This is a genomic window from Rhodoferax sp., assembly GCF_037143375.1.
Lineage (GTDB): Bacteria > Pseudomonadota > Gammaproteobacteria > Burkholderiales > Burkholderiaceae_C > Rhodoferax.
Genome location: NZ_JBAWYV010000002.1, coordinates 1 through 57,671 on the forward strand (window position 1 = coordinate 1; position 57,671 = coordinate 57,671).

General features: G+C 56.0%; 55 protein-coding genes (1 of these 55 running past the window's edge). 19 read left to right on the top strand and 36 right to left on the bottom strand.

Going from position 1 to position 57,671, the window contains the following annotated elements; all coding sequences use genetic code 11:
* Together WCG50_RS00385 and WCG50_RS00390 are read right to left on the bottom strand one after the other, a co-directional pair.
* A partial coding sequence (locus WCG50_RS00385; RefSeq protein ID WP_336897573.1) for an MnmC family methyltransferase occupies positions 1–670 on the bottom strand: 670 nt, incomplete at its 3' end.
* Between the two features lie 11 nt (positions 671–681).
* Positions 682–954 (bottom strand): oxidative damage protection protein, encoded by a 273-nt coding sequence (locus WCG50_RS00390; RefSeq protein WP_087493783.1) that lies wholly within the window; start codon positions 952–954, stop codon positions 682–684.
* Between the two features lie 123 nt (positions 955–1,077).
* Between WCG50_RS00390 and WCG50_RS00395 the strand changes: the two genes are divergently transcribed.
* Positions 1,078–1,308 carry a hypothetical protein gene (locus tag WCG50_RS00395; protein ID WP_336897574.1) on the top strand — a complete coding sequence of 77 codons (231 nt, stop codon included), beginning with the start codon at positions 1,078–1,080 and terminating at the stop codon, positions 1,306–1,308.
* Between the two features lie 4 nt (positions 1,309–1,312).
* Entirely contained in the window at positions 1,313–1,834 is a 522-nt protein-coding gene (locus WCG50_RS00400; protein ID WP_336897575.1) for a disulfide bond formation protein B, read from the top strand.
* An 8-nt stretch (positions 1,835–1,842) separates the two neighbouring features.
* Here WCG50_RS00400 and WCG50_RS00405 read toward each other — a convergent pair whose 3' ends face one another.
* From WCG50_RS00405 to WCG50_RS00415, 3 genes are all read right to left on the bottom strand, one after another.
* Entirely contained in the window at positions 1,843–2,547 is a 705-nt protein-coding gene (locus WCG50_RS00405; RefSeq protein ID WP_336897576.1) for a mobilization protein, read from the bottom strand.
* Positions 2,548–2,619: 72 nt separating this feature from the next.
* On the bottom strand, positions 2,620–3,969 hold the full coding sequence (argA, locus tag WCG50_RS00410; protein WP_336897577.1) for an amino-acid N-acetyltransferase: 1,350 nt from the start codon (positions 3,967–3,969) through the stop codon (positions 2,620–2,622).
* A gap of 49 nt (positions 3,970–4,018) precedes the next feature.
* Entirely contained in the window at positions 4,019–4,690 is a 672-nt protein-coding gene (locus WCG50_RS00415) for a hypothetical protein (RefSeq protein WP_336897578.1), read from the bottom strand.
* Between the two features lie 130 nt (positions 4,691–4,820).
* Between WCG50_RS00415 and WCG50_RS00420 the strand changes: the two genes are divergently transcribed.
* The gene (locus WCG50_RS00420) at positions 4,821–5,366 is read left to right on the top strand and encodes a hypothetical protein (RefSeq protein ID WP_336897579.1); all 546 of its coding nucleotides are present in this window, start codon (positions 4,821–4,823) and stop codon (positions 5,364–5,366) included.
* A gap of 7 nt (positions 5,367–5,373) precedes the next feature.
* Here WCG50_RS00420 and WCG50_RS00425 read toward each other — a convergent pair whose 3' ends face one another.
* Complete coding sequence (locus tag WCG50_RS00425; RefSeq protein ID WP_336897580.1) at positions 5,374–5,706, bottom strand: hypothetical protein; 333 nt, start codon at positions 5,704–5,706, stop codon at positions 5,374–5,376.
* 187 nt (positions 5,707–5,893) lie between these two features.
* Between WCG50_RS00425 and WCG50_RS00430 the strand changes: the two genes are divergently transcribed.
* Positions 5,894–6,403 (top strand): arsenate reductase ArsC, encoded by a 510-nt coding sequence (locus WCG50_RS00430; protein ID WP_336897581.1) that lies wholly within the window; start codon positions 5,894–5,896, stop codon positions 6,401–6,403.
* 265 nt (positions 6,404–6,668) lie between these two features.
* On the opposite strand, the gene WCG50_RS00435 is transcribed toward WCG50_RS00430, so the two are convergent.
* A complete protein-coding gene (locus WCG50_RS00435) occupies positions 6,669–6,881 on the bottom strand; it encodes a hypothetical protein (RefSeq protein ID WP_336897582.1) in 213 nt (70 codons plus the stop codon).
* A gap of 301 nt (positions 6,882–7,182) precedes the next feature.
* Between WCG50_RS00435 and WCG50_RS00440 the strand changes: the two genes are divergently transcribed.
* The 6 genes from WCG50_RS00440 (at position 7,183) to WCG50_RS00465 (ending at position 13,854) form a co-directional block, all read left to right on the top strand.
* Positions 7,183–8,277 (top strand): WecB/TagA/CpsF family glycosyltransferase, encoded by a 1,095-nt coding sequence (locus tag WCG50_RS00440; RefSeq protein WP_336897583.1) that lies wholly within the window; start codon positions 7,183–7,185, stop codon positions 8,275–8,277.
* On the top strand, positions 8,274–9,248 hold the full coding sequence (locus WCG50_RS00445) for an acyltransferase (RefSeq protein ID WP_336897584.1): 975 nt from the start codon (positions 8,274–8,276) through the stop codon (positions 9,246–9,248). The genes WCG50_RS00440 and WCG50_RS00445 overlap by 4 nt, the downstream gene beginning before the upstream one ends.
* On the top strand, positions 9,245–9,829 hold the full coding sequence (locus tag WCG50_RS00450; protein ID WP_336897585.1) for a hypothetical protein: 585 nt from the start codon (positions 9,245–9,247) through the stop codon (positions 9,827–9,829). The genes WCG50_RS00445 and WCG50_RS00450 overlap by 4 nt, the downstream gene beginning before the upstream one ends.
* Positions 9,822–10,331, top strand: coding sequence for a serine acetyltransferase (locus tag WCG50_RS00455; protein ID WP_336897586.1), 510 nt, complete (start codon positions 9,822–9,824; stop codon positions 10,329–10,331). Before WCG50_RS00450 ends, WCG50_RS00455 begins: the two co-directional genes overlap by 8 nt.
* Positions 10,332–10,462: 131 nt before the next feature.
* Positions 10,463–11,677, top strand: a complete 1,215-nt coding sequence (locus tag WCG50_RS00460; RefSeq protein WP_336897587.1) for a glycosyltransferase family 2 protein — start codon at positions 10,463–10,465, stop codon at positions 11,675–11,677.
* Positions 11,678–11,685: 8 nt separating this feature from the next.
* Entirely contained in the window at positions 11,686–13,854 is a 2,169-nt protein-coding gene (locus WCG50_RS00465) for an AAA family ATPase (protein WP_336897588.1), read from the top strand.
* Here the strand turns inward: WCG50_RS00465 and WCG50_RS00470 are convergent.
* The 5 genes from WCG50_RS00470 to WCG50_RS00490 all read right to left on the bottom strand — a co-directional run bounded on the left by WCG50_RS00470 (position 13,851) and on the right by WCG50_RS00490 (position 23,336).
* Positions 13,851–15,236: an O-antigen ligase family protein gene (locus WCG50_RS00470; RefSeq protein WP_336897589.1), complete on the bottom strand. Its 1,386-nt coding sequence runs from the start codon at positions 15,234–15,236 to the stop codon at positions 13,851–13,853. The two genes, WCG50_RS00465 and WCG50_RS00470, sit on opposite strands and share 4 nt — an antisense overlap.
* The gene (locus WCG50_RS00475; protein WP_336897590.1) at positions 15,233–16,882 is read right to left on the bottom strand and encodes a SpoIIE family protein phosphatase; all 1,650 of its coding nucleotides are present in this window, start codon (positions 16,880–16,882) and stop codon (positions 15,233–15,235) included. The genes WCG50_RS00470 and WCG50_RS00475 overlap by 4 nt, the downstream gene beginning before the upstream one ends.
* A complete protein-coding gene (locus tag WCG50_RS00480) occupies positions 16,879–21,057 on the bottom strand; it encodes a PAS domain S-box protein (protein ID WP_336897591.1) in 4,179 nt (1,392 codons plus the stop codon). Before WCG50_RS00480 ends, WCG50_RS00475 begins: the two co-directional genes overlap by 4 nt.
* Before the next feature lie 77 nt (positions 21,058–21,134).
* Positions 21,135–22,601: a hypothetical protein gene (locus tag WCG50_RS00485; RefSeq protein ID WP_336897592.1), complete on the bottom strand. Its 1,467-nt coding sequence runs from the start codon at positions 22,599–22,601 to the stop codon at positions 21,135–21,137.
* Positions 22,602–22,637: 36 nt separating this feature from the next.
* A complete protein-coding gene (locus WCG50_RS00490; protein WP_336897593.1) occupies positions 22,638–23,336 on the bottom strand; it encodes a sugar transferase in 699 nt (232 codons plus the stop codon).
* A gap of 89 nt (positions 23,337–23,425) precedes the next feature.
* Here WCG50_RS00490 and WCG50_RS00495 point away from each other — a divergent pair, with 89 nt between their 5' ends.
* The 3 genes from WCG50_RS00495 to WCG50_RS00505 are packed head-to-tail and all read left to right on the top strand — an operon-like array spanning position 23,426 to position 25,926.
* Positions 23,426–25,261 (top strand): ATP-binding protein, encoded by a 1,836-nt coding sequence (locus tag WCG50_RS00495; protein ID WP_336897594.1) that lies wholly within the window; start codon positions 23,426–23,428, stop codon positions 25,259–25,261.
* Entirely contained in the window at positions 25,248–25,643 is a 396-nt protein-coding gene (locus WCG50_RS00500) for a response regulator (RefSeq protein ID WP_336897595.1), read from the top strand. The genes WCG50_RS00495 and WCG50_RS00500 overlap by 14 nt, the downstream gene beginning before the upstream one ends.
* Positions 25,627–25,926 carry an Hpt domain-containing protein gene (locus WCG50_RS00505; RefSeq protein WP_336897596.1) on the top strand — a complete coding sequence of 100 codons (300 nt, stop codon included), beginning with the start codon at positions 25,627–25,629 and terminating at the stop codon, positions 25,924–25,926. The genes WCG50_RS00500 and WCG50_RS00505 overlap by 17 nt, the downstream gene beginning before the upstream one ends.
* A gap of 70 nt (positions 25,927–25,996) precedes the next feature.
* Here WCG50_RS00505 and WCG50_RS00510 read toward each other — a convergent pair whose 3' ends face one another.
* The 11 genes from WCG50_RS00510 to WCG50_RS00560 all read right to left on the bottom strand — a co-directional run bounded on the left by WCG50_RS00510 (position 25,997) and on the right by WCG50_RS00560 (position 37,714).
* A complete protein-coding gene (locus WCG50_RS00510) occupies positions 25,997–27,082 on the bottom strand; it encodes a glycosyltransferase family 4 protein (protein ID WP_336897597.1) in 1,086 nt (361 codons plus the stop codon).
* A gap of 20 nt (positions 27,083–27,102) precedes the next feature.
* A complete protein-coding gene (locus tag WCG50_RS00515) occupies positions 27,103–28,485 on the bottom strand; it encodes an oligosaccharide flippase family protein (RefSeq protein WP_336897598.1) in 1,383 nt (460 codons plus the stop codon).
* Positions 28,479–29,459 carry a glycosyltransferase family 2 protein gene (locus WCG50_RS00520; protein WP_336897599.1) on the bottom strand — a complete coding sequence of 327 codons (981 nt, stop codon included), beginning with the start codon at positions 29,457–29,459 and terminating at the stop codon, positions 28,479–28,481. Before WCG50_RS00520 ends, WCG50_RS00515 begins: the two co-directional genes overlap by 7 nt.
* Before the next feature lie 2 nt (positions 29,460–29,461).
* Entirely contained in the window at positions 29,462–30,673 is a 1,212-nt protein-coding gene (locus WCG50_RS00525; protein WP_336897600.1) for a glycosyltransferase family 4 protein, read from the bottom strand.
* 12 nt (positions 30,674–30,685) lie between these two features.
* Positions 30,686–31,267, bottom strand: a complete 582-nt coding sequence (locus WCG50_RS00530; RefSeq protein WP_336897601.1) for a hypothetical protein — start codon at positions 31,265–31,267, stop codon at positions 30,686–30,688.
* Between the two features lie 4 nt (positions 31,268–31,271).
* A complete protein-coding gene (locus WCG50_RS00535) occupies positions 31,272–32,273 on the bottom strand; it encodes a glycosyltransferase family 2 protein (protein ID WP_336897602.1) in 1,002 nt (333 codons plus the stop codon).
* Positions 32,274–32,277: 4 nt separating this feature from the next.
* Positions 32,278–33,303, bottom strand: a complete 1,026-nt coding sequence (locus tag WCG50_RS00540) for a polysaccharide biosynthesis/export family protein (protein WP_336897603.1) — start codon at positions 33,301–33,303, stop codon at positions 32,278–32,280.
* A gap of 61 nt (positions 33,304–33,364) precedes the next feature.
* Entirely contained in the window at positions 33,365–34,405 is a 1,041-nt protein-coding gene (locus WCG50_RS00545; RefSeq protein ID WP_336897604.1) for a glycosyltransferase, read from the bottom strand.
* A gap of 90 nt (positions 34,406–34,495) precedes the next feature.
* A complete protein-coding gene (locus WCG50_RS00550; RefSeq protein WP_336897605.1) occupies positions 34,496–36,439 on the bottom strand; it encodes a hypothetical protein in 1,944 nt (647 codons plus the stop codon).
* Positions 36,440–36,447: 8 nt separating this feature from the next.
* Positions 36,448–36,870, bottom strand: coding sequence for a VOC family protein (locus tag WCG50_RS00555; protein WP_336897606.1), 423 nt, complete (start codon positions 36,868–36,870; stop codon positions 36,448–36,450).
* 157 nt (positions 36,871–37,027) lie between these two features.
* Positions 37,028–37,714 (bottom strand): PilZ domain-containing protein, encoded by a 687-nt coding sequence (locus WCG50_RS00560; protein ID WP_336897607.1) that lies wholly within the window; start codon positions 37,712–37,714, stop codon positions 37,028–37,030.
* A gap of 127 nt (positions 37,715–37,841) precedes the next feature.
* Between WCG50_RS00560 and WCG50_RS00565 the strand changes: the two genes are divergently transcribed.
* Positions 37,842–38,525, top strand: a complete 684-nt coding sequence (locus WCG50_RS00565) for a response regulator transcription factor (RefSeq protein ID WP_336897608.1) — start codon at positions 37,842–37,844, stop codon at positions 38,523–38,525.
* Here the strand turns inward: WCG50_RS00565 and WCG50_RS00570 are convergent.
* From WCG50_RS00570 to guaB, 9 genes are all read right to left on the bottom strand, one after another.
* Positions 38,522–38,860, bottom strand: coding sequence for an STAS domain-containing protein (locus WCG50_RS00570; protein ID WP_336897609.1), 339 nt, complete (start codon positions 38,858–38,860; stop codon positions 38,522–38,524). The two genes, WCG50_RS00565 and WCG50_RS00570, sit on opposite strands and share 4 nt — an antisense overlap.
* Positions 38,861–38,970: 110 nt before the next feature.
* Positions 38,971–41,016 carry a SpoIIE family protein phosphatase gene (locus tag WCG50_RS00575; RefSeq protein ID WP_336897610.1) on the bottom strand — a complete coding sequence of 682 codons (2,046 nt, stop codon included), beginning with the start codon at positions 41,014–41,016 and terminating at the stop codon, positions 38,971–38,973.
* Complete coding sequence (locus tag WCG50_RS00580; protein WP_336897611.1) at positions 41,013–44,435, bottom strand: ATP-binding protein; 3,423 nt, start codon at positions 44,433–44,435, stop codon at positions 41,013–41,015. Before WCG50_RS00580 ends, WCG50_RS00575 begins: the two co-directional genes overlap by 4 nt.
* 692 nt (positions 44,436–45,127) lie before the next feature.
* The gene (locus WCG50_RS00585; RefSeq protein ID WP_336897642.1) at positions 45,128–46,042 is read right to left on the bottom strand and encodes an adenylate/guanylate cyclase domain-containing protein; all 915 of its coding nucleotides are present in this window, start codon (positions 46,040–46,042) and stop codon (positions 45,128–45,130) included.
* Positions 46,043–46,099: 57 nt separating this feature from the next.
* Positions 46,100–47,059, bottom strand: a complete 960-nt coding sequence (locus WCG50_RS00590; protein ID WP_336897612.1) for an LD-carboxypeptidase — start codon at positions 47,057–47,059, stop codon at positions 46,100–46,102.
* Positions 47,059–48,282 carry a tRNA adenosine(34) deaminase TadA gene (gene tadA, locus WCG50_RS00595; protein ID WP_336897613.1) on the bottom strand — a complete coding sequence of 408 codons (1,224 nt, stop codon included), beginning with the start codon at positions 48,280–48,282 and terminating at the stop codon, positions 47,059–47,061. Before tadA ends, WCG50_RS00590 begins: the two co-directional genes overlap by 1 nt.
* A 47-nt stretch (positions 48,283–48,329) precedes the next feature.
* The gene (locus WCG50_RS00600; protein WP_336897614.1) at positions 48,330–48,959 is read right to left on the bottom strand and encodes an FMN-binding negative transcriptional regulator; all 630 of its coding nucleotides are present in this window, start codon (positions 48,957–48,959) and stop codon (positions 48,330–48,332) included.
* A gap of 27 nt (positions 48,960–48,986) precedes the next feature.
* Positions 48,987–50,597: a glutamine-hydrolyzing GMP synthase gene (gene guaA, locus WCG50_RS00605; RefSeq protein WP_336897615.1), complete on the bottom strand. Its 1,611-nt coding sequence runs from the start codon at positions 50,595–50,597 to the stop codon at positions 48,987–48,989.
* A 5-nt stretch (positions 50,598–50,602) separates the two neighbouring features.
* Positions 50,603–52,072: an IMP dehydrogenase gene (gene guaB / locus WCG50_RS00610; RefSeq protein WP_336897616.1), complete on the bottom strand. Its 1,470-nt coding sequence runs from the start codon at positions 52,070–52,072 to the stop codon at positions 50,603–50,605.
* A 137-nt stretch (positions 52,073–52,209) separates the two neighbouring features.
* On the opposite strand from guaB, the gene WCG50_RS00615 reads away from it, so the two are divergent.
* Complete coding sequence (locus WCG50_RS00615) at positions 52,210–52,731, top strand: DUF4124 domain-containing protein (RefSeq protein ID WP_336897617.1); 522 nt, start codon at positions 52,210–52,212, stop codon at positions 52,729–52,731.
* 33 nt (positions 52,732–52,764) lie between these two features.
* On the opposite strand, the gene WCG50_RS00620 is transcribed toward WCG50_RS00615, so the two are convergent.
* Positions 52,765–53,097 carry an RnfH family protein gene (locus WCG50_RS00620; RefSeq protein WP_336897618.1) on the bottom strand — a complete coding sequence of 111 codons (333 nt, stop codon included), beginning with the start codon at positions 53,095–53,097 and terminating at the stop codon, positions 52,765–52,767.
* A gap of 4 nt (positions 53,098–53,101) precedes the next feature.
* Entirely contained in the window at positions 53,102–53,545 is a 444-nt protein-coding gene (locus WCG50_RS00625; protein ID WP_336897619.1) for a type II toxin-antitoxin system RatA family toxin, read from the bottom strand.
* Between the two features lie 68 nt (positions 53,546–53,613).
* Between WCG50_RS00625 and smpB the strand changes: the two genes are divergently transcribed.
* The 4 genes from smpB to WCG50_RS00645 all read left to right on the top strand — a co-directional run bounded on the left by smpB (position 53,614) and on the right by WCG50_RS00645 (position 56,002).
* Positions 53,614–54,087, top strand: coding sequence for an SsrA-binding protein SmpB (gene smpB / locus WCG50_RS00630; protein ID WP_336897620.1), 474 nt, complete (start codon positions 53,614–53,616; stop codon positions 54,085–54,087).
* Positions 54,088–54,178: 91 nt separating this feature from the next.
* Positions 54,179–54,583, top strand: coding sequence for a hypothetical protein (locus WCG50_RS00635; protein ID WP_336897621.1), 405 nt, complete (start codon positions 54,179–54,181; stop codon positions 54,581–54,583).
* Between the two features lie 16 nt (positions 54,584–54,599).
* Positions 54,600–55,160: an RNA polymerase sigma factor gene (locus WCG50_RS00640; RefSeq protein ID WP_336897622.1), complete on the top strand. Its 561-nt coding sequence runs from the start codon at positions 54,600–54,602 to the stop codon at positions 55,158–55,160.
* Positions 55,161–55,177: 17 nt separating this feature from the next.
* Positions 55,178–56,002 (top strand): anti-sigma factor, encoded by an 825-nt coding sequence (locus tag WCG50_RS00645; protein WP_336897623.1) that lies wholly within the window; start codon positions 55,178–55,180, stop codon positions 56,000–56,002.
* Here WCG50_RS00645 and WCG50_RS00650 read toward each other — a convergent pair.
* The gene (locus tag WCG50_RS00650) at positions 55,999–57,162 is read right to left on the bottom strand and encodes an enoyl-CoA hydratase/isomerase family protein (protein WP_336897624.1); all 1,164 of its coding nucleotides are present in this window, start codon (positions 57,160–57,162) and stop codon (positions 55,999–56,001) included. The genes WCG50_RS00645 and WCG50_RS00650 overlap by 4 nt on opposite strands.
* Positions 57,159–57,671: the 3' portion of a DMT family transporter gene (locus tag WCG50_RS00655; RefSeq protein ID WP_336897625.1), read on the bottom strand. It continues 369 nt past the right edge of the window; 513 of the gene's 882 nt are visible here — the last part of the coding sequence; the start codon falls outside the window, past its right edge; it ends in the stop codon at positions 57,159–57,161. The genes WCG50_RS00650 and WCG50_RS00655 overlap by 4 nt, the downstream gene beginning before the upstream one ends.

The following is a 57,671-nucleotide window of genomic DNA, read 5'->3' on the forward strand; positions in this document are numbered from 1 at the left end:
CGCACGTTCCAACTGCCTGCGCTTGTCGGGTTGACGCCTCGCGGGTGTTTTTCAGGGTCCAGCGGGGGTTGAACTGCCCGCTAAGTGTGTTGATGTCGGATTCGTTGGCGTTATTGATGAATTCGAAGCCGCATTGCTTTAAATCAGCGGTGTGCGCCAGCGCTGCCGGGCTGGCGGCAAAAGTGGTTCCACGTTGACAGCAGCGCGCCAGTGCCTTGGTGAGCCAGATCGTCCATGGGGGACATTGAGGGTCGAAAGTCGGTGCAATATCCAGATAGACCGAATCGGCGACAAACAACTGATCGCGCAACATCGCGGTCAAGTCCCCGACGCACAAGGTCAATAAAACATCACCCCCAGCGAGCGTGAGGCGATGAAAACCGGGCAAAAGGCCAAACCAATGCGTTGCCAATTCGTGGGCGAGTGCCAGCAACTCAGGAAAAGGAGCCGCGTTTGCCAACAACTCATGCAAAGAGAGGGGTGCAGGGGTCAGCGCCACATAGTGAAGTAGACGCGGACGAAGTGGGTCTGAGTTCCAGCTATGCCAGGTGCTTAGAAAATTCAGACCCGATCCAAAACGCGTATCCAAAATACGCCAGGCCGTGGTGTCAGCCCACGCCTGTGGCAGGCCACAACCTTGAATCAAGGCAGAGGCTGCTGGGTCAGTCATTGGCAGGTGATTCAGGCGCTGGGCGGTACGTACCCTTGGGCAGCATCGGCACCATCACCAAAAAAGTGATTTTCCATCTGGCGAGCAAGATATTGGCGAGCCCGTGCATCTGCCAGATTCAGTCGGTTTTCATTGACCAGCATGGTCTGGTGCTTAAGCCATGCCGCCCAAGCTTCCTTGCTGACGCTTTCCCAAATACGCTTGCCAAGTTCGCCAGGGTAGGGCGCGAAATCCAGTCCTTCAGCTTCTTTGCCGAGCTTGATGCAGTTAACAGTGCGTGCCATGTGAAGCCTTTTTCAAAAATCTTATAAAGGCTGCCACTTTAGCAAGCTTTGTGATGCCCCCACATCAGCATATGAAACCAATGAACTATCGCAATATATTCTCACTGAAGTAAAATACAGACTATGGCAAAAGCAGACACAAAAACCAAAATGTTGGCCGACGGCCTTCGTTACAAATCCAAAGTTTCGGGTTCGCCCTTTACTGCGGCCACCTCCTTCGGCGCCGCGACCATGTCGTGCTTCCTGTGCGGTAAGCACCGCGCTCGTTCGCAAATGGTCACGCGCAAAATTCTTGGTAAATCTCAGGCTGTTTGTTCACCCTCTTGCAAAGAGGCTGACGCGGCCGCTAGCTAATGTCATGACTTTTCGGGTTTTGACAGGCTTGATTGACAAGCAACCCCGCCTCGTATTCCTGCTCATCAGTGCAAGCTGTGTTGCGCTGCTTGCTTTCGGCATTTACCTGCAACAAGTGGTCGGCTTGGTTCCGTGTCCCATGTGCATCGTACAGCGTTATGCTCTTGTATTGGTAGCACTTATCGCAGGACTGACGGGGGCTGGAAGCAGAAAAGGCTTGCATCTTGGCGGCTCAGTCTTGTTGCTGATCACGGCTGGTTTTGGTGGCTTTGTGGCAGCCCGACAAAGCTGGTTGCAGTGGTATCCGCCGGAAGTTGCCAGTTGCGGTCGTGACTTCTACGGAATGATCGAGACTTTCCCCTTGCAGCGCGCCTTACCCATGATTTTCAAGGGTGGTGGCGACTGCATCAAGGTCGATTGGACCTTTCTCGGCGGCTCCATTGCCAATTGGTCATTTGTCTGCTTCAGTGGCATAACTATTCTGGCTTGCTTGCTGATCTGGCGGATCAGTCAAGCCAGAAGCTAAATAAAACGTTACAGCGGCAGCGTATCCAGCATGTCGTAGGTTCTGCGTAACCATAGTTTGACACGTTGACGCTCCAGCAACCCCAGTGCTTCCGGACCTGTGCGGTCGTTGAAGGCGGCCCAAAAACTGGCATTCTGGCGGTCAATCTTGCGCATGCTTGCTTCATGCAACTGCCCCAGCGTCACCACTTTAGCGCCCAGCGAGACCGCTTTCTCCAAGGCTGGCGAATCGTCTAGTTGTGAAAAATCCGCCCCACGGCCTTGATTTTTAACCACAAAGTAGTTGGGTCCTTCTTCAAACGTGTTGACCAAGCGACCTAGCAAGTCCACTGAATCTTTGCCCGCATCAGCGACGTGCCAAAAATTCACGGCAATGCCCATTTCTTTCATGACGGCAAATAAATCTGAATCCTTGATCCAGCGTGTCAAGGGTGCAGCCGTCTGCGCCGCCAAATCTACAATGACGCTTTTTTGCTCGCTGCCCACGGATTGGTCTTCAAATGCCTCAACCAAACGGTCCAGGCCTTCGTAGCTGTCCACAACGACCGGAGAAGCGTAGTCGGCATAAAAACGCGTAAATGAGGTGTGTGAACGGTCGGTGTCAAAGCCGGTGAACGGGCGACCGTTGTCAATGAAATACTGGGCCAGAACCCGTGAAACCACGGATTTACCAACGCCGCCTTTTTCGCCGCCGATGAAATTGAGTGAATGCATGTCTTTTTCTAAGAGTTGATATTGATGAACAAGGCCCGATGCCTTGCTGTGTAAACACAGCAAGAACCGTGCTCAGGGGAGTTTTTTGACCAGCACCTGGCTCTTGCGATCCCAGTTGTATTTGCGTTTTCGCGCTTCTGGTAACCAATCAGGGTCGACCAGCACAAAGCCGCGTTTGAGAAACCAATGGGTGGTACGGGTTGTGAGTACAAAAATGCAGTCAAGCCCGGCGGCCTTGGCCCGTTGCTCTACGCGTTTCAAAACCCGTTCGCCGTCGCCTTGGCCTTGCACTTGCGGCGACACCGTGAGCGCAGCCATCTCAGCTGTGCGCGCTTCCGGGTAGGCGTAGAGTGCGGCACAGGCAAAAATAACGCCATCATGCTCAATCACGGTGTAGAGCCCGACGTCACGCTCTATTTCGGTGCGACTGCGTTTGACCAAAGTGCCATCTTGTTCAAACGGCTCAATCAATTGCAAGATGCCACCGACATCGTCCACGGTAGCCTCGCGCAGACTCTCCAGCTTTTCATCCACCACCATGGTGCCAATGCCGTCGTGCACATAGACCTCCAGCAAGATGGAGCCATCTACCGCAAACGGAATAATGTGACTGCGCTCAACGCCATGTTTGCAGGCCTTCACGCAGTGCTGAAGGTAAAAAGCGGTGTCGCTGGGTTGGTTCGCTGCCGGCAATTCGGCCAACAGTTTTTCAGCTGCTGCCAACGGCAGTTCGGTGTCAATCGGGTTGTCGTCGCTTTCGGGCTGACCCGGTTGAATCCGGATACCCGGTATTTCGGTCACAAAAATCAGTTTATCGGCTTGCAGGGCCACGGCGACTGAAGTGGCAACCTCTTCCATCGTGAGGTTAAAAGCTTCACCGGTGGGTGAAAACCCAAATGGTGACAGCAGCACCATGGCACCAAAATCTAGCGTGCGCATAATGCCCGCCGTGTCTACCTTGCGCACCAGTCCCGAGGACTGAAAATCTACGCCATCAACTATGCCGACCGGGCGTGCGGTTAAAAAATTACCCGAGATCACCCTTACCGTCGAACCGGCCATGGGGGTATTGGGCAAGCCCTGACTGAAGGCGGCCTCAATTTCATAACGAAGTTGCCCGGCGGCTTCCTGCGCACAGTCCAGCGCTACTTCGTCTGTGATGCGCATGCCATGTGAGTAGCGCGGCGTATGACCCTTGGCCTTGAGCTGTTCATTCACCTGCGGTCTAAAGCCATGCACCAGCACCACCTTGACACCCATACTTTGAATCATGGCCAGGTCTTGCGCCAGATGCGCCAACTTGCCAGCCGCAATAGCTTCACCCGCAATGCCCACGACAAATGTCTGGTTGCGAAACTTATGAATATAAGGCGCCACCGAACGAAACCAGGGCACAAAAGTGAAGTTAAAAACTGAGGACATACGGAAAATTGGGGCTTGGATTCAGGTGGAATGGATGCGAATGGGTCAATTATCTGTAGACAACAGAAATACCAGGAACTTGCAATACGCCAGGTTGCCCGGTTAAAAAACTGCTTAAAAGCTCAATCAGCTTTTTATCACAAAGCGCTCGAATTGCAGGCTCTGAAGCCATGGCTAAGCCGTGTTGACTCGCCATGGTGGGAAGCTTGTCTTGAATTTCTTTTAAAACAGTCACTTCGTCGGAAAGTGACCCTCCGCTAGAAATCTCATGCGAATGTGTTCGTATAAAAGGCGAACTGACGACTGAAGGTCTACCCACCTTAATTTCAATACCGGAAGTGGTGCTGATGATGTCGAAACTATCAGTCTTGAGATCAAAACCAATTGAGTATTCGACCAAGTATTTGAAAATCACAGTGGTGTCAGGCTTGGGCCTTCCAGGATCTGACTTTAGGTTTTCAACGTGGACCTGCTCTCTCACCATTTTGATCACTAATGACTTTGCTTTTTCCAACACAGCTTGCTTTGCGGGTGCAAGATAATCCATGTATTTTGTATAACCAAGCAGTGTTTTCTTGATCTTCAAGACCTCGGCCTTCACACTCAACACGTTGTCCAAAGCATCCTGACGTTCACCATGCCGACGGTAATCCTGCACGACATACACCACAGCCGCGCTAAAAAGGCACCCGGCTATGGCAAAAATAATGACCGTATCCATTAATCTGATTTACCTTTCAAGTCGTTGTATCCAGCAGTAAAAGAATCAACTGGTTAAATCAAGTAATCGATTTGAGCATAATTTTATTTCTGCTTTCACTGGTTACAGTTAAGGCACGTTCAGAATCGACTTGGCTTTTGACCTCCAGTTTTATAACCCCAACTTTCACTACATCAAGGCTCCCATGGTTACCTCTTACAAACCACAAATAACCACGATCTCGTACGACGGTATCGATAGCAACACACCTTCAGGCGCACTTCCAGAGCTTCTGGACCGTCTCGAATCAAGGGGAGGGTACGACCCCAGAACCGGTAAATTATTGCCATTCAAGAACATGAGTGACGATCTTGACGAGAGTCTGATCAATGAGATGCTCGACAGCATGACCGCTGCGGTTGAAGCCGGATTTGGGACACCAGCCACTTTCTTAACGGACTTTTTTGCAACAGACAACGATGTTCAAAATTTTGCAGATGCACTTGATGATTACGCTGCTGAACAAACTTTTTGGGTCAATGACCGTCACTTCAATGCCTTCATCAATGCGGCTGATGCAGAAGAAGAAAATGCGGTGACCTACGCCGCTATGGCAGAACGGATTCGTGATCTTTATGAAATAAAGCGTGATCAGGCTCAAAAAGCGGCAAAGTCAGCCGCCAAGAAACCCAATTAACTGGGTGTCAACCGATTGCAGCCATAACGCTAACAAACACCAGTTTGGTAGTCAACCACGTTGCAATCACGATTGACCATGATTTCCACTTGATACGCGCAACATTCAATTTATTTTCAGCCAACGTAAAAACCACCGCGCAAACCGCTCCAAAAAATAGACCAAAAAGTCCTTGGTACAGTTTTTGTAGCCAATAGTTTTCCAGGTCCTGGTCAACGGGTTGAAACATTCCTACTACGCCAGCAAAAATCAACCAGCGCACCATGTAACCACGCCAACGGTACCAATGGCTTGAGTTGATTTTTGCCCAATGGGCTTGGGTCGGGACAGTCGGCTGCATTCATTCACTCCATTGATGGAAAGTCGAAAAACAAAAAAGTTTCGGGGGAGTATGAGTTATTCACCGTGTCTCTGGTTAATGTCGATTTGGATGAGAATTCTGAGATGAGAGTATCGCCATCAAATGGAGAACAAGGTTGATAATCGTCCTTCATTTTTTCAAAAACTGACAACCCGAAAGCTAACTTATGAGTGACAAGGTCTTCAACGTACTTTTTCTGTGCACTTGCAACACTGCGCGCAGTCTTTTGGCAGAAGCGCAATTGAACGCATTAGGTAAAGGACGCTTCAGGGCTTTCTCGGCGGGCAGTTTTCCGATCGGCAAAGTGAATCCCAATGCCATTGATTTTCTTCAGCATATCGGCCTTCCCACTGATGGTTTGCGCAGTAAATCCTGGGATGAATTTGCGACGCCTGACGCACCTGTCATGGACTTTATTTTGACCATCTGTGACGATGCAGTGGAAGACCAATCGCCGATTTGGCCAGGTCATCCCATTGTTGCGCATTGGGGAGTGGCAGACCCCGGCAAAGTCAAAGGCAGTGCCGAAGAAAAACATCGCGCTTTCATGAATGCAGGGTCCAACTTGCGTAAGCGCATTGAGCTGTTTATTTCATTGCCAACAAGCTCACTGGACCGAATGAGCCTCAAGTATCACATTAACGAAATTGGAAAATCTGTTTGTGAACTCGAATGAAGTCAGAATTTCCAAGCAAGGCCGCAGGGGGGATGAAACTGATGGTACGTTTGGACTTAAGAACCTCAAGCAATTCAAGTTCTTTCGATACTTGTATGACCAAATTGTCATCGGCCCCGTACCTGGCTATCAATTTTGACTGAAACCTTTTCAGGTTGCCTAAATGTCTCGACATCGACCATCTCCTTTTTTGTAAAGCGGGATTTGGGCTTTGTGAATTTAAGGTTTGATTTTAACTCGGCAAGTGTACTTCATACGATGTATATTATGTTAAGTTAACAAGCTGAGGGTTTAATCTATTTCGCCGGATGAGCGTCATCCGGCGAAGTAAAAATGTCCCTCTTTGGGAAGTAAAAGTGACGCACTCCTCTTGAAGCAGCGCTGCATTTGAGGCGTCTATTTCTTTAAAATTGGCGGTTCGTTGTTCATCTTCTGAATGGCGCTTGATTTCATCCTCACTACGACGTTGCTCAGCCAAAAGTTTCTTTTCGTAGTCCGCGTGTTTAAGTTGAATCGCATCAAGATCGCCTTCGCGCCGTTAATGGCTATCTGCGACTGCTCTAGTCATGTGGTGTGGTCGACAATTTGGCTGCGCGTGACCTGTAACATTTCCTCCAGGGCATGTTGTCACTCTGCATTAACTTGCTCACGGTTGTCTGTGAATGGCATTAATTAAAACCAAGCAAATTCACAATCTTGCAACACAGTTTGGAACCATCTCCCGTCCAATCGCTGCATCCGACTGGGATGAGTGTCTGGCACCAAACGAGAGAATCCAAATGACCGACTTTTACAGAAATGTGCACTGCATCATGGGCTTGCCCATTGATGCCATGTCCATGGACGAGGCCGTGCGCCAGCTGCAGCAAGCCCGCATCACCCGACAGAAATGCTTTTTTTCCACGCCAAACCTCAATTTCATGATGGCCAGCCAGAAGCAGTCACATTTCAGGGAATCGGTTTGCATGAGCGACCTCAGCCTTCCAGACGGAATGCCATTGGTATGGGTCGCCAAACTGCTGAATATCCCGATACGGGAACGCGTCAGCGGCTCAGACCTGTTCGATTGTTTGCGTCAACAGACCGAGAGCTTGTGGCGGGTGTTTTTCTTTGGTGGTACCAAAGGAGTCGGACAGAGCGCTTGCCTTGCCATCGGTGATCAGTCGGCCGGCGTCCTGCCAACCGGCTACATCTACCCCGGCTTTGTCAACACCGAGGAAATGAGTCGCGATGATCTGGTGCAATGCATCAACCAAAGCGAGCCGGATCTGGTGGTGGTGTCACTCGGAGCGGCCAAAGGGCAGGACTGGATTTGTCGTAATCGTCAGCACATTACGGCACCGGTCATCGGTCACTTAGGTGCAGTTATAAATTTTGTCGCTGGCAACATCCAGCGTGCGCCACCCTGGATGCAGCGCGCAGGTTTGGAATGGCTCTGGCGTGCCAAGGAAGAACGTACCCTGATCCGGCGCTATCTGAACGATGGACTTTCTTTTTTGCGTGTGCTTGCCATACGCGTGCTACCACTGGCATTGCACCATGCCTACCAGAAGCCAAGTACAGAGGATTTGCGCAACGCAACGGCAGAATACGGGCGCCAGGAAAGCCAAGGCCTGGTCCATTTGCGTGGCGCCTGGAATGCCAGTAACCTGCGGCCAGTTCGCGACATCTTCACCCAAATTGAGCATGACAATGGCAATGTTGTGCTGAACTTGTCACAGGTAAGCAGCATTGATAGCGCCTTTGTTGGCCTGCTGCTGTTGCTCGAACAGTCTTTGGCTTCTCGCCAACTGAGCCTGTGCCTGTCCGGAACACCCCCGTCCATTCGTCGCTACTTGCAACTCTCAGGCGTGCAGCATCTGGTCATCGAATGAAGGCGTCAAAAGTACAGACACTGCGTGGCTTGGCATGCCTGCTACTGGTGGTCTACCACGTGGTCGGAGCCACAGAGAACCAGGGCCTGCGTATCCACGACGGATGGTTACGCCAACTGACTGAAGCATTGATGGCACTGCGCATGCCTGTGTTCGGCCTGCTTGCCGGTGCCATGTACGGATTTAGCAAAAAACGCGGTTGGAGCTTGGTGCGCAACAAGGCGGCGCGCCTGCTGTGGCCCATGCTAAGCGTGGGCACAGTGTTTGCTCTGGTTCAGTACGTAACGCCAGGCAGTAACTACCGCATTGACGAGCTCCAACTTATGCACATCGTGCCGGTGGCACATTTCTGGTTTCTCGAATCACTGTTTTTGATTTTCTGCATCGTGGCGCTGGCCGAATCCGTATTACCAATCACCAGCACGCACAGTTGGTGTGGCTACTTTGTTTTGAGTGTTCTGGTGTATCTGGCACACCCTGGCTTCATCTGGTTCAGCGTGCTGGGCGCCACCTATTTGTTGCCCTATTTCTTGCTAGGCCTGGGCATGACCCGGCTGCAATGGGACGCGACCCAGCAACAGCCCAAATCCGGTCTGCTGCGCATCGCGCTAGGCGCTTCAGTTGTGGCCTGGTTGATGGCGCAGGGACCTGAGTTGGAACGCTTCTCCCCCCCCATGCTGATGGCCGGTTTGCTGCTGGCCTCTGGATTTTGGTCGCTGGGCTGGCGCAACCGCCTGCTGGCACGCATCGGTCACTATTCGTTTGCCATCTTTTTGTTTCACGTCTTTTTTACCTCGGCTACACGCATGGCCCTGCATGCGATGGCACTGGACGCCCCTTTTCTGGTATTGTTTGTAAGCGTTCCAGTCGGCGTGATGGCTCCGGCCGGCCTGCAACACCTGATTGCTCGTTCGCGCACCTGCAGCACCTATCTGATGGGTAATGCGCAACCGCAACAGGCCGCCATATGAACGATGCGCTTCATGTTCTTTTAGGCACCGAAGGTTGGGGCGAGCTGAGCGATTGGGCCAGGCCCCTGGCCTATGGGCTGGCAGCGATGGTCTGCGCCTTGCTAGGCACATCCCAAAGTTTGGCCCGACACACACCTGCCCGCGTGCAACAACTATGGCTTGCACTATGTCCACTTTATTTACTGATAGCGACCAGCTGCTTGGTGAAGGGTGACGTGCTGTGGGTTCAATGGGCACGCGTCTTTGCTCGCGAGCAACATTTATACGAAGAGCGCCGCCTGTTTCAGCTAGCAGCCCTGCTGACCCTGGTCTTGTTGGCCTGGGCAACGTGGCAGCAATATCAGCGGGTGCAGCGCCACACAGCAGCCCGAACCTCAGTGTTGCGTAACATACTGCTTACAGGCGCAACCGGCACACTCGTGCTATATCTATTGCGTTATGTCTCCTTTCACTATTCCGACTTGGCTCTCAACGCCATCCTGTTCGACCACAGCGTAGCGTCTTGGGTGGAGTACACGTCACTTGGACTGGCCAGTTTGGGCACCGGCTTAGAGTTGCTGCGGAGTTACGGCCATGTTTAAAAACATCCGCTCTGATCTAACAGCTCACGGCGGTGACTGGGGTGCGCAGGGCTTCTGGGCCCTGCTGGTGTACCGCTTCGGGCGCTGGCGCTACAGTGTGCGCCCTGCCCTGTTGCGCAAGCCTCTGTCGCTGCTTTACAAGGTGCTTTACAAATTCATCCAGATCATTACCGGCATCGAACTGCCTTGCGAAGTTCCTTTGGGCCAGGGTTTTGTCATTGAGCACTCAGGCGGCATTGTGGTCAGCGGCTTTGCCAGCTTTGGTGCCAACTGCCGCATCCGCAACGGCGTCGTCATTGGTCTGTCCCGAGTCAACGAACCGTGCGCACCACAGTTTGGTGACAATGTGGACATCGGAGCAGGAGCCAAGGTACTGGGAAACATCCGTATCGGAGACAACGTACTGATTGGCGCCAATGCCGTCGTCATCACCGATGTACCAGCCAATTGCATTGCCGTGGGTGTACCAGCAGTCATCAAGCCCCGTAAAGCGTGCCACTGAACCTGCCGCGCGTACCCCAGCAACCGGTCTGAGTTCACATTTCGAACACACTTGTGGAGGGCCGTCCGCTTACCATTTTGCCTATCGAAACGCCCCATCTCGTTGGGCGCTTCCCACAAAAAGGCATGACCATGGAATTCTTAGGCACTACCGCCCTTACGCTCGCCACCGCTCTTAGCTGCGCCCTGGCCTTCGTGCTGGCCATCCCCGCCTGGAGCCTGCTGCTGCTGACACTGGCGGCTGGTAAACGTATTCTGACGTCTGCCACAGCGGATGGCGTCAAAACACCGCTGCGCGTAGCAATACTGGTGCCAGCCCATAATGAATCCGTCAACATTCTTCCCACCCTGAACTGCCTGCAGGCGCAACTTGGGCCGAACGATCGTCTGCTGGTCATTGCCGACAACTGCCAGGATGACACTGCCAGCGTGGCACGCGCCTGCGGTGCCGAGGTAGTTGAACGCCAGCACGCTAGCCTGCGGGGTAAAGGGTATGCCCTGGCTTTCGGCGTAGATGCATTGCGTGATGACGCACCGGATGTCGTGGTGGTGGTGGATGCCGACTGCCGCGTTAGCGTTGGTGGCATACAGGCCATTGCACAGCGATGTGAACAAACAAAATGCCCGGTGCAGATGTTGGACCTGATGGTGGCACCTCCCGGTGCGGGTTTGCGCACACGCATGCTGGAATTCGCTTGGCTGGTGAAGAACCAGGTGCGGCCACTGGGCAGTTTTCGACTGGGCCGAGCCTGCCACCTGATGGGTACCGGCATGGCCCTGCCTTGGGACCTGGCGTCCACAGCGAAACTTGCCACCGGCCATATTGCCGAAGACATGAAGTTAGGCGTGGACATGGCAATTGCCGGGCGGCCCACGCAGTTCCTGGCGCAAGCGCAAATTACCAGTGAATTTCCAATTGATGCGGCCATTGCACGCACCCAAAAAACACGCTGGGAACACGGCCACTTGCAGACGCTGGTACAAGAGCTGCCTCGCTTGCTAGTTGCCTTTGCGCGCCGCCCACGGGCTGCCACTCTGGTGCTGGCCATGGACCTGGTGATCCCACCCTTGGCACTTTACTTTCTGTGCGTGGCAATCAGTTTGCCGCTGTTTGCCTTGGGCTATTTCTTCAGCGCCGAGATAGGTGCCGCCGCACTGGTTTCCTTGTCCACTGCAGTCGCACTGGCACTGGCCATCACGCTGGCTTGGCTGCGCTACGCAAGGCACCTGCTGAGTCTGCGTGAGTTACTGACTGTCCCGTTGTACGCGGCCTGGAAGTTGCCGGTGTACGTGGCCTTCTTCCTGAATCGTAAATCAGGCTGGACACGGACCTCCCGCAAGGTTTGATATCCACCATGAAAAACCCCGAATTCAAAGCATCCCCTGCACGCAGTTTGCGCCCGGCCATCGCCTGGCAACGCCACCGCATGGTTGGCATCGTCATAGCCTTGGTGCTGCTGCTCATTGGCATTCCGCTTGCGCTGCTCATGGTCAAGAGCAGTTACAGCGCAGAAGCCGTTTTTCAAGTGTCTCCGTCCTACCAGAAGACCATGTCGGCTGACAAAGATCTGGAATTGCAGTCCAACTCGCAGTACCGTGAATTCGTCAACCATCTGTCTCGCTCACTTCTTCGCTATGACGTGCTGGAACGGGCATTGACCGCACTGTCCGCCAAGGGCATCAATCCAAGGCTGCCATCCGAGGACACTCGAAAGTGCATAGAGAGGCTGCAGCACACCATCTACGTCTTCGCCATTCCTGATACCTACATGGTGCGTGCCGGCATGCGTTCGGACAACAAGGAAAATCTTCACGAAATCATCAACGCGGTGCTGGATTCCTTTCTGGAAACCACGCACAACGAACAGATCTACGGTTCCGACCAGCGCGGTCATGTACTGGCCGAGAGAGCCTCTGTGGTTAGGCGAGAAATCAAAGATTTCGAATCACGTCGCGCCGATCTGGCATCTTTCCTGAGTCTGACCACCTTTGGTGAAAGCACTACCAATCCGTTTGACGTCATCTTGGCCCAGGCACGCGAAAGGCTGGCGCAAGCGGCCCTTGAGCGCAGTCGCGCGCAAGCCATCCTGGCCACGTTTGAGCGCCAAAAGGAAGTACCAGCAGCATCTGGACGTTCGGTTCTTGAAATGCGCTTACAGGACAACGGTCTACAGGCCATGCGTAATGAAGTCATCAAGCGCAACGAAGAACTGATGCGAACCGTCAGCGGTTTGCAGGATGGTCATCCGGCCAAGAAACCAGCGCTGGATGAAATGGCAGATATCAAGCGCCGCCTGCAACTCTCTGAGTCCGACTTTGATAAGTCAACCCTGGGAAATACCCGCTCACGTTTTGTCGCCACACTTGAACAAGCCCAGCAGGTCGAAAAGGAGCTGAGCGAGCGCGTAAGCCAACTCCAGGATCAAGCATCAAAATTCGCCAGTAGTTTCCGCGAAGCCATGCGCTACACCAGTGAAATCAAGCTGCGCGAACAGGAACTTGCCGACATGCGCACGCGCACCAACTATCTGGACACCGAAAGCAACGCCTTCGGTTTTACCCGCCTGATTACACCGGCGCTACCCGCCATCACACCGCAAGGCATTGGCAAGACCAAGGTCATGCTGGGACTGCTGGCCGCCAGTATGGCGTTGATGCTGCTTATCCCCATCGCCCTGGATTTCCTCGATAAGCGCGTCATCACGGTAGGCGATGCCGAGAAGGCGATGCTAATACCCTCTGCAGCCTGGTTAGTGGATCATCGCGATGCCGCCACCGGTATCCTGATAAAGGAGCAGCTACGACGCTTTGCTTCCACGCTGCGCCGCAACCAGGCACGAGGCGCGCGCAATGTCTACAGCTTCTCCTCTGTCAAGGTGGGGGGTGGCACCACCTCGACCATTTTGGAACTGGCCCGTACTCTGGTTGAACTGGGCTCGCGCACGCTGGTGATTGACGCCGACTCGCTTACCAGCGCCTCAGCGCTCGGCTCCGACGCCCGTGGACTGACCGACCTGATGATCGGGAAAATTTCGGCTCAGGCCGCCATCACGTCTCAACGACATTTCGGAATGCAACTTAATGTGGTGCCCTATGGACTTTCGACTGACAGCGGTATCAAACGCCTGGATGTATTCAAGGCTGCGCTGGAAACCTGGAGCACACAATTCGACATGGTGCTGATCGATCTGCCACCGCTACTTCCATCGGCCGATGCCGAGTTGTTGATAGACGCCATCGGCCAAGTGTTTCTGGTGGTGGAAGCCGAGGTGTTGACCAAGGCGGACGTGGTGCGGGCGCGGGTGCAGCTTGAACGCATGGACCCTGACGCGGTGGGACTGGTTGTCAACCGGGTGCCGATGGAAAGTGGCGGCGAATCCATCAAATCCCAGCTCGTGGAAACCATCACGGGCGACAAGTTCAATACGTTCATGAGCAGTTCCAGCATGAGTTTGCACTGGAGTCTGTTCTTGCTTAAATTGCAGAAAATCAGGCTTGGCAGCCATCGCAGGAAAGGCCGCTAACGCAACACACGGCGAAAGCCGTGGCCTTTTTCGAGTACCTGAGGTGCAGCATCCGGCCCCCCCGTCTCGGCCTTGCGGGATTTCATGCCCTCACCCCAGCCCAATAGCAAAAACAGCAATGGCTCGGTTTGCGCGCCCATATAAACCGAGGAAAAGGCAAAAAAGCACATCAGATAGATGCCGGAAAAGGTAAAGCCCAATGGCGCTATACCTGATGGCGATTTGAGCCCGAATTGCACCTGCGATACGATGGCGTACACAAAGATAATGACAAACAGCGCCGGTGCCAGCACCCCATGCTGCAAGGCCATCAGAAAAAAAGCGTTGTCAATAGACTCCATGCCCTTGATCGTGGGCACGGTGGTCAAGCCCCATCCGGCCCACATTTTCTCCACCAAGAACTCGGTATAGCGCTCCACCATCACCTTGCGATAGAGCATGGTTTGTGCTTCTGCCGCAATCACCTGCCCCTCGGCGGGGGTGATGTAAGCATCCAGTGCCATCTTGCCGCCAATGCCACCGATTACAAACACCAGACAGACGATCGCCAAGGCGCGCTTGCGGTTCTTCATATTGCCCGCGCCCACCAGGATGGCCGCGGCAATTCCGCCTATCCAGGGTCCGCGCGAGATGGTCATCACTGCCATGATGATCAGCGCGATAGCGATCTGCCCTTCAAACGTGAAAGGCAATGGTTTGAGCCAACCCTGTATTTTCCCCAACCAGCCCTCTTGCCTTTCTTTCCACGCACCGGTCCAGGTGAGCCAGCGATGCAGTCGGTAGACCGCAATAATCATGATGCAGGCCAGGATCGGATGCTCAAAGGTACCCGCCGTACGCGCAAGGCCGTATCGTATCGACAGTCCACTGAAGGCATCTGGAAACAGCGGCGACATGATCTTGAAGATCGGGCTGACCCAGAACTTGGCCTCGTACAGGAACAGCGGAAAAAAGATCAGAAAGATCAGCACAAACATCTTGCTGGTTTTGATGTCCATGCGCCGACTGTTAATGATGTAGTAGCCCATCAGATAGGGTCCGATCAGACAGCTCAGCATGTAAAAGGCGTAATTCTGCGCATCCTTGTACCCACGGCTGTTGAAGTCTGCGCCGACACGCAACACCACATACAGAGCCAGCAGAATCTCAAGACGACCCAACCGTATCAGGTGCCCCTTTTCTTTGAAGAGAACGTACAAAATGGGAACGACGGCGGCCTGAGAAAAGGTGCGTATCGGCACCATGGGAATGTGTGCTGTAAATGCAAAAGGAATGCACAAAAAAATAGGAATCCAGACCTTCAGGAACACCGCCTCAAGTCCATGGCGGTCAACATAGTAGGCCGCCACGAACAAGGCCAGGAAGACCACATAGGCTGTCATCTAGGCAAAGTATAAAAACCAAACCCCATACGATTAACCCCAGCCGTGTGCGAATAGTTGAAGGTGTCCGCCAGAGCATTGATGATGTGCAAGCCAAAACCGCCTTCACGGTTGAGGTCAAAAGGCTCTTCAAGCAACAGCGATTCGCGCACCGGATCAAAGTAAGGCCCCAGTGCTTCAAGCAGTACCCAGACCGTGCCATCAAGGTGACTGATCTGCACTTCAATCGACGAGTTGATGATCTCGCTGCTAGAGTGGCGAACCGTGTTCGTAAAGGCTTCAACCGTCACCAGCGTGATCTTGTCGGCGAGGTCTTCGGTCAACTTTTGCTCTCGGGCAAAGTCACCGATAAAACCACGTAACTCAGCGATGTGGCAGAGCTGGCGGGCCAAGCGCAGGCGATGCGGCAATATGCCCGCATCCGGCACCTTGGCCACCACCAATGTCAGGTCATCGGTCAGGGCTTGATCCCCGATAAACCTGAGAACCGAGGCATACACCATTTCCACCAGCGCGTTGGCACCCCATGGGGATTGGTGGTAGGGCGCCAGCTCCTGCATCAGGCGATCTTCACCATAGGCCTCACCTTGCGAGTTCTTAGCCTCGGACAGGCCATCGGAATAGCAGATCACGGCGGCACCGGCAGCAATGTCACATTGCTGTTCTATATATAACTCCTCAGCAAGTACGCCCAGAGGAAGATTGGGGGATCCGAACAAACGGGTTTGACCACCATTCAGAACGATCAAGGGCGGGTGTCCGCAACATACCACCGTGAGCGTACCTGCGGCCTTGTCCAGGCGGGCATAAAGGAATGTGACAAAACTCTCAAGCTCAATCAGCTTGGGTGTCAGCGTTCTATGGATAGCATTGACAATCTCACCCACCGAAAACCGCTCAGCGTTGTGGGTGGTCAGGCGATTGGAAATCTGTCGCTGCACCTGCAACTTGACATCAGCACCCAGAATGGCTGCCAGTGGCCCCTTACCCATGACGTCACCGATGATGATGTCCACCGAGTCCGAGTACACCGAAATGATTTCTATAAAGTCACCATTGATCCCCTGCGCCGCCTGTGCCCGCGCCGAAGTGAAGACGCCGCCAGGTGCCAACGGAATAGAGCCGAACAGCAAAGTCTTCTGAATGCGCGCGCTGTACTCAAACTCCAAGGCAATGCGTTCCTCCAGTAGCTGTTGCTTATGCAGCACGCTGTCCAGCAGTTTCAAATTCAGGTTCTGCAGCGAAATCACGCGCTGAAAATTACGAATCTTGTAGCGCAAAAATCCGATGTTAAGCGGCTTGGTCATGTAGTCGTCTGCACCCAGCTCCAACGCACGCATAATCTGCGCCTCGGATTGGTGGCCCGAGGTCACGATGACCGGCACCCAACGCACCGCCTCGCTTCGGCGAAGCGATTCCAGAACCATATACCCATCCCCGTCTTGCATGCCAATGTCCAGCAGAATCAGGTCAAAATTATTGTTTTCGAGGATTTGTAGGGCGTCATTCCCGCTCACAGCCATCGTGATGTGGTAACCCATCTCCACCAGCGGTCGGCTCAGTATCAGGCGAGCCAGGGGTTCATCATCTACCAGCAAGATGCGCAAGACGCCCTCAGACAGCGGGTCAGCCGCTAATGAGCTCATTCAGACACCTCCAATGCAGCCATATTCAATTGCAGCCAACGCAGAATCTGGAAACCTGCGGACTGTATCTCGCCTTCCAATTGTTCCAACATGGACGCGTCCAAGGCATTGGACTGTGCTGCATGAGCTTCTATTCGAACTACCACATCAACAAGTTGGTGCATTCCAAAAGTCATGGCAAGGCCCTTGAGCGCATGAATATGGTGTTTTACCTGTTGCGGATTAAGGCTCCAGTCCTCTTTTATCTGCATTTTTCGCACCGGTAGTTCGGTAAAAAAGGCCTGTAGCAAGCTACCGAAAAACTTCACGTCTGACTCCGTATCTGCCATGGCACGCTGGCTGTCAATGGCCGTAATTTCCAGTTTCTCGTCCAACGGTCGTTCACCCCGGTTATTGAGGTGCCTTTTACCAATCACGTTAAGGTAGTTCAGGGCAAACTGATTGGGGACCATATCCACCACCCCCGCGCGTAAACAGGCACGCATCTCTTCGTCGGTGGCCGCGTCAGCCAAGGCAATCATCTGCATGGCTTTCATGCTAGCACCTTTGAGGCCGCTACCCAACGCACGCATCGCCGCGCTGGTGGCAGTAGCCTGGTCCACGACAAGCAGGCCTGTCGGGGCATTGGCATCGAGCAGCAAACCCAAGTCCTCGACAGACTCGAGCACCTGCAACTGCACACCTTGTTTCAGCAAGGCATCGCAGACGGGGACGGGCTGATGCGGTGTTGCGCGAATCCAGTATGCGGACATTGAATGCGCCGCCGAGTCTGCCACGTTGACAGGCTCTTTCCTCGGTTGAGGTATGGCACGACTGCTTGGCTGCACGCCGGACTGCAGTCCGGTGACACTCCGAATCACGGCCACCAGTTCGTCCAAGTTGCAGGGCTTGGCGATGTGGTGATTCATTCCTGCTGCGAAACATTGTTCGCGATCCGACGTCTGCACATTGGCCGTCACAGCGATGATCGGAAGCTGCGCCAGTTGCGGTACGCTGCGAATCAGGCGTGTGGCTTCATAGCCGTCCATGACCGGCATCTGGATATCCATCAGCACCACATCAAAGGGCTGCTCTGCCATGGCGGCGAGCACAGCATCGACACCCAGTCTGCCATTAGAGGCCAGGGAAACCAGGGCACCCTCGACCATCAGCAACTGCTCGATCACGTTTTGATTGATCACCAAATCATCCACTGCCAGCACCCGCAAACCTTTGAGCCGCTGGGGCCGCAGGGAGTTCGATTGCTCTGCTGAGCGATAGGCGCTTCTTTCAGCCCGCGCCAGCACATCACGCAACATGCTTGAGGTAAATGGCTTGGCTAAACAGGCGTTGACCAAATCACCCATGTCCAGCATGCGCTGGTGGTACACCGGGTTGCTGTTATTGCTGAGCAGGATGATGCAGGGCTGTGATTGATGTGCATCGCGGTATAGCGTCCTGATCTGCCGCACGATTTGGGTGTTGTCCACATCGGGCAAGTTCCAGTCCAGCAAGATCAGTGTGAAGGCCGTGCCGCCCGTTGCCAGGCTGCTACGGATCATCTCCAGTGCCTGAGCCCCATCATCCGCAGCGGATGTGCGCCAGTTCAAGCCCTCGGCCATGGCGCTGATCACATCCAGGGAAATCGGGCAATCATCCACCACCAGCGTCGCCTCCGGGGCTAGTTGCGTGGGCCTGGACGGAGGCGGTGCTTCGTCGCCCTCAGGAAGCGCCAAGTCAAGCTCAAAAGAGAAGCTACTACCTATGCCCACTTCGCTTTCCACCTCAATGCTGCCACCCATCATTTCAACCAGCTGCTGACTGATGGGCAGTCCGAGGCCAATGCCGCCAAACTCGCGCGTCGTGGTTGACTGCACCTGCGTAAAGCTTTTGAAAATGCTTTCCCTGAATGTCGGCGCAATGCCTATGCCGGAATCGCGAATGCAAAAAACTACACGGCAGTTAACGCCGTCCTGCGATTGCAGATGGATGCGACAGACCACTTCGCCGGACAGGGTGAACTTGATGGCGTTACCCAGCAGATTGACAAGAATCTGCTGCAGCCGCTGACTGTCGCCAAAAAAATAGGCAGGCAGACTCGGATCCACGTCGAACAGTACGTCAATTTCCTTGCTACCCAAGTTGGCTGAAGCCATATCAGAGAGCTGCTGCAGAACCTCATCCAAACAGAATGCTTTAGGCAATAGCGTGACCATGCTGGCGTTTATCCTCGTGTGGTCCAGGATGTCGTCAATTAATTGGATCATCATGCGCGATGAACTTTCAGCCCTTTCGATATAGTTCCGCTGCAGGTCACTCAGGTCGCTACGTCCCAGGAGTGTCAGCATGCCCAGCACGGCATTCATGGGGGTTCGAATTTCATGGCTCATATTGGCCAGGAACTGGCTCTTGATGAGACTGGCTTCCTCGGCCCGGTCGCGCGCCTCCTTCATCGATTCAGCCAGCAACACGGCATCAGTGACATCCATATTGGTACCCACGACGTAGTCGACCCGACCATCGGCATCAAAGCGCGGACTCCCCAAAGCTTTGATATGGCGCACCGCGCCATCAGGCCGGATGATGCGGAACTGGTGATTAAACGGAACGCCAAGGTTAAGGGTGTTCTGAAACGCCTCGCGTGCCTGCTCAGCATCCTCGGGATGCAGATGTTGAGACCACAATTCATAAATAGAAGTGGTCTGATTGGCTTCGTATTGAATTCCGAAGAGGCTGTACTGTTGCGCGTCCCACGTTTGTTCGCCGGAGATCGGCATCACCGACCAGATACCAATGCCGGCACTTTCTGTCGCCAGTCGCACCCGCTCCTGTGCGTCGATCAAATTGAGTTGTTGATTTTTTCGCTCGGTGTTGTCACGGTAGTTCAGCACCGTCCATCCGGCAGAAATTGGGGAGACTCCCAATTCAATATGGCGACCATTGAACTGACGTCGCTCCTGAACCAAATGTGCGCGTGTCGCGATGGCCTCCTGGAACCCTGCCAGCACTGCTTCTAAGCTTTGCGTGTACCCATAGTCTCCGCGCATATACAGATACCGGATCTGGTCGGACAAATGAAAAGTCTTGAGAGCCAGCATTTCGGCTGGCAAATCCAACTTCCTGCCGAACTGATCATTGTGAAATCGCAGCACCTGCTGGTCATCGTAGACGGCCACGCCGTAGGGTGCAGCATCCACCACTTCAGTTAACAACTGAGTCTGCCGGGCCAAATCCACTTCCGCAGATTTGCGCGCCGTGATGTCCATACGCATCGAGACATATTTCTCCACCAGACCATCAGCACCCAGAAAAGGCGCAATCATGCTGTCCACCCAATACAGCTTACCGCTGCTGTCGCGATTGCAAATCTCGCCGCGCCAAGGTTTGCCATGCGATATGTCGTCCCACATGGCTGTCCAGAATTCAGGGGCGTGCGTGCCTGAGTTCAACATCCGGTGGTCCTGCCCGAATAATTGTTCGCGGCTATAGCCACTGATGGCACAAAAAGCCGAATTAGCCTCGATGATCCGTCCCGCATGGTCAGCCACCGAGACAATGGCATGGGTGTCCACCGTTTGGCGCAAGGCCTCCGATTCACGCAGGCTTGCTTCCAAGCTGCGTTTGGCCAGTTTCAATTCTGTGACGTCGGTGCAAATCTCAATGAAACCGACCAACTTGCCATGTTTGTCGTAATCCGGCCTGAAGTCGAGGTCGCCGTAATAGTGGCTGCCGTCCTTGCGTTGATTGATCACGACCACCCGGCACGGTTCACGCGTGGCAAGACTCTTCTTCAGCGATGCCAAAGCAGACGCGTCAGTGCGGTCGCAACCAAGCAACTCTGCCGGCCTCAACCCGACAGACTCATTCAATGAATAGCCGCTCATCTGCGTGAAGCCGGTATTGACCCAGTAAATGCGCCCTCCGGTATCCAGTAGCAGCACCGCCGTGCTCGAATGCTGCACCGCATCAGACAGGTTTTGCGCTTCGCGACCATGCACCGCACGGCTGCGCCAGAAAATAAATGGCGCTACCAAGACCATCAGACTGAGCGCGTCCAGCAAGTCCGCATGCAGCATACTGATGGCAGGTGCCAGATAGTCCAGCAACACCATAACGGCAAACTCGCCCAGCGCAACAATGCCCAGAATTTCCAGAAAGAAACGGTTGCGCTTGAGCAGCTTTTTGATGTCAGGCATGCCGCCTTACCTTCCTGATGTGATTGAACAAACGGCCACTACGACCATCCCGTAAGCCACTGGTAGCGCTGCCAATGTTATCGGCTGCGCCACGCATGGGTATAGAGAATTTTGAAGCGTCCGGTCAAGGTGGACTGCACCGCCATGAAGGCGTCCGCAGCGGCATAAGCCTCGCTGTCCAGGTTGTCGCTGCTTTCGGTCCAGGCCGGCGCATGAAACAATCCAATAGCGGTGCGGCTGAATAATTCCTGCCAGTCTCGCCCCAGCGCGTACCACTCGGCTTCCAACCGGGGGCGCAGACCAAACCAACAGCGTCGACCCTGCACAATATCCAGCAAGGCGCCAAAGTGGGCCACCCATCGGTCAGGTGCCCGTTGGCTATGAGCCAAGCGTACCGACACCCAAGTTAAGTGGTCTTGACCACGCACGCGTGATTGCACCACGACCACCTTGCGCCATAGTCCATGGCCTCCAATAAACCATTGCAGCAGGAGGGCCGGTAGCATCAACAGACTCACGCTTGCAGCGACCAGTACGGCCATTAAGCGCGATGTCCAGGGCGTAGCGCTATTGGCACGCCTGCGCAACGGCACCATCATGGCGTCATCCGGGCTCAACACGGTACGCACCGACCATTTCAGGCTTTGTATGGAGTTGCCTTGCGCCAGCGCATTTTCCAGTGTAATCTGCCCCCCCACATAGGTATTGGCCATCACCAGGGAGTGCCGCACGCGTGCACCGCTGGCCACAAACACATCATGCGCCAGCACCGTTCCTGGTCCCAGTTCGGCACCGGCCTCAACCACACTACCCGGTCCAATCAACACCGGACCATGAATATGAGCATCCGAGTGGACCACTGCATCCGGGCTGGCCGCGCCCCAAGGCATACGCCGCCAGGATGCGGGAATGGCGGCTTCCTGGCTGCCGTCCAGTGCATGCTGCTGGGCGGCCAGTAAATCTGAAGCACTCAGGCATTGCCCATGCTCGGCCGGCGCAGCAAGCACACAGCGAACCCCTTCCATGCTGCGAACAAGTGCCCCTATTGCTTCGTAATCTGCGTGCGACCCGAATGCAGACACCGTGGCAGCGTCAGCACTGAACCAGCCAGTCCACGCCACATCGCCCCCCAGATGGAGCGCCACACCATTGGTCTGCACCAGTTCGCGCACGATGCGGCTACCCACCCACTGGTGGGCATGGCCAATGACAATGCGTTGCGCTGCGTCCAGTGCCATGCCACGCAATACCTTGTAGGGCGATGACGACTCTTTGGCATGGTGCCAGTTGATCCGAATGCCCCAGGGTGCACCATCCTGCAAGATATGACGCAAAGCTTCGGGGTGTTCACTGACCACCACATCAATCTGGCGCACGCCGGCCAATGCGCAACTGTCCATGATGCGCTCGGCAAAGCTGGCCGTACCCAGCGGAAGCAGGCAGGCCAAGAGCTGATCCTCGCCCGGTACATCGCTTGGGCACTCGTGGGTCATGAACAGCACCACGCGCGCAGGGCTGGTAGTGGAATGGAAAGAGTCTTGCATGAAATTTGGATAAGCTGAGGATTGGACTGTCTTGGATCAATAGGCACCGCGGCCAAAGAGCACTGCAGGGATGGTTTTAAACAGGACTTTGATGTCGGTCCACAGCGAGCGCTGGTGGATGTAGTCAATATCCATTTCAACCTGTTGATCAAAAGGAATTTCAGAGCGGCCGTTGACCTGCCAGAAGCACGTCAGTCCCGGCACCACGCTCAGGCGCTCCCGGTCACGCAGGCTGTACTTGGCCACCTCGGAGGGCATGGGTGGGCGCGGGCCCACCAAGGTCATCTGGCCGGTCAGCACGCACCACAGTTGCGGAAGTTCGTCAATACTGAAGCGGCGGATCACACGACCAGTGGGGGTGATGCGGGGGTCTTGCTTCATTTTGAAGGTCACGCCATGGGCACCATGCTGATTCATGGCGGCAATTTTGGCGCGCACGGCGTCCGAATCCACACACATGGAACGAAACTTGGGAAACGCAAATTCACACCCACGTCGCCCCACGCGTTTCTGCCAATACAGCACCGGTCCGCCGTCATGCAAACGGATGCAAAGCGCCACTACCAAAAACAGCGGCGCCAGCAAGACCAGGGCTGGAAGCACCACGGCAATGTCCATCGCACGCTTCACGACGTGCAAGGTGCTCACCTTGATGCGCCACACAATACGCTTTCTGGAAGCCTGAAACTGGCTCGCGCGCTGGCTCGGAATCTGGGGCAGGTCTCTTTTTTTCATGGTGTGGAGGGCTCGGGATGCGGTTACAGTTAACTCAACATGCCCATTACAGACCAGCGTCGCCTCCAACTTGTGTCCGGATTGTGAATTTGAATAACGCTCAACAGCCTGCCATGCCAGCACCCGCCCATGTCAATCTACCCATGAAGGTACTCGTTGCCGACGACATCCTGGCCAGCCGCCAGGAGTTACTGCAGATCGTGCGAGAACTGGGTCATGAAGCGATTGAAGCCGCCAGCGGTGAAGAGGCCTTGCACCTGATAGATACCCTGCATCCGGATGTGCTGCTGCTGGACCTGCTCATGCCAGGCATGAACGGATTTGAGGTGGCTCGGGCCATTCGCAAACGCGTCACAGGCAAATGGCTGCCGGTGATCGTGCTGTCTGCGCTGCAAGGCGATGAACATTACGCGCAGGCCCTGGCCAGTGGGGCAGCCGATTGCCTGCTCAAACCAGTGAATCCAGCCATCCTCCATGCCAAGCTGCGCCAGTACCAACGCATTTTGGTAATGCAGGACAACTTGTCGCTGATGGCACAACGCCAGCATGCGATTCACGAACATATTGCCGATGCCATCATCACCATTGACCAGAACGGCCGCATCAGTGAACTCAACCGTGCGGCGCGGTCGCTATTTGCACTGGGCAACGATCAAGTGCATGACGACGTTTCCATCATGCAACTGACCGGTCTGGAGATGGGCTTTTTGTTAGCCCATGCTGAAGTAGAGATCCATCTGCAACCCGAGGCCGTCAAGCACTTTTCTGTCTCGTATAACCATTGGCACATGGGTAGCCAGGAGTTCTGCACGATTGCCTTGCATGACCTGAGCGAGGCACGCCGCATCGAGCGTATGAAGGACGAGTTTTTAGCCACGGTCAGCCACGAACTTCGTACTCCGCTGACCTCCATACTGGGAGCGCTCGGACTGCTGGCAGCGGGTGCCGGAGGACCGTTGCCGGAGCGGGCATTGCAACTGGCGCATGTCGCCAAGCGCAACGGCGACCGCCTGAGCCGCCTGATTGACGATGTATTGGACCTGACCAAGCTCGAAGGCAACCGCATGCCGCTGAATCAGAGACCAACCGACCTGGCACCCTTGATCCGCGAGGCAGTCAACGCCAACACCGGGTATGCGCAGCGCAGTGACGTCACGCTCCAATTCGAGCACGACACCATGGTGTGCAGGGCCCAGGTCGATCCCGACCGATTTCTGCAAATCATGGCCAATCTGCTTTCCAACGCCATCAAGCACTCGCCCAAGGGCAAGGTGGTGCGCGTCGATCTGACGCAAAACCAGGGTCAATTGCAAGTGGACGTGGTTGACGAAGGGCCGGGTATTGATCCTGCATTTCGCAAGAAGTTGTTTGAAAAGTTTTCACAGGCCGACGGTTCTGACCAGCGCGCCATCGGCGGCACCGGGTTGGGTCTGTACATCAGCCGCATGCTGGTTGAAAAAATGGGCGGCGCGATCCATGCTGAGTCAAGAGTCACTGGCGGGGCCACCTTCAGCATCACCCTGCCGTGCCTGACTCAGCCGCACGAAGCGCCCTGGATTCTGTGCATCGCCCAGGACCATCAGTTGCTCGAACGGATGGCAGACTGGCTGTTGGAACTGGGCCGTGTGGAACTGGTCAACAACCTGGCAGGTGCCGATGCCATGGTCCGGCGCATGGGCCCACCTGCGGCGGTGCTGGCCAACCCGCAGGCACAGGGATCGGTCGATGCGTTCTGCGCAGGCCTGTTGTCCTTGCAGATGCCTGCGCGCATTGTCCTGATGAGCGACGCATTTGACGCTGGCTTTGCATCGCGCCAAGGCATGGGATGGCTCTCAGCCACCGCCACGCCGCGCCAGGAAATCATCAACCGGGTACGTGCCATGCTGGCCGACCAAAACGGAGGTTTGAACCATGGAAGTGTTTGAGCGTGTCATGTGTGTAGAAGATGACGCAGACATACGAACTATTCTGGACTTCAGCCTCGGCGGCATCGGCGGTTTTGGCCTGAGCCTGTGCGCCAGTGGCCCTGAAGCGCTGGAGCGCGTCGAGGCTTTTCGGCCCCAATTGGTGCTGCTGGATGTGATGATGCCCGAGATGAGCGGACCGGAAACGCTGATCAAGCTGCGTGCACTGCCGGTGATGCAGGGTGTGCCCATCGTGTTTCTGACCGCCAAGGCCATGCAGGACGAGGTAGAGGCACTGTTGGAATGTGGCGCCACGGGCATCATCGTCAAGCCTTTTGATGCAGTGACACTGCCTCAGAACATCCGCATTTACTGGGAGCACGGGCGTGGCAAATCTGCCTGAGGGCATGGCGCCAGCCTTTGCGGCACAGTTTCTGAAAATTCAGAAAACCTTTGTTGCGGGTCTACCGCAGCGCTTGCAAGACATTCAAAAGGCGCCTGACGCAAACGCACGTCATGTGGCCCTGCATCGCCTGGCCGGGGCTGCGGGTGGCTATGGCTTTGCAGCACTGAGTGTGCTGGCCCGCGAGGCCATGGAAGCCCAGCAATCAGGCGCAGACTTGCTATCGGAGGCCGCGCTGCAGCGTCTGGCGCAAGCCATTGCGGAAATACGGCTGACAGGCTGATGCGAACGCACCACATTTGCTGCAAATATAATAGCTGCTCACGCATATAGCACGGGGGCTACAGCCATATTTAGCATAAATCCAGATGCCGAAGAGCGGTCTGATCCAGCACCTGCAGCAATTTATGCGTGGCGTCGGTCCACGAATAGGCATGGGCCGTGGCATGGGCGGCCTCTGACATGCTTTGCCACTCGGCATCCGAATCACGGCACAGTGCCACGATGGCATCGGCCATGCCCTGCACAGACTCCTTTTCAACCAGTACACCACCGCCCTGCCCGATCAGATCGGGTGCTGCGCCAATGGGCACGCCGATAACGGGCGTGCGGCAGGCCATGGCTTCGAGGATCGGTAGGCCAAAGCTGTCCAGGCGCGAGCCAAATAGCCAGTAGTCGCAAGCCGCGTAATGCAAACGCAAATCCTGCTGCGCCGGGCGGTAGAAATATTGAGTGCCCACAGGCAGCGGCAGCTCGGCAGATACTGCCTCGGTGCCAAAGGCCAGCACCTGCAGATCGGGAATCTGCTGGCGTGCCAGTGCACAGGCAGCAATGCAGATGTCGCTGCCTTTGATGGCCGCATGGGCATAGATGAAGCCCACGCGCGGCGGGCGATTGCGCACTCTCAGCGGTGCATTGAACTGCTGCAAATCGACCGCATTGGCCACCACCGTCATGGGCAGGGAACCTAACGCCTCTTCAATGGTTTGGGCCAACCCGCGTGAAATCGCCAGCTTGGTATTGGGCAGACGCAGGGCGGCATGCAGTTGAGGCAGTACCTGCGGTCCAAACCACGCTTCATAGCCTTGGATCAGGTGGACCTTGCGACCCTTGGCCGCGCTAAAGCCATGCATCCAGACCGCCGTCTCCCACCAAGTGGCCACCACCACATCGGCATCGGGCACATCCGCCTCACCAATCGGGCCCAAACGTGGCATCACTTTGTGCGGCACACCCGAAAGTGCAATATGGCCCACCGGTCCTGGCTCTTGGGTCGGCGCGAACAGCGCACGCAAACGTTGCCGCCAGGGTAGCGGGTCTTGTGCGCATGTCACCACAAGCACCTCGTGACCGAGCTTTTGCAGTTCGCTGGCATACACCGCGATGACACGGGCACCTCCGGTGAAGTTGTCACTGGGCAATAGAAAGGTAAATCGCATAGGGGAACGGTGAGTAAAGTTCAGCGGAGCAACAGGTCGAGCAGCCTATGCATGAGCCAAGCGATGGCCCCGGCCAGCAGCAGTGCCAATGGCCAGACGACCTCGGATTTCCAGGACATCAGGCCCTGGCGTAACTTGAAAACTATAGCCACCGGCCAACCGGCAAACTGGCTGGCCACCACCGCCAGCACCGCGCCTTGAACACTGCCCAACGCATAACCCAGCGGCACCAGAACCACCAGTGCCAGCGCGCGCAGCGTGTTGCTCAAGGTCACCCAGCCGGGGCGATTGCGGGCAAACATCATCTGCTCCAGCACCTGGTAGCGCATGGCCACCAAACCCAGAGCCAACATCTGCAACATCCAGCCAGCCTCGGCATAACGAACATCGTACAGAATGCGCACCACCCAATCGCCCAGCACCAGGGTCAGGCCAGCAATGCTGCCAAGGATGGCATCGGCGATTTGCTGTATGCGGGTATAGACCTTGTGGGCGGCCGCATCGCCGCTGCGCAGCGCTTCGCTCAGACCAGGAAACACCAGATGCGCATTGAGGTTGCCCACCAGGCCAATGATGGCAGCCAGCAGCAGCGAGGCGATGGAGAACACGCCAAAGTCCTGCGCTGCCAATACACCGCCCAGAATCAATTTTTCGCCATTGGAGGCGGCAAAGCCGATGATGGAGGAGAGAAAAATCCACTTGCCGAAACCGACTATGTCATGCAGGCTGGCACGGTCCCAACAAGGCTTGTAGGCGGGGCCATGAAACAGGGTGTGGCTGAGCACGGTGCGCGCCAGCGTGGCGGTGACGGTGCCCAGCAGCAGGCTCCAGACCGAGTGCGTCCAGAGCGCGCAAGAAATAGTCACCACCATGCCGGCCAGTTGCGTCAGCAGTTCAAGGCGCGTAAGCAGCCGGGTCTGCAGTGCGCGCTGGGCGGTGGCAATGTGCATGGACTCTGCCCCTTGCAGCAGGGCACTGAGTGCGAACACCAGCACCATGGCGGGTAGACGTGCATCGGCATAGACGGTGTCGGCACGGAACGGCGCATAAACCGCGCACAGCTTGAGGCCCAGCGCAATCATCGCCACGATGGCAGCCAGCAGCACGCCACGGGCGAACTGCACTGAGAACGCGGTGCCCAGAAATTTTGTCTGCTCGCCTCGCGGATGGGTCACCACGCTTTGCCAGACGCCCAGGTCGGAGAACATCACCAGCGCAAAGTACAGGGTTTGCACTGCGGCCATCAGACCAAAGGACTCGGGCAACAGCAAGCGCGTCAGCACCAGGCTGCTGAGCAGCCGCAGGCCTTGCGACGCCACATTGCTGCCCACCAGCCAAGCCGCTGCGTGCAACATGCGGCGCTGCAAGGAGGGTCCGTTGTCAGCCCCGTCGGCCACTACCACGGCTTGATCGGGCTGGTACTGCCGGAGTCCGTATCAGCCCAGGCCTGGCGCAGTTGGGTGCAGTGCATGGCCATGTCGCTGGCCTTGTCGGTCTGGCAACGCCAGGCAGCGCGCAGGCCGCGCAGTCGGTGCCAACCCCACTCGATGGCCATCAGGCCCAAGGCACCCGCCAGGCCGTGATGCTTTCGGTAATAGAGCATGGCGCTGCGCATGCGCCAGCTTTCAAGTTGGGAGCCAGCGCGCGAAACGCGTGCGCTCTTGACCGTCTTGGCCGAGGCCCCGCCAATGTGCACGGCCTTGAGGCGCGGCCAGTAGAGCACTTTATATCCGTTCTGCTGCAGGCGGCGGCACAGGTCCACCTCTTCGTAGTACATAAAGAAGCGCTCATCAAAACCACCCAGTTTCAGGAACACGCTGCGCGGCAAAAACACAAAGGCACCAGGTATCCAGTCCACTGCGGCATCCTGCTCTGGGTCGGCCCAGCGCCGATCCAGCCGCGCAAAGGTGCGGCTCTGCGGGTATTTGGCGGCCAGCCCGGACATGGTGAAGATTTCATCGCGCAAGGTGGGAAACATGCGCGCCGAAGGCTCACGCTCGCCACGGGTATTGCGCAACTCACCACCGGCCATGCCAGCCTCGGGGTGTGCGTCCATCAGGGCGATGCCCTGGGCCAGTGCGCCCGGTGCTGGGACTGCGTCCGGATTGAGCAACAGCAGGTAACGTCCGCTGGCGCTTTGAGCGGCGAGGTTGTTACCGGCGGCAAATCCAAGGTTGACACAGTTAGGCACCTGTTTGACCCAAGGGTGCAGCGCGGTGACCAATTCAGCGGTGCCATCACGTGAGCCGTTGTCCAACAGCACTACTTCAGCCTGCCAACCAAATGTTTCGCTATGGATTTCGGCCTTCAGTTGGCTTAGCAGCGCGTCCATCAGAGGCGCGGAGTTGTAGGTCACGATCAGTATGGAGAGGTCCATGGTCAGGCCTTGGAAAACTGGGTAAACACGCCACCGAGGGCGCGCACGTTGGAGAACAAATCAAACTGACGGGTGACCTTGGCATAAGCGGCCAGCGCCATGCGCTGGCGTAGCTCGGCGTTGGTGCACAACAGGGTAAGTTGCGTGACCAGGCTATCCACATCGCCGGGCGTGGCCAGCAGACCGGTGTGACCGTGTTCAATCAGTTCCGGAATGCCATTAACCGGCGTGGAGATGCAGGGCACATAGGAGGCCATGGCCTCCATCAGCACCACGGGAATGCCTTCGGCCAGGCTGGGCAGCACAAACGCATCCGAGCGGGCCAGCTCTGCGCGCACGCCTTCCTGGGTTAGCGAGCCGGTCAGGCTGACCTGCGACTGCAAATGCAACTTGGCAATTTCGGCTTCCACACGGCCACGGTCCGGGCCGTCGCCGACCATGGTCAGATGAAAGGGCACGCCACGGTCACGCAGTTGTGCGCAAGCTTGTATCAGGAGCACCTGGCCCTTGGCAGGCGTCAGGCGTCCAATGCTGACGAGTTGCGGCACGGCGGCTGACACGGCGCGCGGTGTGGCCTGAAATACGCTGGCGTCCACGCCCAGACGGCAGACGGTGAACTTGGGCCAATCGGCGGGTGAACTGATGCGCATGAGCTGGCTGCGTGCAAACTGGCTGATGCAAACGATGGCGTCGGCGGCATGCATCTTGAAGGCCAGTTGCTGGCCGGGCACATCGTCAAACTCGTCGGGTCCGTGGATGGTGTAGGACAGATGACAGCCCGTAAGTTGCTTGACCAACACACCCACGCTGGCACCGGCGTTGCCGAAGTGGACATGCAGATGGGCCAGTGACTGGCGCTGCATCCAACGCGCCACCATGGCGGCCTCGACCGTATAGGCCAGGCCTTTGACCAAGCCGAAGCGGCGTGATGCGCCCCATGTCTTCAGCAAGGCAGACGGCGCATGCAAGGCCCAGTAGCCCAGGGCAGCCAGGGCACCGGCAGCACCGTGCTGCTTGACGCCATAGGTCTGCTCGGCCTCGGTACGTTCAGTGGCGTCCATGGTCTCCAGGCTGCGGTCGGGTGCATTGATGGAGGCCGTATGAATTTTGTAGCCTAGAGTGCGCAGGTGCGCAATCTCGCGCAGGATGAAGGTATGCGAAATGGCCGGGTAGCGGCTCACCAGATAGGCCAGGGGAACGCAGGTATTGGACATGGAAAAATAACCTCAGGCAGAAAATGACAGAGCGCGTGCGCGTGCAGGCACACCCACGGCACAGGAAGAAGAAGCCACATCGTGGGTGACCACGGCATGGGCACCGATGATGCTGTTGGCGCCGATTTGTACGCCCTTGAGTACGCAGACGCCACGCCCAACCCAGACATTACGGCCCAGCGCAATGGCGGCACAGTCGTGCCCGCTGTCGCGCATCGAAACCTGGCTTTTTTTATGGTCAGCATCGCGCAGGCTGGCGTACTCGCCCAGCATGCAGTTGTCGCCCAGGGTGATGGTTGCAAAGGCCACGATGTGAACGCCGCGCGACAGCACCACGTTGTCGCCAATCACGATGCGCCCTGCCCCTTGCGTCTCCAAGACCACACCTGGGTAGATGCGGGCGTTACGTCCGATGCGAATATTGGCCGTGCCTTCCACGCTGACTGGCCCCAAAATCACATTGGACACATGCAAGGGACTGCGCAGGCTCGCGCGAAGGCGAGCAAAGCTCCACAAAGCAAGCAGTTTGGCGCCCAAGGTTTGCTGGCCACAGGCCAGTGGCCACAGCAGCCAGGACAGAATATTCTTGGTCATGGGTTTACTCCTTGTAGTCCACCAGTGCCAAGCGCTGAGAGCGCGCATGGGCACGTTTCCAGGCCAGCTGACCAAAGAAAGCAGGAATTTTTTGCACATGCGAATGCAGCGCGTACTGAAGCGCCAACACTGCATCGCCAGCGGCCCGCTCACGGCAGCGCCAAGCGCTGCGCAGCACAACCACCACGCCCAGCGCAGCCAGCAAGCCACCCGCCAACACATGCAGCGCAAAGGCCATCAGCAGCAACAGGGGTGCGGTCACATACAGCAGACCGTGCATCAGGTCACGGCGGGCTTCGTGCTGCCACAGTGCGTCGCCCAGGGCTTGCATTCGATGGGTCACCTCGGCATAGGCGATGCCCGAGCGGTAGCAGCGCCGCGCATAGGCCTTGAAACTGCGCACGGCCAGGTCGTGACGGGTCATCGGAGCGTCGATATGCAGGATCTTCCAGCCCTTGCTTCGCAAACGGGCGCACAGTTCAGGCTCCTCGCCGGCGTTGAGCGTGGCATCGAAACCGCCCACCTGATCCAGCGCACGGCGCCGCACCAGTACGTCGCCGCCAAAATACGGACTAATGCCGGGTGGGTATATCCAGTCCAGATCCAGCACGCGGGTGTAGATCGATTGCTGCGGATTCGACTCGCGACGATGACCCCAAGCTGCACACAGGCTGCTGTCATTCAGGGCGGTCAGCGCATGGGTCACAAATTCCGGATGCAACTCGGTATCACCATCCAGAAACAGGATGAATTCGCCAGATGCGGTGTTCCAACCCAGGTTGCGCGCCTTGGCCGCGCACATCGGGCCTTCGGGCAGCACCAGCGTCTGTGCGCCCTGCGCCTGGGCCAGTGCCAGGCTGTCATCAGTGGAGCGGGAATCGACATACCAGATGTCGTGCTGTAGCACGCCCCAATGGGCCTGCTGCACCGAGGCGATGCATCGTTGCAGACGCTTGCCTTCATTGCGGCCGATGATGACGACCGAGACCGTGGGTGCTGTGACCATGGGTTTAGTAGTACTTTTTAAATGTGAGGTAATTGATACCAAAATCCAAAACCTGAATGGTCGGTGTTATTTGGCGCAGAAAGTATCCGAATTCGCCCAAACCACTGCGCGGCAGAAACAGGACATCGCCGTCTTCCAGGGCAAAGTTGACGGCACGCGCCGGATTGATGAGGTCGGCAAATGTAATCTCTTGAATACTGTTGTTGCCGACGCGGTACAGGCCAATCTTTTCGGGCTTGGCATCTTCAGTCGGCCCACCGGCCTGGGCCAGCGCATCCAGCACCGTCATCCGGGGTGTCAGACGGTAAGAGCCGGGGCGGACCACTTGGCCCAGCACATAGATGGAAGTATCGGAAGAGTCGGGGATGAATACGATGTCGCCCTTCTTCATTCGCAGGTTGTAGGCCGGGTCACCATTGAGCAGGGCCTTGAGGTCTACCCAGATCAGCTTGTCGCGCCCGCGCATGATGGCGCAGCGCGTCAGCGTAGCCTGCTTGTCCAAGATAGGCATGGCACCCGCTCCGGCCAGCACTTCGGCCAACGTGGGGGACTGGGCGAATTTCTGTACGCCGGCATGCTCCACCCGGCCCAGCACAGTGACCTGGTTGGAGGTGTACTCGTCCACGATCAGGCTGACAAAGGGCTGGGTGAAAAACGTGCGCAAGCGCTGCGTTACCAGGTCGCGGCCTTCTTCACGGGTAAGCTCACTCAGGGCGATATCACCGGCCAGTGGCAGGGTGATCTTGCCGTCCGGCCCGACAATGTGCTTGCCACTCACTTCGGGGCGACCAAACACTTCCAGCCGCACCACATCACCACTGCCCATGCGGTAGACCGGGTTGTTTGACTCCTCGATCAGAGCCAGGTCTTCCTTGGACATGAGTGCCGTGGTGGACTGCTTTTCAATGGGACGAAAAGTCTCTGCATGCACTGGCGGTTTGCCGGCACATGCGCTCAACAGGGTCAGGATGAGCAGACACAGCAGGCTGAGCAAGGGGGTGGAGTGTAGGCAGGACCTTAGGTTTGTCATGCCTGCAAGTGTCAGCGGCTGTCGGTTATATATCGTTACCGAAATGTGAACTTCTGCAAGCCTAATCTTGCCAAAGTTGGGCCAGTGCTTCCAGTTGCTGCAATTCGTCTAGCAGCGTTGTCGGCACCGACCAGTCATGCAGGCGACACAGGGACTGGATGCGCAGTCGCCAATCATGCCGCTCCAGGGTGTTACGCACATTGCTGCGGCGCTGCTGTTGTAACTCGCCCTCGTTTTGCAACAGGCTTTGCAGTTCATGTACCGCCTCTTCGGGAACAGCGGAGAGCTCAATAGTGCTGCCCGGCCAATCCAGCATCTCATCGGCCATGCGCGAAACCGGGCGACGCCCGGCCACCACACAACCCGAGAGCAATGACTCAAGCCAGCGGCTGGTCACCATCATGGAGCGTGGACGTCCGCCCTGCGGCTCGATGAGCAGATGAAAAGCCAACGAGACACGCGTGCGGTGCAGCAATTTGAACAGCATGGCCCGCTCCACCTGCACTGTGGGACCGGACAAATTACCCAACGGCGAGTGCAGGTACAAATAGGGCGAGTCCATGCGGTGGAAGGACTGGGTTAGAGCGCGTTGATAGCTAGGCGGCGTTCTACCAAAAGACATGACATCAATCTCTCGCGCAAAGGCCTGGCGTGGTGCCCACTGCAAGGCATCAGTGCCTTGGTGAAGTTGGTGTACCTTGATTCCAAATTTTTGCGCCGGGAAGTCTTGGTCTTCATGGGCGGTCACGGTAATGCTGTCAAACAAGGCCGTCTCGGCGTAGAAGCCGGCTTGGAAGTAGGTGTCGGTGACAAAGGCATGGATGCGGCTGAACTTGGCGCGCACATTGCGAATGGCATTGACCATGGCCAGATCTTCCGGGCCCCGTGCCACCACGAACAGCACATCGCCGCCGGAACATTCCAGCGGGGCAAACTGCAGCTTTTCGCGCCCCGTGATGCGCCGCAACAGCGAATTGGGCTGAATCGCCGGTGACAGTAGCTCGGCTTGAAAAACGCGCGCCAGAATCAACGCCAATTCGTCAATGGCGGCCCAGCCTGCATGGGGCGAACTCTGGCCAGCGTATAGCACGGTCATTTTCATGGGGGGTGTTACCTCTGGGGGGGGAAACCTTCATTCTAAAAATTCACACGCGTGATGTATGGTCGATGTGTGAACTCTCACCCCCTGATTTCAACGCAGTGAAATGGTATCCAAACGGAAGCCTGTGGTCTCGGTCAAAGTGCGGATACGTAAGGTATGAAAACCAGCAGTCAACCGCAGCGTCAGCGATGCCGTCTCCTTCATAGCGCCCCAGCCGGAGGCTACAAGCGCCACCGTGGAGGCCACGCTGCGGCCATCGACCGCCAGTTGCACACTATTTCCTGACTGCCCGGTTTCGGCTCGCAAGCTCATTTGGTAATCGCGCGCAGCAGGGCTCCACAGCAAATAGTCCAGTGACTGCCCTGGATGCAAGTAGCGTAGCCGCAGTCGGGAATCCTTGCTATAGGGCGCATAACTGCCCACATAGTTCATGGCATCCACGCCACCGGGCAACGCATTGCGCTGCGGATCATGCGCCATGTACTTCGCACCAAAGTCCTGCAAGCAGCGCAGCTTGGGCGCATTTTGGTCCAGCAGAGACTCACTCAGCTCCCAACTGCCGTAGCGATGGCGCCAATCGCCAGCCCCGGCCTGAAACCACATGAACAAAGCGCCACCGGTATCGAACCACTTGGCCAGATAGCGCTCGCACAAGGTCAGCATGCGCGGATCGTGGCTGGCTTGGCGCTTGGCGTCCAGGCTGCCCGAGCCAAAGGTGTCGGAGCCGCCCTCATAGGCCAACAGGGGCAAGCCATACCAGCGCGCTAGTGCCACATTGGTTTCCAGTGAGTTCTGACGTTCCAACCGGTCAACCGACGCACCCATGGCGGTCAATACCTGGTCGGCTGAGAGTTGATCCTCGGTCTGGCTGGCACCCAGATTGAAGTACGGGGCCACGGCCACGCCAAAGAGGTAATCCGCAGGCGGGCCGTAAGCCGCTTCGATAAAACGCAGTTGCAATTGCAGGATGGAAGGCTGCACCACCTGTGCCGCCAGCACCGGACGGACACGCTGCGCGTACGCCTGCGGCCCATAAACATCACGAAAAATGGCGGCCATCTCCAGCAAGCGCTTGGCCGTGCGGCGAAAGGCCATTCGGTTGATATCGGTCTCGCCACCCAGGCGCAGCTTGCTTGATTCATTGGCGGCAAGCTCCTCGCGTGCAAGTTGCAGGTTCTTGTGAAACTGACCAAAGCCAGGGTTCCAGACTTCATTGCTGTATTCCAGATAAACATGCAGCCCGGGCTTGAGTAGGGATTTGCACAGCATCGCCAGTTGCCGTGTGTAGTCGTCATCGGCTTCCACTGGCAGGTTGATCCAGAGGTCCGAGGAATTCGTGTTGGACAGTTCCAGCACCCGCTCCCAAGGCACGCCGGCAGCGCTGAGGAAATGCGTGGTTCCCGGATCGGCACGCTGTGCCCATGTGCGAACCGTGCTTCCATTGGTGCGCAACCAGTCCATGAAGCGCAGCGTTTTGAAGGGTGCAATGTGCTGCAGGAACAGTCGGGTGAAGTGCGGTGGATGCTGTGCGTCATAGCCGGGGCGAATCACACGCAGGGCCTTGATGCCTTGGCCCGTGCCCATAAAACGCAGCATCAGCTGTTCAGCACCAGGGGGCATCTCCACGTCAAGCGTGCTGTGGTTTTTGTGAGCGTCATAGGCTGCATTGCGAACCACTGCGGGGGATGCCACCACCTCCACGCGCGCACGGCCGATAAAGCTGACGGCGTATTTACCCGCCGTACCTGGCACATGCCCCTGACCGACCATCAACACTACGCCAAAGTCACCTACCGGCCAGCCATCAACGCCGAGCACAGCTTTCTCGTCCCAGGGGGTCTCTGCAGAGCCAAAGCGGCGCGCTTGTTCCATCAGGTTTACAAACACCGGTGTCTGAGAGTAGTCCGACACCGGCGCCAGATTGGCGCCCAGTGCAGGTGACGCGACCGTTGGCGCCCTCAGTGCGCGTGTTTTTGGAGCGGCTGAGCATGCCAGCAGCAGCGCAAGGAAAAACACCCCTAGTTTTGCCAACACTGCGGCTTTCACGATCGCGTCGGAGCTGGCGCCTCAACCTCGTACAACTCCAGCGGAAGTTGATCGGGGTCCTGGAAGAAGACAAAGCGCTTGCCGGTATATTCATCCAGGCGTATGGGCTCGACTGCGACACCAAGGCCGTTCAGATGCTCAACCCAGGTTTGCAGGTCAAGGACGGCAAAGGCCAGGTGACGAAGTCCGCACGCTTCTGGATACGATGGCCGCTGCGGGGCCTGAGGCATTGAAAACAGCTCGATTTGGCTGCCATCGGGCAGTTGCAGGTCGAGCTTCCAGGAATCACGTGCTGCGCGGAAGTTCTCCGCCAGCACAAGCAAACCCAACACTTCGGTATAAAAGTGCCTTGAGACAGCATAGTCTGAGCAGATGATGGCGGCGTGATGAATGCGCAGCAATTGCGGTATCTGGCTCATGTGGGCACACGTCTGTAAATTTCGACAGGGCAAAAGTTGTCAACGTCACCCCGAGCGTTGACCGATTGCATCCTAATCAGGTGCGCCACCCCCTGCCCGGTTACCAATATGATTCTTTTACCCATGTCTTTGCTTTGTTGGCCTAGCTGTAGTCGCTTCAGGCAAAGTTGCGGGTGCGCTGCACATCCAGCACCAGTGAATCAAACTCGCTTGGTGCGCCATTTTCAAAATTCAAACCAATGGAATAGACGCCCTTGCGCGAAGTGATATGGGCCACACGCAATTGACCAAGTTGCACGCGGTGATCACTGGACTGCAGGATGGCGGCATCGGTCATGCTGCCCTGCTCCGGCGGTGGGCTGTCTGCGCACCGCTCCCACTCGACTGCAAGACCGCCACGGCTGATGTTCTGCACCCTACAGACCACGTCATTGAGATGCGGATCGAGCGCGCAGAAATGTAGAAAATGTCCGGCAGGTGCCGCGCAACGATCACTTCCCCGCGATTGCGAAACATCAATACAGCTTGGCAGGCTCAGCTTAAAACCGTCTTGAACACCCGCATCGGCCCACATCTGACCGGAGGCCAGAAAGTTGGCCCCCTTGGGAGTGGTGCCTATGACAGCGTAGGAAATATCTGCATCCTGCTTGAAATCATGAACACCGCCGCAGACCACATGGATGGCGGTGTTGGTTGCGTCAAAATTTGATATCCGTGCGGGCCGGTGGCCGCCCCCAGCGCCGCACATCAGCAAGAGCGGAATATCTTGCTGATGGTGCCAATCGATGTGGCGACGAATCTCCACAGGAGAGGTAACCTGGGTGAGTAGTTCGGAGGTATTCATGGATGCTGTGTATGCTGCGCGTAATGTCGGTATGGACAGAGAATACGTGGCAAGGCATAAACAAGTGTGGTGTAAATGTGAACTCGCACAGACAACAGGTTTGCCAAATTGACAAAGGAATACTGAAATGCATATTGGCGTATTGGAAGACGATCCGGATCAACAAGCCTTGATGGATTTGTGGCTGCGCAGCGCGCAGCACAGTGTGGAGATGTTTGGCACCGTAGCCGACATGCTGGCGGCCCTCAAAGGAGGAAGTTTCGACGCACTGCTGCTGGACTGGATGCTGCCCGATGGCAATGGCGGCGAAATTCTGCGCTGGGTGCGTCAAAGTCTGGGCTGGAAACTTGCGATTGTGGTGCTGACCTCGCGCGACGACGAGCAGACCGTGGTTGATGCCTTGCAGGCCGGTGCCGATGACTTTGTGGTCAAACCAGCCAAGCAGCAGGAACTCAATGCCCGTCTTTTATCTGCCGCGCGCCGCGCCAGCCCAGGCGGATTGCCTGTCATGCGCATGGGGGCCTACGAGATCGATGTGCCCAAGCACACCCTGCTACTCAACGGCACGCCTGTCACGCTGACGCAAAAGGAATTTGATCTCTCGGTGTATCTGTTTCAGAACCCGGCCAAGCTCATGTCGCGCGACCACTTGCTCGACCGTATCTGGGGCATCAGCAGCGAAGTGGATTCACGCACTGTCGACACCCACGTCAGCCGCATCCGCAAAAAGCTCAAGCTCGACGGCAACATGGGCTGGAAAATGGTGCCGGTCTACGGCTATGGCTACCGACTGGAGCGCGTGGACCTTTAGCTAAACGAAGCCACTGCGCCTTCGGCTGTCTCGTGAATGCTGAAGACGCGGTGCATGCGCATCAGTTCAAACAAAGCCAACACGGAACGTGACATATTGCTCAAACGAAAATCGCCCTTGCGGCCGTTGGTGTCACGCAGGCAGGAGATCAGAGCCCCCAAGCCCGAGCTGTCGACAAATTTGAGACTGGACATATCCAGCACAACGCGGGTCTTGTCCTTGATCAGCTTTTGCATGCCTTCGCGAAAGTCGCGCACGTTGCTGGCATCGAGATTGTCTTCTTGGATTTGAATGACCAAAACGTCATCGCCTTGAATTTGATTGAGTAGTTCCACGCTGTGCTCCTGGTGTCTGCGAATGGGTTTGCTTACTGCAGATTAGACGTTGAATTCGGCACCAACTGTGTCTGAATTGTTGCAGTCAACCGGAGGATGGGTCTGATGAATTACGCCAGCACACTTGCAACAGTTTGTGAGTCATAGAACCGAACCCGGTTGCGGCCCTGCGCCTTGGCTTGGTACATGGCGCTGTCGGCGCGCATCAGTATCTCGTCCTGGCTATCTTCACTGTGAGTGAAAAGGGTCACGCCCATGCTCGTTGTGCAGCGGTGCTCAACTGCGACTGCGTCGGCACCCATGTTCGCCATGCCTAGAACGTAGGGTTCAGCCAAAGCAACTCGAATTTTCTCGGCAATGACGCCGGCCTGCGCCATCGACTCTTCACGGCTGAGCGACAGTTCATCCAGCAGCACCACGAACTCATCACCGCCAAAACGGGCCACGGTATCGATCTCGCGCACACAGGCCTTGAGTCGCGCTGCCATCGCTGTCAGCAACAGATCCCCCGCCGAGTGCCCATGCTGGTCGTTGAGTGGCTTGAAATTATCCAGATCCAGAAACATCAGCGCGCTATAAAAGCCACTGCGCTTGCTCGCTAACAGGGCCTGGCTCAGGCGATCTTTGAGCAGTCGACGATTGGCCAATTGCGTCAGCGGGTCATAGAACGCCAGTTGGTGCACCTGCAGCTCCATGCGTTTGCGCTCGACAATATCGGCTTCGAGTTTGCGCTGGGTGCGCTTCAGTTCCTCAGCTTGCAACTCCAGTTCGACTTGGTACACACGCAGTTCATACAAGACCTGCTGCGCTTTATCGGGCGACAGGAAGCGGTCACTGCGCGAGGCTTCTGTCAGAAAGTTGCGTGCCACCGCCTCTGCCCGCCGGTGCAGTGTCTGGGCCGCAGTTTCCTTGGTTCTCAGTGAGCGCGTCAAAGGAACGACGTGACTGGGCCACTCGACAATGATGGCGGTTTTATCGTCCTGCACCGGTGCGCCACTGGTAAAGCGCCTGAGCGACTGCTGAAGGGACTCGAGCAACGTAAACGGCACCAGCGCTGCCGCTTTGCCGGTCTCGAAGGCGTTGATCAAACGCGCCTGTCCGAACTGTTCACCCTCGGGGTTTCTGGCCTCGGTGATGCCGTCGGAGTACACCAGCAGGCTGTCGCCGGGGCCAATCGGGACGCAGATCTCGACATAAACCTCATCGGCCAGAATGCCGATGGGCAGGTTCGTACCCTCAATGCTCAGCACTTGGCCTTGAGTCGCCGAGCGCAACAGGCCTGGGGTGTGCCCCGCGTTCACGTAGGTGAGCGTGCCGGCCTCCAGATCAAAGCGGTACAAAGCCAGCGTGACATAGGTGGAAAGCTCGGCCAGACGCGGCGTCAACACCCGGTGCAACTGATTGACAATTTCCTCAGGCGTGGGTAGCAAAGTTCCAAACGACTTGACGATCTGTAAGTCGGCCAGCACCTGCTGGTAGGCCGACCTGATCCCGGCGCCAATGAGCGCCGCACTGACGCCCTTGCCCATGACGTCGCCCACCAGCACCTCAAAGCTGTTGGTGTGAATCCGGCGGATGTCTGAGAAATCGCCATCCACCACTTGAGAGGGTTGACTGAAACTGCTGATGTTGGCACCCTCAATGCCTTTGGGAATCACGCCTTGCAGTAAGGTGCGTTGGATGACATTGCCAAATTCGAGTTCCCGCTGGCGTGATGCCTGTAAAAGATCGCTGGCCTGCTTGAGTTCATTGAACTGGGCCTGGATCACATTGCGCAGTCCCTCCCGCTCGAGCAGGTTGCGAATCCTTCGTTGGGCTGTCACAACGTTAATTGGTTTGGTGATGTAGTCGGCTGCTCCCAACTCAAGCCCAAAACTCTCGTCTTGAGCATCACCGAGCGCGGTCAGAAAGATGACGGGGATATCTTGCAATTGATGAGCGCCCTTGATGCGCCGGCAGACCTCAAAACCGTCCATCTCCGGCATCATCACGTCCAGCAGGATCAGGTCAGGCGTCGACTGACTGGCATAGTCCAGGCCCCGCGCGCCAGAGGTGGCAATCTGCAGATCGAAATCATCTTTCAATGCCGCAATCAGTAGTTCTAAATTTTCTGGCACATCGTCGATCACCAATATTTTTGGTCTTGATAGGGTCATGGTGTAGCGCTCCATTCGTATTTGCTTGCCATTTGGTCAAGGCGCTCACGCGCCAGATCAAAGTGAAACTTCTTGAGTGGCAAGCCGACTTCGGCTAGCTCTGGTGCCAATGTGCTGCCAGCGACAAGTTCCTGCAAGGCCTTGAAGCGGTCAATGGCATCGGCCTTGCCTTGCGCCAGCATCGGCAGGATTTCACTGACCAGCGCGCTGATGGCGGCAGGGTCGACCGACTTCTGGTCAAGCCGTGTTGGGACCTTCTGTGGGGCTAGCGGGGCCGCTGGCAGCCACTTTTCCAGTACCGCCCACAGATCACCCTGCATCACCGGCTTGCTCATCATTTCATCCATGCCGACGGCTAGGCAGCGTACTCGAACATCGGTAAAAGCATCGGCACTCAGGGCGATGATGGGGTGGCGCTTCTGCTGGGTCTGTGCCTCCCACTGGCGAATGCGCTGGGCAGCCTGATAGCCGTCCATCACCGGCATTTGCAAATCGGTCAGTATCAGCTGCACGCGCTCGCCGCCCATGAGCGCATCGAGTGCCTGTTGACCGTCGTCTGCAAGCGCCACCTCAAGCCCCATCTGACCCAGCATCACCTTCATCACCATCTGGTTCACTGGGTTGTCCTCAATCACCAGCACACGACCGCGCAACGGGGTGATCGTCGCTCCAACCCCTGAAGTCGTGCTGATGCCCGCTTGCTCATGCAGATCCAGCGCATCGGCTGGGAGCAGGTCGGCCTGGATGCGAAACCAAAAACGCGAACCGATGCCGGCCTCGCTCTCTAGGCCCGACTCGCCGCCCATGGCCTGCGCCAGTTTGCGCACGATGGACAGCCCCAGCCCGCTTCCGCCGAACTGGCGCGTGGTGGAGTTGTCTGCCTGAGAGAAGGTTTGAAACAACAGCGCCTGCTTGTCTTTGGCAATCCCAATGCCGCTGTCAGACACCGAGAATTCAAGTGTGGCGGTTTGTTCAGTGCACACCACTTCACGCGCTTCGATGCGGATAACCCCCTGCAGAGTGAATTTGATCGCATTGCCCACGAGGTTAGAAAGCATCTGGCTCAAGCGGTTCGGGTCGCCCAGGTAGCGATTTTCGGGCCCGTTCCAGCGGACTTCAATGGTCAAGCCCTTGGCGCGGGTCGACGGGGTAAACAGGTCCTTTATTTCACCGATGAGTTGCGCTGGTGCCAGCGCGATGGCTTCAAGATCAAGCTTGCCGGCTTCAATCTTGGACAGATCCAGGATGTCGTTAAGCAGGGCCAGTAAGGACTGGCCGGAGTTCAGAATGGTGCCTGCATAGTCGCGCCGATTGGACTCCGAGATGTTGGGCTGCATCAGCACCTGCGCCATGCCCAGCACCGCGTTCAACGGCGTGCGGATTTCGTGGCTCATATTGGCCAGAAACTGGCTCTTGGCCAGGTTGGCCACTTCAGCCGCTTCACGCGCTTGCGCCAGGACTTGCTCGGCCGTTTTGAAGGCTGTGATGTCGGTATAGATCAGCAAAATCCAATCTTTGGAAATTACCTTTCCACGGACTTCTAAATAAGTACCGTTGGCCTGAAGTCGCTCGAAACAGATGGTTTTTCGGTCGTGCATTAATTGAAGAAACCCGCCCAAGACTTCTTCATAGGTCTGATCCGGGTAGTCGCCCCGGTCAAAATTGAAACGGACCATTTCCGCAAAATTCAAACTCTCTTTTTGAGCCAGTTCAGGCGGGTAGCCCAGGATGGGTCCAAACTGTTGGTTGCGCAGAACCACGTCACGCGCCTCATTCAAAACCACCACACCGAATGTCAATGACTCCATGACCTCAGTAAGGAATAGGCTGAGATCGGCTATTTTTTGCTGGCGCGCCTTGTTGACGCTGTTGTTGATCATCGTGGCGCGGGAGCCGACTACTTGGCCTTGTACATCGAAGACGAGATTGGAACTGATCAGGACAGGAATGTGGGAGCCGTCCTTGCAGATGACCTCGTGTTCAATATTCTCGAGCTTGCCGTCTCGCATCAGTTTTGGAAAAACCTGCGCGAATAGGGCTATATTTTTTGCATCAAAAAACTGGGTCGGGCTTTGCCCTATGACCGCTTCGCGGGTGTAGCCCAGTAAATCAAGCGCCGTCTGGTTGATATCGATGATTAGGCCCTGTGCATCCAACGAGTGATAGCCGCAAGGGGCTTGGTTGTAGAGGTCAGCCAGCGCCTGGGTGCGCTCCATGACTCTGGATTCAAGGTTCAGGTTGGCTTCTATGAGCAACTTTTCGCTGTCGCGCGAGTTCTGCAAGGCGATCTGTACTTCGATTGACTTCAAGCCTAATTTTTGCGATGTATCTGCCATTGCAGTGGCAACTTCATTGGCTTCCTCAAAGTAGACTTTGGGCACACGCAGCGGGTTGCCGTCGATCAAGTCTCTGGCTGGCAGGGTCAGACCTGTCACTGAACGGGCAATTCGACGGCCCATGAACAGGGCTAAGACGATCCCAAGACCAAGCAGCAAGAGCAAGCCCACCCCCATCAGTGCTGCTTTGCGCATGAGTGCCAACTCCAGACTCTCGCGGGGAATGCCAATACCCACCCGCCACTTGGAGTTGGGGGCGGTGCTGAACGCTGTCAAATTTCGAGCGCCTTCTTGCGACACCAATTCAATGACACCTTCGTTTTGCTCGTTGAACATCTTATATTTGGTTAATGCTGCTGCTTTCCCCACTGTCTCTTCAAACTTATAGGTCCGTGCGGCAATCACCCCCTTGCTGTCTAGCGCAAAGGCAATCCAGTCCTTGGGGAAACTTTGCTGGCGAAGCAACTCATTGATACGTTCCGGATCGAAGCTAATGCTCAGAACGTAAATAATTTTTCCTCCATTGAACACTGGCACGGCAATGGTGATGGCGTGCTTTTTTCGGAAGCCGCCAATAAAGACATCGGAGATCACGGACTGCCCAGTCGCAAAGACCTGACGCAATTGCGCCTGATTGCCATAAAGCGGCAAAGCAGCACCGAAGTCGGTCAATGTGTTGAGAACTACTTGCCCGCTCGCGTCGCTGAGCACCATATGCCCGGCTATTTGGACCCTTGCTAAGGCGCTAACGGCATTGTTTTGAAACAGGGCCAGTTTGTTGTCCCTTAGCGTTTGGTCCTGAGCGAGCATCAAAGCCGTCGTTTCGAGTTGCGAAAACTTCTGATCCAGCACCAGACTGAGGGCATGGGCCATCTGGACGGATGACTGTTCAAGTTGCTTGCGTTCGACTTGAATGTCCTTGATAAAAAGGAAAATGGTCCCGACCATGCCGGGGAGCATGCAACCGAGTACCAGTCCCATGAGCAGGGTGCGCACAGTGGGCAGGCGATGACCACGCATGGCGTGACTGCGAGTCTGTGGGGGCAGGCGCGCCCGTTCGTAAATCTGGCGAATGAAATTCATGGTTTCAAGCTATCCGACGTACAAGACCTTGACTCTGGACGTCAAAGTACAGGTCCATGATTGCATCGTTGGTGTGAGGGTGGCTGAAATGGCCGTCGGATTGCATCCGATTTTGAAAAACCTTGACCGATGCCCGGATGGTTATTTTTTGAAGACTAAACATTGACCCAGTCCGAATCTGTTGTACGTCCAAGGGACGACTGAGTGCTGAACGAGTAAATCGCTCATACACGGGTTGCAACAAAGGCGTGTTCTGGGCCTCTAGGTACTGCAACCGGGGGCACGGGTTAGCTGGTTATTCTTTTATTATCCCGTCAATAGATGAATTTATACGAATTTCGTTAAATTTCGTTAAATTATTTAACAGCATAGCGGTGACTTCACTGCAACTTACCCGTACTTTTGAGCGCAGTGACTTTTTGGCGGCAGGTTAATAGCAGCCAGGACACTCTACATGTCTATCGTCGTCAATGCGGCGAACGTACGCCTCACCCTTTAAGGTACTTTCGGGTCAAGTTTGAGAAGTGGCGCTAAATGGCATTGCAAGAGGGTCTTGCAAAGAGCGCAGGAGGTGTGTCAGCGGGTGCCTTAACGGCAGAGGTGTCGGGAAGTGTTGAAGTTCCACGCACGGGTGCGACGGTCTATGGGTTCACCGACTACTTACCGCCATTATTAAGAAAATGGACGATTGCCTAGGAGACTGAAAAACTAACTGTCGGCGCACTAAGGTCAGCAAATGAACTTCCGAGCGCAATTTCACCACGGCCATGCAAGACACATTCTTCGCGTCGTAGCAACAAGTCTGAGCCGCCCCCAGAGAAACGAACCCAGCAACCGTAGGAACTCACATCCACCAGCATCACACTGCCATTACGCCAGTCAATACGGGCATGAGTGCGTGACACACGGGGATCATTCACCACAAACCCCGCTTGCCTCACGCGCCCAATATGAATCGGTAATTCAAAAGACTTAAATGTCTTGTGAGTGTCGAGCCATGTCAGTTCAATCTCCCCGCCCAGCACATCAGTGCGCGAGCCGTCCATAAGAGAATCAAGGTCTGCCTGAACGGTCAGAAAGTCAGAGGTAATGTCATCTTGCCATTCAACCTGATAAACAGTACAAGGCTCGGCGCGACCCCGAATATTGATTGGGCCAAGGATGCGAAAACGCACGCCATCACCTTCATCAGCACCGAGCAGCGCGGCGCTATTGACCCATATTTGATGCGGACCCGAAAGATCGCTCAGGCGGGCCGCCACGTTGACAGCATCACCATAACAATCGCCATCGACGATTTCAACATCGCCACTGGCAACCCCAATACGAATGGGCATTTGTTTGTCTGAAGCAATCAGAGGCATGCGTTTTTGATGCATGCGTTGCATCTCAACGACAGCATTGATGGCGGCTGAGTTGTCTTCAAACAAAGCCAACACGCCATCACCAAGCATTTTGATTACCCGCCCACCGTACGACTCTACAACGGAGGCAATCCAGGTCGTAATCTCGGTCACTGCCTGTGTCGCACGAGCATTCCCCAAGGCTTCAAAAACACTTGTGCTGCCAAAAAGATCTGTAAATACGACAGTAGTGTGAAGACTCATTCCCAACAGATTCCGTTTCTTGAACTTATGCCAAGTTTAGGGCATATAAGGCATGCTTCAGGCATGACCCCAAAAGAGCATGGCATCGCGACCCTCTACCCATAAATTGGTTTTAGCACCAACTGGCAAGATCACTTTTGTGGCGACATGGCCATAAGGCAAGTTGGTGAGCACCGGCGTCTTGAGCTTCAGGCGCAACCAGTCCACAACGCTTTGCAACTTGTATCCACGGTCATGCGGCACAAGTTTGTAGTCAGTAAATTGACCCAAAACAATTGCTTTTTGACGACCCAAAACACCTGCTTGCAGCAGTTGCGTCATCATTCGCTCAATGCGGTAAGGGTGCTCGGCCACATCTTCGAGAAAAAGGATGCCGCCTTTGACATCAGGGAAATAGGGTGTACCCATCAGAGAGACCAAGACTGACAAGTTGCCACCCCATATCACCGCATTCTTTACACCAAAATCAGCGCTAGCCCCCGTTTCACGTGCGCTAACAGCTACTGAATTCGTAGCATTTCGTGCCGGTTCACGATGTTGTCGCCAGCCAGCGCCCTCCCCTTGTCCCGAAATGAGATCATCAAAGCAGGCTTCCATGATGTCGTCGGGTGTGTCGGCGACGCCAAAACCTTCGCACAAGGCCGGACCAGCCCATGTCACAGCGCCCGTGCGCGCCAGCACCGCATTCTGGAACGCCGTGAAATCACTGATCCCGACGAACAGCATGCCTTTGTCAACGGCCTTGGCGACTTTCTTGTACTGAATTCGGTCGAGAATGCGCGTCAAGCCGTAGCCACCGCGGGAAATCAACGCAACATCAGCACCGCTGGCAGCGGCCCGGTGAATAGCGGCTAATCGAGTGTCGTCGTCACCAGCAAAACGCAAATGACTGGCGAGGGCTGCTTCATCAATCTCAACCTCATGGCCCAATTTTTCAAGTCGCGAGACGCCACGCTTAAAAGCAGCCTTGTCTCGCACAGCACCCGAAGGAGAATAAATATAGATGTGTTTTTTCACTAAATAGCCTGCGTTGAGGGAGGTATAAAAAAGCTAACTGCAGCCTGTGCATCGATCGCACGGGGTTCCTTGGTCAAGTGCCCATCCAGAATCTTGAATGTTTGACCTGACCCGCGTTGTTGCCAGAAATCAACAACTTGCAGTGGCAATGGGGTCTCATCTGAATTATCTGTAGCCATCCATTTGAGAGGAAAAGCACGCAAGGCAGCGCGGTGGCCACGGTCTGGAAAAGGGGCGTCATAAGCCGGGTCATTGACATCAGTGACTTCGGTTTCAATATTCAAGTCCAACAAGCCGCAGAAACGTTTTTTCAGCGCTATGGGCAAGCTCAAACCCAGCAAGTGACTCTGGTTTTGCAGCACCAGCACCGTGTTTTGAAGATCAAGTTTTTCGACCAAGGCCAACAATACCTGGCGGTGCCAGTTGAATTGATGAAACGATTCTTTCTTGGGTTTGTCACTTTTACCAAAACCAATCAGGTCCGGTGCGACCACACGGGCCCCCGAGGCTAACAACACAGGAATCATGTGTCGGTAAAAATAACTCCAACTTTGCGTGCCGTGCAAAAACAAGTAGCTCAGCGGCGCACTGCGCGGGCCTTCGTCGAGGAAATGTAGGCGCAAGCCAGACAGTACAGACAGGTCACTGAAGTAGTGGCTTGGCCATGGGTAAGCTGAAAGGTCGTCAAAACGTGCCTCTGGTGTACGTAAGGCATCTTCGCGGACGGGACTACTAATTAAGCGATGTGCCTCGCGTTTATCCTTGAAAAAATTTTGCAACAAAATTGTGCTTTGCTCTGCCAGCAAGCCCGCCTGAACCAGCGTGTGGTGATTGAGTTGGCGGTTGGCAAACAAGTCAAGCACGGAGCCGGCCGCACCTGTTTTGGGATCGGAAGCGCCGAACACGACGCGTTTCAATCGCGCATGCAGCATGGTGCCAGCACACATGGCGCAAGGTTCAAGCGTCACAAATAACTCGCAATCGTCCAATCGGTAGTTGCCCAGGACTTGCGATGCGGCGCGCAAGGCGACCATTTCAGCGTGCGCAGTCGGGTCATGCTGACCGATGGGGGCATTGCGCCCTACCGCAATCACCTGACCATGGCGTACCACCACAGCGCCCACGGGAACCTCGCCCGCAAGTCCGGCCAAACTCGCTTGGGACAAGGCGAGTTGCATGGCTTTTGTATCGGTCAGAGCCTCACACTTGCCCGGCGAAGTCATTGATTGAATCCAGAAATACTATGAAAAACAGAGCTACTAACGCTTATTCAACGGGGGCTAGAGCCCATTAAGCCTAATATATTCATCCAATCAGCCAAGGCGCGTTCGTCTTCGTTTCCAGCGGCATACATCTCATGCAACTTGGCATGTGACTCAGGGCGATGCTGGTTGAGTTTGAGTTTGCACTGCACATCCGTCACCAGCAGTTTGAACGCAACAATGCCTGACAGCATTTTTTGCTGAAAGTCAGGCTCTAAAGACCGCCACTGGGTGGCATAAATAGGCTCGTGGTCGCCAATAAGCTTCTTCAGAAGTTGATCTTTGGCTTGCGCGTCTTCTATCAAACTGGCCTGCACCGTGCAGTGCACCGCCAAATAGTTCCAGGTCGGTACTCGGACCAAGTCGGGATACACCTGCGGCGACAAGTAAGCCTGCGGGCCCATGAACGTCACCAAGGCTTGTGGCCTTGCGCTCAAATAACGCCAATGCGGATTAGGTTTTGCGCAGTGACCTAACAACACCAATTGTTCGCCACGCTCTTCGATGTGCAAAGGAATGTGCGAGACAAATGGCAACCCCCCCTCGTCAACACTGATCAGGCTGGCGAACGGGTGCTCTCGCATCAAGCGCAAAGCTTGGCTGCGATCCTTGGCATTGAATTGCGGTGGCAAATACATAAGAATCGCCAGGTTAAAGGGCTGCGATTATTCCCACTCAATCGTGGCCGGTGGTTTGCTGGATACGTCGTAGGTCACGCGGTTGATGCCGCGCACTTCATTGATGATTCGGCTCGACACCTTTTTGAGCAGCGCGTAAGGCAATTCGGCCCAGTCGGCCGTCATGAAGTCATTGGTTTGAACGGCCCGCAAGGCCACCACGTAATCATAAGTGCGACCATCGCCCATCACACCCACGCTCTTGACCGGCAAGAAGACGGTGAACGCCTGATTGGTGAGGTCGTACCAGCTTTTGCCTGACTCGGGGTCGATGAAATTTCGCAATTCTTCGATAAAAATGTGATCCGCCAGACGCAGCAAGTCGGCGAATTCTTTTTTGACTTCGCCCAGAATGCGCACACCCAGACCCGGTCCTGGGAACGGGTGCCGGTAAACCATGTGGTAAGGCAAGCCCAGCGCCACGCCGAGTTCGCGCACTTCGTCCTTGAACAGTTCGCGCAGCGGCTCCAGCAATTTAAGTCCCAACTGCTCTGGCAAACCGCCGACATTGTGGTGGCTCTTGATGACCACCGCTTTTTTGGACTTGGCCGCACCCGACTCAATCACATCGGGGTAAATCGTGCCTTGCGCCAACCAGGCCACATGGCGGGACTGGTCGTTTTTGAGTTTGCCGGCCTCAGCTTTGAAGACTTCGACAAACTCACGGCCAATGATCTTGCGCTTGGCTTCGGGCTCGCTCACGCCCGCCAGATGACCTAAAAACTGGTCAGCGGCATCGACCCGTACCACCTTGGCGTGCAGTTTTCCGACAAACATCTCCATCACCATGTCGCCTTCATTGAGGCGCAACAAGCCATGGTCGACGAAAACGCAAGTAAGTTGGTCGCCAATGGCACGGTGAATCAGGGCAGCCGCCACTGAAGAGTCCACGCCCCCGGAGAGGCCCAAAATAACTTCTTCAGTGCCGACTTGAGCGCGAATTTTCTCAACCGCTTCACTGATGTAGTCACCCATGATCCAGTCCGCGCGGGTGCCACAAATCTCGAGCACAAAGCGCTCCAGGATGGCGGCTCCCAGCTTGGTGTGCGTGACTTCAGGGTGGAACTGCACGCCATAGAAGCGACGCTCTTCGTCCGCCATGCCCGCAATCGGGCAACTGTCGGTACTGGCCATCAGCTTGAAACCATGCGGCAACTCGGTGACCTTGTCACCATGACTCATCCATACTTTGAGCATGCCGTGACCCATGGAGGTCGCGTAATCCTGAATGCCTTCAAGTAATTTTGTGTGGCCGTGCGCTCGCACATCGGCGTGACCAAATTCACGCTTGTGACCGCTTTGCACCAATCCACCGAGTTGGTGCGCCATGGTTTGCATGCCGTAACAAATGCCCAGCACGGGCACGCCCAGCTCAAACACGGCATTCGGCGCTTTGTCAGTGGTTTCTTCGTAAACGCTGGCGTGGCTGCCGGACAAAATAATGCCCTTGAGCTTGCCGTCGCGGGCATAAGCGCGAATCCAGTCGTCGCTCACGTCACAAGGATGAACTTCACAAAAAACATGCGCTTCACGGATGCGACGCGCGATCAGTTGGGTGACTTGGGAGCCGAAGTCGAGGATGAGAATTTTTTGATGCATGGTTTTTAATCAGCGCGGTAGTTCGGGGCTTCTTTGGTGATCTGGACGTCGTGCACGTGGCTCTCACGGATACCTGCCGTGGTGATTTCCACGAACTCTGCCTGGTTTTGCATGTCTTCAATCGTGGCGCAACCGCAATAGCCCATGCTGGCTCGAACGCCACCAGCCATTTGGAACATGATGGCAACGACGGAGCCTTTGTAAGGCACGCGGCCTTCAATGCCTTCGGGCACCAGCTTGTCGGCATTCGGATTGCCAGTGGTGGATTCCTGAAAATAGCGATCAGCACTGCCCTGTTGCATAGCGCCAATGCTGCCCATGCCGCGGTAGCTCTTATAGCTGCGGCCTTGGAACAAAATGACTTCGCCAGGTGCTTCTTCAGTACCCGCAAACATGCCACCCATCATCACGGTGCTGGCGCCTGCGGCCAGTGCTTTGGCAATGTCGCCACTGAAGCGAATGCCTCCGTCAGCAATCAGGGGCACACCGGTGCCTCTAAGTGCTGTGGCGACACTGTCAATCGCCATGATCTGAGGCACGCCCACACCGGCCACGATACGGGTGGTGCAGATCGAGCCAGGGCCAATACCGACCTTGACCGCGTCCGCACCGGCTTCAACCAGAGCCAGCGCTGCTGCACCGGTAGCAATGTTGCCGCCGATGACATCAATTTGCGGGTAGTTTTGCTTGACCCAGCGTACGCGCTCAATCACACCTTTACTGTGGCCGTGGGCTGTATCCACCACGATGGCATCGACACCGGCACGCACCAACGCCTCTACGCGCTCTTCGGTGCCCTCGCCCACGCCCACCGCTGCACCAACGCGCAACTTGCCTTGGGCATCTCGCGCTGCATTGGGGAAACTGGTTTGTTTGGTAATGTCTTTGACCGTAATCAGGCCTTTGAGCTCAAACGCATCGTTGACCACGAGCAAGCGCTCAATCTTGAACTGGTTCAGCAAAACCTTGGCTTGCGCCAACGTGGTGCCATCAGGCACAGTGACGAGTTTGTCGCGCTGCGTCATGATGTGACTCACCGGCAGGTCGTAACGTGTCTCGAAACGCAAATCGCGCCCGGTCACAATGCCAACGACCTTGCCACCATCGCACACTGGAAAACCTGATACACCCAATTGCGCAGACAAGTCCATGACCTGACGCACTGTGTGGTGCGGCGTAATCACCACGGGGTCACGCAATACGCCCGACTCATAACGTTTGACTTTGGCGACTTGGGCCGCCTGCTCTTGGGCCGTCATGTTTTTGTGAACGATACCGATACCGCCCTCCTGCGCGATGGCAATCGCCAGGCGTGCTTCGGTGACGGTGTCCATGGCGGCAGACACCAGGGGCAAATTCAACGCGATATTGCGGGAGAAACGGGTAGCGAGAGAGGTGTCCTTTGGAAGGACTTGGGAGAACGCTGGCACCAACAAGACGTCGTCGAAGGTGAGCGCTTTGCCGATTAGGCGCATATAGAAGCTCCAAATGGTGGATTGTACCCGTGCCATGGGTGCTGAAAATGGTTCAAACTGAGACAAACGGTCTCTTTTGGCAGATCAAAGGTGGGGCATTCAGGACATTTTTACCAAGCGCGCGCTAAACTTGAAAAATGAAATATTTACGTAAATTGGTAATTGGTGCCACTTGTTTGGTGTCTATGGCAGCATCCGCGCAGTGGCAATGGACCGACAAAGACGGACGCAAGGTCTACAGCGACCGTGCTCCACCATCTGACATTCTGGATAAAAATATTCTTAAAAGACCTGCTGGCCGGGTCAACCCCTTGGTGACCAACGAAGCATCTCTCAATGCCGCATCCCCCGTGGCTGCAGCGTCGTCACCGCATGGGTCTGCCAGCGCCCCAAAATTGAGCGGTGTCGACAAAGAACTGGCCGAGAAAAAAAAGAAGGCCGAAGAAGCTGAAGTGGCCAAGCGCAAGGCCGAGGAAGAACGGGTAGCGAAATCGAAAATTGAAAACTGTGCACGTGCAAAGCAAGCTAAAACCAATTTTGATTCCGGCATTCGCATCGCCCGAACCAATGAAAAAGGTGAACGCGAAATCATGGATGACGCCACCCGCTCCGCCGAGGCAAAACGCATTCAGTTCATCATCGATTCCGACTGCAAATAAGAGATAAAACCCCCTGCTTAAGGTCGCTCCGAATCAGTAACCGGTAGCGGCCCCGGCTCTTTTTTTGAGAAAGAGCCCGGTGGTTCGGGCTCCCTGCTTAGCAAACCTCTCGCGTCGCGCCACTTTCGGATCGACGGTGAGGGGCCGGTAAATTTCAACCCGGTCATTGTCACGAAGCACATGACCCCAATGGGTCATCCGACCCCAAACACCTACCAGGCTGGTTGGCTGTTCAATCTCCGGGAACAACTTGCGCCAACCCGTCGCTTGCAGTGCCCCTAACAGCGTGCTACCGGGAGCCAAGGTCAGGGTGATTTCCCGAACATCTCTGGGCGCTGGCGAATACACCACCGTCACGTGAATCACGGGTTCACTCCCCATAGACTTGGCCCGCTCGTTTGACAAAGGCATCGACCATGCTGCGGGCAATCTTGTCAAACACGGGGCCGACGAGTCTGCCCAAGGTGGCGTTGTCAAAGCCGTAGTTAAGCGTCAACTCCACTTTGCAGGCGCGCTGAGTGCCATCGCCCAAGGGTAGAAAATTCCACTCTCCATCCAGTCGAGAAAAGGGGCCGTTGACCAGTTTCATCAGCACTTGGCGGTCTGGCGTGTGGGTATTTTGGGTTGTAAAAGTCTGGCGAATACCGCTGAAGGAAATGCCAACTTCAGCAGTCATCCCATTTTCTTCAGTCGAAAGCACCCGCGCGTGGTCGCACCACGGTAAAAATTGCGGATATTTCTCAACTTCGGTCACAAGAACATACATTTCTTGCGGGCTGTACCAGATCAGGACGGACTTGCTTACTGTTTTCATAGAATGGAGGTCTGCGCGGGATTGTAGACAAGCCTTGTACGCATCCCTGACAACCCCACATCGAAAATATGGCCAAGAAACCCGAAACCGCTACCCGCATTGCCGATAACAAGAAGGCTGCCTACAATTATTGCTTTGAAGAACGCCTTGAAGCAGGCTTGGTACTCGAGGGCTGGGAAGTTAAATCGCTGCGTGAAGGCAAGGTGCAATTAACCGACGGCTACATTGTGGTGCGCGAGGGTGAGTTGTTCATCATTGGCCTGCAGATTCACCCGCTCAATACGGCTTCCACCCACATCAGCCCCGACAAGGTCCGCACCCGTAAGCTCCTGCTGCACAAGGAAGAAATCAAAAGGCTGATTGGCAAGGTGCATCAAAAAGGCTACACCTTGGTGCCGCTAAACCTGCACTGGAAAGCCGGAAAAATTAAATGTGAGATCGCTTTGGCCAAGGGTAAGGCCGAGCACGACAAGCGCGACACCATCAAGGACCGCGAAGGCAAGCGAGAAGTTGAACGAGCCATGAAAGTTCATCGCCGCTGATATTTTTTGGGTGGGCGGGAATATTTGCTGCATCACAGGTGTTTGTGACTGTGCAAATGTGTTTTTGCATCCCTCAAACCAGGAGTTACCCATGAATTTCATTCCTCGCACCCATCTCGCCTTTTGCCTGACGTTGGCGGTTTTAGGCGGTTGCGCCTCTATGGCGTCTGCGCCAGTTAAAGTGGACGACGGCGTGCTGGTCGGACCCAACGGCATGACCCTTTACACCTTCGACAAAGACGTTGCCAATAGTGGCAAGTCCGTCTGCAATGGCCCTTGCGCCACCAACTGGCCACCTTTGATGGCGGGGGAGGCAGACAAATCTGAAGGCGCTTACAGCGTCATCACCCGAGATGACGGCGCCAAACAGTGGGCAGTTCAAGGCAAGCCCTTGTACTACTGGGTCAAGGACAGCAAGCCAGGCGACAAAACAGGTGACGGCGTGAACAAAGTTTGGCAGACGGCCAAACCAGCGCCCAAGTTGGGCGGTTATTGATTAACGTGCTGATCAGGTGAATCGCCAATCCATCGTTGACCAAATCCCCGCGCTGCGCCGTTATGCGCGGGCGCTGACGGGCGACGCCTGGGCAGCCGATGACTTGGTTCAGGACACGCTGGAACGCGCCTGTAGCAAGTGGCGATTGTGGCTTGCAGGCTCTGACCTGCGGGCCTGGCTGTTCACCGTCATGCACAACCTGTTTGCCAATCAGGTGCGACGCTCGGTCCGGGAAACGCAGGGCGGCAGGGTCGATATTGATGATGTCGCGCATGAACTGGCGGCGCCTGATGCAGGTTTCGGGCAAGCTTTGGATATGCAACGCTGTCTTTTACGCCTGCCACCAGAGCAACGGGAAGTTTTGTTGTTGGTCACACTCGAAGACTTGAGCTACACCGAAGTGGCCAAAATTACCGGCGTACCCATAGGGACGGTGATGTCCCGCCTGTCGCGCGCCCGTAGCCGCTTGCAAACCTTGCTGGATGAACCGGCCCAAAGCGCGCCAGCTTTGGCAACGGCAGAGCCCGCACACCCCGCCTCACGCTCTGTGGGGACCCCTTTGCGCCTGCTGAAATGAGGCCACGGAAAAGCACCATGAACAGGAATATCTCTCAGCCCTTGACCGACGACGAAATCAACGCGCTCGTCGACCATCAGGTTTCCCCGCCGCAGTTGGCGGCACTCCAGGAGCGGCTACAGCTTGACTCTGTCGCCCAGGCAACGCTGGCGCAATGGCAAGGTCAGCGCAAAGCTTTGACTGGTTTACACCAGCGTATTCTTCACGAATCCACGCCAGCCTCCTTGATGTCGGCCGTACAAAAGCCTGCGGCAAACCACCAGGACCTCCATCCAGGATGGCGCTGGGGTGGTATGGCCGCCAGTGTGATGCTGGCTTTTGGCGTGGGCTGGCTTTCTAACAATATTCTGCGCGGTGAAGGGTTGACACCCGCCCCGTTGACCAGCGCCAAAGCCCGCTCCACGCAGGATTTTGTGCGGCAAGCCAGTTTTGCCCACGGCGTCTATGCCCCGGAAGTGCGTCACCCGGTAGAAGTACAGGCCGCTGAACAGGTGCATCTGGTGCAATGGTTGTCAAAGCGCGTTGGCAAGCCCCTCAAAGTCCCCAATTTAGGTCCTTTGGGGTATGACTTGGTGGGTGGCCGATTGCTGCCGGGCGAAGCCGGTGCGCGAGCACAGTTCATGTTTCAAAATGGCGCTGGCACACGCATCACGCTCTACCTGGGTGCGCTCGAAAAAGCAAATGCAGGCCCCGATACACGGGACACCAGCTTCAAATTTTCATCAGACGGACCCGTTCCCAGTTTTTACTGGGTTGACCAGGGTTTTGGCTACGCCTTGGCGGGACCCGTGCCACGCGAGACCCTCATGAAACTGGCCGAAGCGGTCTATCAACAGCTTTAAATCAAATCACGCAGCGGATGTTTGTCAGGTGTCCAGGGGCTGGCAAAAAAAGGCACCACCATGGCCGCGTTAACCTCTTCAATGCGAGCCGGATTCCAGCGGGGAAGCTGGTCTTTGTCCACAGCTAGCGCGCGAATACCTTCAACCGTGTCACTCTGACTGCCAGTGCGGCCAAGATGAACGGGGTGAAAGCAGTGCTGTACCAGATCGCGCTCCATGCGCAGATCGTCGGCCAGCGACAGGGTGCGGGCGCGCCGAATCTGTTCCAGCGCCACATGCAACATCAAGGGTGATCGTTTGCGCAAAAGGGCCGCCGTATGTCGGGTCCACTCGTCATTTTCAGCTTCTAAAGCTTGGACAATGGCGGCTACCGACTCCATCGCGAAATAATGATCAATTTGACCTCTAGCCCCCGTTGCGCCTGCGCTAGTAGCTACTGAATACATAGCAACCCAAGCGTCCACCTTGGATGACTGCGCAAAATCAATTTTTGCCAAGTCTTCCCAGGCCGGTTGCAGTTGCACGGCATCAAAACAAACATCGGCCAAGCCCAGGCTCAGCGCCTGGCCAGCACCCAGCATTTCGCCCGTCATGGCCAGCCATTCACCCGTGCGCCCCGGGCAACGGCTGAGAAAATAGCCACCGCCCACGTCAGGAAACAAGCCAATCAGGGTTTCAGGCATGGCCAGCTTGCTGCGCTCGGTCACGATGCGCAGACTCGCCATTTGACCCGTTGCAAAAGCAGGCGCACGGCCGTGCCCGCACAAGCCCATGCCTCCGCCCATCACGATGCCGTCCATGAAAACGATGTACGGCTTCGGGAAGGTGTGAATCAGGTGGTTAAGGGCGTATTCCTCGGTGAAGAAATCGTCCAATTCGGGGTTGTTTGCCAGTGCAGCCTGGTGAAAAAAGCGGATATCGCCACCTGCACAAAATGCACCAAAAGGACCGTTTTTATTAACGCCCCGAATGGCCACCGCCTTCACAGCGGCATCATCACGCCAGGCCAGCAAGCAAGCCATCAGGGCACGAATCATTTCCAGTGACAAGGCATTGAGCGCTTTAGGGCGGTTCAAGGAGATGAATCCGACCTGCCCTTTGACTTCGCACAGCACTGTGGGCGGCTCAACAGGGCGTGCCGTTAAATTGACGGTATTCATGTCTTCATCCCACGGTTTTTCCAGCCAATTAATTCATTAACCACCAGCGCGCTGATGACCACCGCGCCACCGATCAGCACCGAGTTGGTGGGAACCTCATGTGCACCGAGCCAGGCCAGCAAGATGCCAAAAATAACTTCCAGCAACTGCAGCAGAGAGATTTCAGGCGCTTTGAGAACCCTTGCACAAATTACCGAGAGCACGCAGGGAATGGCCAACTGACCCAACCCCAGCACCGCCAGCAAGGCCAGATCATGGCCTGTGGCCTGGAATGGAAACGCCAGGGGCAGCGTCATGGCGACTGAAATAACGGCGCCCACCAGCACCGCCGGGACCAAGTCGACATCGTGGCCCTGCGCGTGTGAATGCTGCGTCACTGTCCAGTTCACCGCCCCGGCGAGTGGGACCATCAAGGTGACCAGGGTGCTCACCAAAGACGCATCGGCCATCTGGGCGGCGTACATGTAAACGATACCGCCCCCTGCGACCACAATGGCGACCCAGGTCCG

Excerpts from the sequence above, each read along its gene's own strand:
- WCG50_RS00475 (WP_336897590.1), bottom strand. The coding sequence starts at position 16,882 with ATGAGCTCATTAGCGGCTGACCCGCTGTCTGAGGGCGTCTTGCGCATC.
- WCG50_RS00480 (WP_336897591.1), bottom strand. The coding sequence starts at position 21,057 with ATGCCTGACATCAAAAAGCTGCTCAAGCGCAACCGTTTCTTTCTGGAA.
- WCG50_RS00600 (WP_336897614.1), bottom strand. The coding sequence starts at position 48,959 with ATGTATTTGCCACCGCAATTCAATGCCAAGGATCGCAGCCAAGCTTTG.
- WCG50_RS00450 (WP_336897585.1), top strand. The coding sequence starts at position 9,245 with ATGAACGATGCGCTTCATGTTCTTTTAGGCACCGAAGGTTGGGGCGAG.
- WCG50_RS00555 (WP_336897606.1), bottom strand. The coding sequence starts at position 36,870 with ATGAGCCAGATACCGCAATTGCTGCGCATTCATCACGCCGCCATCATC.
- WCG50_RS00465 (WP_336897588.1), top strand. The coding sequence starts at position 11,686 with ATGAAAAACCCCGAATTCAAAGCATCCCCTGCACGCAGTTTGCGCCCG.
- WCG50_RS00530 (WP_336897601.1), bottom strand. The coding sequence starts at position 31,267 with ATGACCAAGAATATTCTGTCCTGGCTGCTGTGGCCACTGGCCTGTGGC.
- WCG50_RS00425 (WP_336897580.1), bottom strand. The coding sequence starts at position 5,706 with ATGCAGCCGACTGTCCCGACCCAAGCCCATTGGGCAAAAATCAACTCA.
- WCG50_RS00485 (WP_336897592.1), bottom strand. The coding sequence starts at position 22,601 with ATGCAAGACTCTTTCCATTCCACTACCAGCCCTGCGCGCGTGGTGCTG.
- WCG50_RS00535 (WP_336897602.1), bottom strand. The coding sequence starts at position 32,273 with ATGGTCACAGCACCCACGGTCTCGGTCGTCATCATCGGCCGCAATGAA.
- WCG50_RS00490 (WP_336897593.1), bottom strand. The coding sequence starts at position 23,336 with ATGAAAAAAAGAGACCTGCCCCAGATTCCGAGCCAGCGCGCGAGCCAG.
- WCG50_RS00500 (WP_336897595.1), top strand. The coding sequence starts at position 25,248 with ATGGAAGTGTTTGAGCGTGTCATGTGTGTAGAAGATGACGCAGACATA.
- WCG50_RS00400 (WP_336897575.1), top strand. The coding sequence starts at position 1,313 with ATGACTTTTCGGGTTTTGACAGGCTTGATTGACAAGCAACCCCGCCTC.
- WCG50_RS00580 (WP_336897611.1), bottom strand. The coding sequence starts at position 44,435 with ATGAATTTCATTCGCCAGATTTACGAACGGGCGCGCCTGCCCCCACAG.
- WCG50_RS00415 (WP_336897578.1), bottom strand. The coding sequence starts at position 4,690 with ATGGATACGGTCATTATTTTTGCCATAGCCGGGTGCCTTTTTAGCGCG.
- guaB (WP_336897616.1), bottom strand. The coding sequence starts at position 52,072 with ATGCGCCTAATCGGCAAAGCGCTCACCTTCGACGACGTCTTGTTGGTG.
- WCG50_RS00540 (WP_336897603.1), bottom strand. The coding sequence starts at position 33,303 with ATGACAAACCTAAGGTCCTGCCTACACTCCACCCCCTTGCTCAGCCTG.
- smpB (WP_336897620.1), top strand. The coding sequence starts at position 53,614 with ATGGCCAAGAAACCCGAAACCGCTACCCGCATTGCCGATAACAAGAAG.
- WCG50_RS00390 (WP_087493783.1), bottom strand. The coding sequence starts at position 954 with ATGGCACGCACTGTTAACTGCATCAAGCTCGGCAAAGAAGCTGAAGGA.
- tadA (WP_336897613.1), bottom strand. The coding sequence starts at position 48,282 with ATGACTTCGCCGGGCAAGTGTGAGGCTCTGACCGATACAAAAGCCATG.
- WCG50_RS00625 (WP_336897619.1), bottom strand. The coding sequence starts at position 53,545 with ATGAAAACAGTAAGCAAGTCCGTCCTGATCTGGTACAGCCCGCAAGAA.
- guaA (WP_336897615.1), bottom strand. The coding sequence starts at position 50,597 with ATGCATCAAAAAATTCTCATCCTCGACTTCGGCTCCCAAGTCACCCAA.
- WCG50_RS00440 (WP_336897583.1), top strand. The coding sequence starts at position 7,183 with ATGACCGACTTTTACAGAAATGTGCACTGCATCATGGGCTTGCCCATT.
- WCG50_RS00525 (WP_336897600.1), bottom strand. The coding sequence starts at position 30,673 with ATGTCCAATACCTGCGTTCCCCTGGCCTATCTGGTGAGCCGCTACCCG.
- WCG50_RS00635 (WP_336897621.1), top strand. The coding sequence starts at position 54,179 with ATGAATTTCATTCCTCGCACCCATCTCGCCTTTTGCCTGACGTTGGCG.
- WCG50_RS00545 (WP_336897604.1), bottom strand. The coding sequence starts at position 34,405 with ATGAAAATGACCGTGCTATACGCTGGCCAGAGTTCGCCCCATGCAGGC.
- WCG50_RS00560 (WP_336897607.1), bottom strand. The coding sequence starts at position 37,714 with ATGAATACCTCCGAACTACTCACCCAGGTTACCTCTCCTGTGGAGATT.
- WCG50_RS00585 (WP_336897642.1), bottom strand. The coding sequence starts at position 46,042 with ATGAGTCTTCACACTACTGTCGTATTTACAGATCTTTTTGGCAGCACA.
- WCG50_RS00510 (WP_336897597.1), bottom strand. The coding sequence starts at position 27,082 with ATGCGATTTACCTTTCTATTGCCCAGTGACAACTTCACCGGAGGTGCC.
- WCG50_RS00650 (WP_336897624.1), bottom strand. The coding sequence starts at position 57,162 with ATGAATACCGTCAATTTAACGGCACGCCCTGTTGAGCCGCCCACAGTG.
- WCG50_RS00565 (WP_336897608.1), top strand. The coding sequence starts at position 37,842 with ATGCATATTGGCGTATTGGAAGACGATCCGGATCAACAAGCCTTGATG.
- WCG50_RS00460 (WP_336897587.1), top strand. The coding sequence starts at position 10,463 with ATGGAATTCTTAGGCACTACCGCCCTTACGCTCGCCACCGCTCTTAGC.
- WCG50_RS00455 (WP_336897586.1), top strand. The coding sequence starts at position 9,822 with ATGTTTAAAAACATCCGCTCTGATCTAACAGCTCACGGCGGTGACTGG.
- WCG50_RS00645 (WP_336897623.1), top strand. The coding sequence starts at position 55,178 with ATGAACAGGAATATCTCTCAGCCCTTGACCGACGACGAAATCAACGCG.
- WCG50_RS00615 (WP_336897617.1), top strand. The coding sequence starts at position 52,210 with ATGAAATATTTACGTAAATTGGTAATTGGTGCCACTTGTTTGGTGTCT.
- WCG50_RS00395 (WP_336897574.1), top strand. The coding sequence starts at position 1,078 with ATGGCAAAAGCAGACACAAAAACCAAAATGTTGGCCGACGGCCTTCGT.
- WCG50_RS00445 (WP_336897584.1), top strand. The coding sequence starts at position 8,274 with ATGAAGGCGTCAAAAGTACAGACACTGCGTGGCTTGGCATGCCTGCTA.
- WCG50_RS00520 (WP_336897599.1), bottom strand. The coding sequence starts at position 29,459 with ATGGACCTCTCCATACTGATCGTGACCTACAACTCCGCGCCTCTGATG.
- argA (WP_336897577.1), bottom strand. The coding sequence starts at position 3,969 with ATGTCCTCAGTTTTTAACTTCACTTTTGTGCCCTGGTTTCGTTCGGTG.
- WCG50_RS00405 (WP_336897576.1), bottom strand. The coding sequence starts at position 2,547 with ATGCATTCACTCAATTTCATCGGCGGCGAAAAAGGCGGCGTTGGTAAA.
- WCG50_RS00575 (WP_336897610.1), bottom strand. The coding sequence starts at position 41,016 with ATGACCCTATCAAGACCAAAAATATTGGTGATCGACGATGTGCCAGAA.
- WCG50_RS00470 (WP_336897589.1), bottom strand. The coding sequence starts at position 15,236 with ATGACAGCCTATGTGGTCTTCCTGGCCTTGTTCGTGGCGGCCTACTAT.
- WCG50_RS00430 (WP_336897581.1), top strand. The coding sequence starts at position 5,894 with ATGAGTGACAAGGTCTTCAACGTACTTTTTCTGTGCACTTGCAACACT.